General features: G+C 65.5%; 42 protein-coding genes. 22 read left to right on the top strand and 20 right to left on the bottom strand.

Annotated features, from left to right (window positions below):
• The 8 genes from pyk to puuE form a co-directional block, all read right to left on the bottom strand.
• Positions 1-839: pyruvate kinase (pyk, locus tag IOC61_RS17490; protein ID WP_195689994.1), on the bottom strand; the 839-nt coding region annotated here is incomplete at its 3' end.
• A complete protein-coding gene (locus IOC61_RS17485; protein WP_195689993.1) occupies positions 836-2,191 on the bottom strand; it encodes a glycerate kinase type-2 family protein in 1,356 nt (451 codons plus the stop codon). The genes pyk and IOC61_RS17485, both read right to left, overlap by 4 nt.
• Positions 2,192-2,456: 265 nt before the next feature.
• Positions 2,457-3,341 carry a 2-hydroxy-3-oxopropionate reductase gene (locus IOC61_RS17480; RefSeq protein WP_195689992.1) on the bottom strand — a complete coding sequence of 295 codons (885 nt, stop codon included), beginning with the start codon at positions 3,339-3,341 and terminating at the stop codon, positions 2,457-2,459.
• Positions 3,342-3,557: 216 nt separating this feature from the next.
• On the bottom strand, positions 3,558-4,337 hold the full coding sequence (gene hyi, locus IOC61_RS17475) for a hydroxypyruvate isomerase (RefSeq protein ID WP_195689991.1): 780 nt from the start codon (positions 4,335-4,337) through the stop codon (positions 3,558-3,560).
• An 88-nt stretch (positions 4,338-4,425) separates the two neighbouring features.
• The gene (gene gcl / locus IOC61_RS17470; protein ID WP_195689990.1) at positions 4,426-6,201 is read right to left on the bottom strand and encodes a glyoxylate carboligase; all 1,776 of its coding nucleotides are present in this window, start codon (positions 6,199-6,201) and stop codon (positions 4,426-4,428) included.
• 254 nt (positions 6,202-6,455) lie between these two features.
• Positions 6,456-7,307 (bottom strand): bifunctional allantoicase/(S)-ureidoglycine aminohydrolase, encoded by an 852-nt coding sequence (locus IOC61_RS17465; protein WP_195689989.1) that lies wholly within the window; start codon positions 7,305-7,307, stop codon positions 6,456-6,458.
• The gene (locus IOC61_RS17460; RefSeq protein WP_195689988.1) at positions 7,304-7,840 is read right to left on the bottom strand and encodes an ureidoglycolate lyase; all 537 of its coding nucleotides are present in this window, start codon (positions 7,838-7,840) and stop codon (positions 7,304-7,306) included. Before IOC61_RS17460 ends, IOC61_RS17465 begins: the two co-directional genes overlap by 4 nt.
• Positions 7,841-7,912: 72 nt before the next feature.
• A complete protein-coding gene (gene puuE, locus IOC61_RS17455) occupies positions 7,913-8,845 on the bottom strand; it encodes an allantoinase PuuE (protein WP_195689987.1) in 933 nt (310 codons plus the stop codon).
• On the opposite strand from puuE, the gene IOC61_RS17450 reads away from it, so the two are divergent.
• The 4 genes from IOC61_RS17450 (at position 8,844) to IOC61_RS17435 (ending at position 13,000) form a co-directional block, all read left to right on the top strand.
• Positions 8,844-9,146, top strand: coding sequence for a hypothetical protein (locus IOC61_RS17450; RefSeq protein ID WP_195689986.1), 303 nt, complete (start codon positions 8,844-8,846; stop codon positions 9,144-9,146). The two genes, puuE and IOC61_RS17450, sit on opposite strands and share 2 nt — an antisense overlap.
• 43 nt (positions 9,147-9,189) lie before the next feature.
• Positions 9,190-9,939: an aspartate/glutamate racemase family protein gene (locus tag IOC61_RS17445; protein WP_195689985.1), complete on the top strand. Its 750-nt coding sequence runs from the start codon at positions 9,190-9,192 to the stop codon at positions 9,937-9,939.
• 115 nt (positions 9,940-10,054) lie between these two features.
• A complete protein-coding gene (locus IOC61_RS17440; RefSeq protein ID WP_195689984.1) occupies positions 10,055-11,431 on the top strand; it encodes an NCS1 family transporter in 1,377 nt (458 codons plus the stop codon).
• 99 nt (positions 11,432-11,530) lie between these two features.
• Positions 11,531-13,000, top strand: a complete 1,470-nt coding sequence (locus IOC61_RS17435) for an NCS1 family nucleobase:cation symporter-1 (protein WP_195689983.1) — start codon at positions 11,531-11,533, stop codon at positions 12,998-13,000.
• A gap of 91 nt (positions 13,001-13,091) precedes the next feature.
• Here IOC61_RS17435 and IOC61_RS17430 read toward each other — a convergent pair whose 3' ends face one another.
• From IOC61_RS17430 to uraH, 3 genes are all read right to left on the bottom strand, one after another.
• A complete protein-coding gene (locus tag IOC61_RS17430) occupies positions 13,092-13,808 on the bottom strand; it encodes a GntR family transcriptional regulator (protein WP_132044401.1) in 717 nt (238 codons plus the stop codon).
• Between the two features lie 140 nt (positions 13,809-13,948).
• Entirely contained in the window at positions 13,949-15,154 is a 1,206-nt protein-coding gene (locus IOC61_RS17425) for a urate hydroxylase PuuD (RefSeq protein ID WP_195689982.1), read from the bottom strand.
• Between the two features lie 51 nt (positions 15,155-15,205).
• Positions 15,206-15,559, bottom strand: a complete 354-nt coding sequence (gene uraH / locus IOC61_RS17420; RefSeq protein ID WP_195689981.1) for a hydroxyisourate hydrolase — start codon at positions 15,557-15,559, stop codon at positions 15,206-15,208.
• A 222-nt stretch (positions 15,560-15,781) separates the two neighbouring features.
• Between uraH and uraD the strand changes: the two genes are divergently transcribed.
• Positions 15,782-16,315 (top strand): 2-oxo-4-hydroxy-4-carboxy-5-ureidoimidazoline decarboxylase, encoded by a 534-nt coding sequence (uraD, locus tag IOC61_RS17415; protein WP_195689980.1) that lies wholly within the window; start codon positions 15,782-15,784, stop codon positions 16,313-16,315.
• A gap of 148 nt (positions 16,316-16,463) precedes the next feature.
• On the opposite strand, the gene IOC61_RS17410 is transcribed toward uraD, so the two are convergent.
• Together IOC61_RS17410 and IOC61_RS17405 are read right to left on the bottom strand one after the other, a co-directional pair.
• Positions 16,464-17,915 carry a uracil-xanthine permease family protein gene (locus IOC61_RS17410; protein ID WP_195689979.1) on the bottom strand — a complete coding sequence of 484 codons (1,452 nt, stop codon included), beginning with the start codon at positions 17,913-17,915 and terminating at the stop codon, positions 16,464-16,466.
• 120 nt (positions 17,916-18,035) lie between these two features.
• Positions 18,036-18,887 carry a hypothetical protein gene (locus IOC61_RS17405; protein WP_195689978.1) on the bottom strand — a complete coding sequence of 284 codons (852 nt, stop codon included), beginning with the start codon at positions 18,885-18,887 and terminating at the stop codon, positions 18,036-18,038.
• 236 nt (positions 18,888-19,123) lie between these two features.
• Between IOC61_RS17405 and IOC61_RS17400 the strand changes: the two genes are divergently transcribed.
• Positions 19,124-19,765: a phosphoribosyltransferase gene (locus IOC61_RS17400; RefSeq protein ID WP_195689977.1), complete on the top strand. Its 642-nt coding sequence runs from the start codon at positions 19,124-19,126 to the stop codon at positions 19,763-19,765.
• A 22-nt stretch (positions 19,766-19,787) separates the two neighbouring features.
• On the opposite strand, the gene IOC61_RS17395 is transcribed toward IOC61_RS17400, so the two are convergent.
• Positions 19,788-20,495, bottom strand: a complete 708-nt coding sequence (locus tag IOC61_RS17395; protein WP_132044413.1) for a glutathione S-transferase N-terminal domain-containing protein — start codon at positions 20,493-20,495, stop codon at positions 19,788-19,790.
• 344 nt (positions 20,496-20,839) lie between these two features.
• Here IOC61_RS17395 and IOC61_RS17390 point away from each other — a divergent pair, with 344 nt between their 5' ends.
• Positions 20,840-22,540 (top strand): L-lactate permease, encoded by a 1,701-nt coding sequence (locus IOC61_RS17390; protein ID WP_195689976.1) that lies wholly within the window; start codon positions 20,840-20,842, stop codon positions 22,538-22,540.
• A 92-nt stretch (positions 22,541-22,632) separates the two neighbouring features.
• Here IOC61_RS17390 and glcC read toward each other — a convergent pair whose 3' ends face one another.
• Positions 22,633-23,409: a transcriptional regulator GlcC gene (gene glcC, locus IOC61_RS17385; RefSeq protein WP_205741929.1), complete on the bottom strand. Its 777-nt coding sequence runs from the start codon at positions 23,407-23,409 to the stop codon at positions 22,633-22,635.
• Between the two features lie 174 nt (positions 23,410-23,583).
• On the opposite strand from glcC, the gene glcD reads away from it, so the two are divergent.
• Genes glcD through IOC61_RS17365 form a run of 4 tightly spaced genes read left to right on the top strand, consistent with a single transcriptional unit; the run spans position 23,584 to position 27,974 of the window.
• The gene (glcD, locus tag IOC61_RS17380; protein ID WP_195689975.1) at positions 23,584-25,089 is read left to right on the top strand and encodes a glycolate oxidase subunit GlcD; all 1,506 of its coding nucleotides are present in this window, start codon (positions 23,584-23,586) and stop codon (positions 25,087-25,089) included.
• Positions 25,090-25,110: 21 nt separating this feature from the next.
• Entirely contained in the window at positions 25,111-26,220 is a 1,110-nt protein-coding gene (glcE, locus tag IOC61_RS17375; protein WP_409229490.1) for a glycolate oxidase subunit GlcE, read from the top strand.
• A 22-nt stretch (positions 26,221-26,242) separates the two neighbouring features.
• Positions 26,243-27,523, top strand: a complete 1,281-nt coding sequence (gene glcF / locus IOC61_RS17370) for a glycolate oxidase subunit GlcF (RefSeq protein WP_195689973.1) — start codon at positions 26,243-26,245, stop codon at positions 27,521-27,523.
• Positions 27,524-27,572: 49 nt separating this feature from the next.
• Positions 27,573-27,974: a GlcG/HbpS family heme-binding protein gene (locus IOC61_RS17365; protein WP_195689972.1), complete on the top strand. Its 402-nt coding sequence runs from the start codon at positions 27,573-27,575 to the stop codon at positions 27,972-27,974.
• Between the two features lie 90 nt (positions 27,975-28,064).
• On the opposite strand, the gene IOC61_RS17360 is transcribed toward IOC61_RS17365, so the two are convergent.
• Entirely contained in the window at positions 28,065-29,711 is a 1,647-nt protein-coding gene (locus IOC61_RS17360) for a BCCT family transporter (RefSeq protein WP_229333223.1), read from the bottom strand.
• 214 nt (positions 29,712-29,925) lie between these two features.
• Between IOC61_RS17360 and IOC61_RS17355 the strand changes: the two genes are divergently transcribed.
• The 5 genes from IOC61_RS17355 (at position 29,926) to IOC61_RS17335 (ending at position 35,032) form a co-directional block, all read left to right on the top strand.
• The gene (locus IOC61_RS17355) at positions 29,926-30,846 is read left to right on the top strand and encodes a DMT family transporter (protein WP_195689971.1); all 921 of its coding nucleotides are present in this window, start codon (positions 29,926-29,928) and stop codon (positions 30,844-30,846) included.
• Between the two features lie 36 nt (positions 30,847-30,882).
• The gene (locus IOC61_RS17350; protein ID WP_195689970.1) at positions 30,883-32,469 is read left to right on the top strand and encodes a bifunctional GNAT family N-acetyltransferase/carbon-nitrogen hydrolase family protein; all 1,587 of its coding nucleotides are present in this window, start codon (positions 30,883-30,885) and stop codon (positions 32,467-32,469) included.
• A 15-nt stretch (positions 32,470-32,484) separates the two neighbouring features.
• On the top strand, positions 32,485-33,312 hold the full coding sequence (locus IOC61_RS17345; protein ID WP_195689969.1) for a zinc-dependent peptidase: 828 nt from the start codon (positions 32,485-32,487) through the stop codon (positions 33,310-33,312).
• Between the two features lie 46 nt (positions 33,313-33,358).
• Complete coding sequence (ltaE, locus tag IOC61_RS17340; RefSeq protein ID WP_195689968.1) at positions 33,359-34,363, top strand: low-specificity L-threonine aldolase; 1,005 nt, start codon at positions 33,359-33,361, stop codon at positions 34,361-34,363.
• 132 nt (positions 34,364-34,495) lie between these two features.
• A complete protein-coding gene (locus IOC61_RS17335; RefSeq protein WP_195689967.1) occupies positions 34,496-35,032 on the top strand; it encodes a GNAT family N-acetyltransferase in 537 nt (178 codons plus the stop codon).
• A 104-nt stretch (positions 35,033-35,136) separates the two neighbouring features.
• Here IOC61_RS17335 and IOC61_RS17330 read toward each other — a convergent pair whose 3' ends face one another.
• A complete protein-coding gene (locus tag IOC61_RS17330; RefSeq protein ID WP_195689966.1) occupies positions 35,137-36,015 on the bottom strand; it encodes a LysR substrate-binding domain-containing protein in 879 nt (292 codons plus the stop codon).
• 109 nt (positions 36,016-36,124) lie between these two features.
• Between IOC61_RS17330 and IOC61_RS17325 the strand changes: the two genes are divergently transcribed.
• The 3 genes from IOC61_RS17325 to IOC61_RS17315 all read left to right on the top strand — a co-directional run bounded on the left by IOC61_RS17325 (position 36,125) and on the right by IOC61_RS17315 (position 39,049).
• Positions 36,125-37,291, top strand: coding sequence for a TauD/TfdA family dioxygenase (locus IOC61_RS17325; protein ID WP_195689965.1), 1,167 nt, complete (start codon positions 36,125-36,127; stop codon positions 37,289-37,291).
• A gap of 74 nt (positions 37,292-37,365) precedes the next feature.
• Positions 37,366-38,295 (top strand): ABC transporter substrate-binding protein, encoded by a 930-nt coding sequence (locus tag IOC61_RS17320; RefSeq protein WP_195689964.1) that lies wholly within the window; start codon positions 37,366-37,368, stop codon positions 38,293-38,295.
• Positions 38,296-38,377: 82 nt separating this feature from the next.
• On the top strand, positions 38,378-39,049 hold the full coding sequence (locus IOC61_RS17315; protein ID WP_195689963.1) for a TVP38/TMEM64 family protein: 672 nt from the start codon (positions 38,378-38,380) through the stop codon (positions 39,047-39,049).
• Positions 39,050-39,056: 7 nt separating this feature from the next.
• Here IOC61_RS17315 and IOC61_RS17310 read toward each other — a convergent pair whose 3' ends face one another.
• Positions 39,057-40,361: a glycosyltransferase gene (locus IOC61_RS17310; protein WP_324254734.1), complete on the bottom strand. Its 1,305-nt coding sequence runs from the start codon at positions 40,359-40,361 to the stop codon at positions 39,057-39,059.
• Between the two features lie 547 nt (positions 40,362-40,908).
• Positions 40,909-41,133, bottom strand: coding sequence for a glycine zipper 2TM domain-containing protein (locus IOC61_RS17305; protein ID WP_195689962.1), 225 nt, complete (start codon positions 41,131-41,133; stop codon positions 40,909-40,911).
• Between the two features lie 227 nt (positions 41,134-41,360).
• Here IOC61_RS17305 and IOC61_RS17300 point away from each other — a divergent pair, with 227 nt between their 5' ends.
• A complete protein-coding gene (locus IOC61_RS17300; protein WP_195689961.1) occupies positions 41,361-42,443 on the top strand; it encodes a tartrate dehydrogenase in 1,083 nt (360 codons plus the stop codon).
• Between the two features lie 26 nt (positions 42,444-42,469).
• Here IOC61_RS17300 and IOC61_RS17295 read toward each other — a convergent pair whose 3' ends face one another.
• Positions 42,470-43,330: a class I SAM-dependent methyltransferase gene (locus IOC61_RS17295; RefSeq protein ID WP_195689960.1), complete on the bottom strand. Its 861-nt coding sequence runs from the start codon at positions 43,328-43,330 to the stop codon at positions 42,470-42,472.
• A 120-nt stretch (positions 43,331-43,450) separates the two neighbouring features.
• Here IOC61_RS17295 and IOC61_RS17290 point away from each other — a divergent pair, with 120 nt between their 5' ends.
• Together IOC61_RS17290 and IOC61_RS17285 are read left to right on the top strand one after the other, a co-directional pair.
• A complete protein-coding gene (locus IOC61_RS17290) occupies positions 43,451-44,002 on the top strand; it encodes a lipocalin family protein (RefSeq protein WP_195689959.1) in 552 nt (183 codons plus the stop codon).
• A gap of 4 nt (positions 44,003-44,006) precedes the next feature.
• Positions 44,007-44,993, top strand: coding sequence for a succinylglutamate desuccinylase (locus IOC61_RS17285; RefSeq protein ID WP_195689958.1), 987 nt, complete (start codon positions 44,007-44,009; stop codon positions 44,991-44,993).
• Positions 44,994-45,235 lie beyond the last annotated feature (242 nt).

The raw sequence follows: 45,235 nt of genomic DNA, 5'->3' as shown, positions 1-45,235 counted from the left end.
CGCTTGATGATGCGCTTCTGGGTGCCGATCAGCTTCTCGTCACCGATCTCCACGCCGAGATCGCCACGCGCCACCATCACCGCCTCGCAGGCCTGGATGATGCCGTCCAGCGTCGCCTCGTCGGTCACCGCCTCGGCGCGCTCGAGCTTGGCCACCAGGCCGATCTCCTTGCCGGCCTCGCCCAGCAGGTCGCGGGCCTCGGCCATGTCGGCGGCATGCCGCGGAAACGAGACCGCCAGATAGTCCACGCCGATGTCGACGGCGGTGGCGAGGTCCGCCCTGTCCTTGTCGGTCAGCGCCGGCGCCGAGAGTCCGCCGCCCAGCTTGTTGATGCCCTTGTTGTTGGAGAGCCTGCCGCCCACGGTCACCGTGGTATGGATCTCCCGGCCCGCCACGGCGGTGACATCCAGCACCAGCCGGCCATCATCGAGCAGCAGGCGGTCGCCCGCCACCACATCCTCGATCAGCTGCTTGTAGTCGCAGCCCACGCGCTCCTCATTCCCCGCATCGCCGTCCAGGGCCATGTCGAGGGTAAAGGCAGCCCCTTCGGCGAGCTCCACCGCGCCGTCACGGAAGCGGGCGATGCGGATCTTCGGCCCCTGCAGATCGCCCAGGGCGGCGACGCTTCTGCCCAGGCGAGCGGCGATCTCGCGGACTCGCTCCAGGCGGCGGCGGTGATCGTCGGCAGTGCCGTGGGAGAAGTTGAGGCGCACCACGTCGACACCGGCCGCGATCATGGCCTCGAGCACGCCCTCGCGGTCGCTGGCGGGACCCAGGGTGGCGACGATCTTGGTGCGGCGAATGGGATCATGGATGGGAGCGTGGGGGGGTAGCGTCATGGCGTCCTCGGCAGAATCAGGATGGCACGGAAGTCGTTGACATTGGTCCGCGTCGGGCCGGTCACGATCAGCCGGTCCAATGCCTGAAAGAAAGTGTAGGCATCATTGCGTGACAGAAAGGCGTCGGGGTCAAGCCCCTGACGCTCCGCCCGTGCCCGGTCGGACGCCGCAAACAGCGCACCGGCATTGTCTTCCGAGCCGTCGATGCCATCGGTATCGATGGCCAGGGCGTGGATGCCCGGCGCCCCCTGAAGTGCCTCGAACAGGCCCAACAGGTACTCGACGTTGCGCCCGCCGCGGCCATCACCTCGCACGGTAACGCTGGTCTCGCCACCGGAGAGCAGCAGCAGCGGCCGCTCCCGCTCGCTCTGACTCGACAACGCCAGGCGCGCCTGGGCACGGCCCAGATCGCGAGCCTCACCCTCGAGATCATCGCCCAGCACACGCACCTCGATGCCGCTCGCCTCGGCGGCCATGCGGGCGGCGTTCAGGACGTCACAGGCACGCGCCAGCACCCGTGAGCGATCGCGGGCGAAGTCGGAATCACCCGGTGCCGGCGCCCTGTCGGCGGCCTCCAGATGGCGGCGCACGCCATCGGGAATCTCGATGCCATGGCGTTCCAGGGTGGCCAGGGCATCCGCCGGAGAGCTGGCATCCGGCAGCGTCGGACCGGAGGCGATCAGGGTCGGGTCGTCACCGGGCACATCGGAGATCAGCCAGGTCAGCACCCGAGCCGGGTGGGCCGCGGTGGCCAGCCGCCCACCCTTGATCGCCGACAGATGGCGACGCACGGTATTGATCTCGCGGATCGGTGCCCCGCAGCGCAGCAGGGCCTGGTTGAGGGCCTGCTTGTCGGCCAGGGTGATGCCCGGTGCCGGCAGGCTCATCAGCGCCGAACCACCGCCGGAAATCAGCGCGATCACCAGGTCATCCTCACCCAGCGGCTCGACCGCCTCGAGCATGCGCCGGGCGGCCTCCTCGCTCAGGCCATCGGGCATCGGGTGCGACGCCTCGAGCACCTCGATGCGCCGGCCCTCGCCCTGCGGCCCCTGGGGGCCCTGCCCTTGAGGACCATGCCCGTAGCGAGTCACCACCAGCCCCGTCAGCGGCGACTCGGGCTGCTGGGCCAGCCAGGCCCGCTCCAGTGCCGCGGCCATGGCGGCGGCGGCCTTGCCCGCTCCCACCACCACGGTGCGCCCGGCAGGTGCCGGCGGCAGCTCGGCGGGCAGCAGGCTGTCGGGGTGCACGGCATTCACGGCCGCATCGGCCAGTCCGCGTAGCCAGCTCAGGGCCTCGGGTTCCGACAGCGCGGCAATGGCCTCCGGGGTGGAGAGCGTCGGCAGAGTGATCATGGAGTTTTCCTCTTCAAGCTGATGATGCACGCCGGGCACCTATGATTCGGGGGTCGAGTTAAAGAACCCGACGACAGGGCGTTCCCTGTCGCCGGGAAAGGCCACCATAGGCGACCTGGGAGGCTGGTGACGACCCGACGCCAACCTCCCGGAGTCCGTCGATCTCGGCCGGCTACTGGCGGCCGGCGTAGCCCCGACAGACTCCACAGGGAGCAGTCACCTCCCCTGTCGTCGCTGACCCAGCACCGGGTCAGCGAACGAACCTTTACTGTCCTACCTCATGATCGGCCAGCACTTCCAGGGCCCTGAGGATACCGGCATGATCCCAGTCGGCGCCGCCATTGGCGGCGCAGGCCTGGAACAGCTGCTGGGCATTGGCGGTGCCGGGCAGCGACAGATTCAGCGTGCGCGCTCCCTCCAGCGCCAGGTTGAGATCCTTCTGGTGCAGCTTGATCTTGAAGCCGGGCTCGAAGGTCCGCTTGATCATGCGCTCGCCATGGACATCGAGAATCTTCGACTGGGCCAGGCCACCGAGCAGTGACTCGCGCACCTTGGCCACGTCGGCACCGGCCCTGGAGGCGAACAACAACCCTTCGGACACCGCCTCTATGGTAAGGGCGACGACAATCTGGTTGGCCACCTTGCAGGTCTGGCCGGCACCGTGGCCACCGATATGAGTGATGGTCTTGCCCAGCGCCTCGAGGATCGGCGTGGCGCGCCGAAACCCCTCATCGGTGGCACCGACCATGATGGTCAGGGTGGCGTTGATGGCACCGCCCTCGCCGCCGGAGACCGGGGCGTCGACATACTCCCCGCCTGCCTCGGTGATGCGCCTGGCGAACTCCTGGGTCGGGATCGGCGCAATGGAGCTCATGTCGATCACCAGGGTGCCGGGCTTGAGGCCCTCGATCACGCCACCTTCGCCGAACAGTACCTCCTCGACGTCGGGGGTGTCCGGGACCATGGTGATGATCACCTCCGAGGCCTCGGCGACCGCCTTGGGATCGGCCAGCTCCTGCATGCCCCTGGAGGCCAGGGTCTCGTCCAGGGTGCCGCGCTTGACGGTGGTCAGTTCATGGCCGGCATCCAGCAGATGGCCCGCCATGGGACGGCCCATGATGCCCAGTCCGATAAAACCGATCTTGCTCATGATATCTCTCCTGTCACGTGAAGTGCTGATACTGGATCTAGAGTGTTTTCTGTTTGGAAACGTCGCTCAAGACACCAGGGATGAGCGCCGGGGCCAAGACAGAGCGAGGGTCCTACGCCAAGGATGGCGTCGGTAGCGCCCAGGGAAGGGTTCACAGCGCCCTCGCGGCGTCTTGGCGCCGGAAAAGCTCATCCCGACCGGAAGCCAGCGGCCATTTCAGCCGCGAACCCCGTCCAGCCAGCCCAGGCCTTCCTGGGTACCCGCCTTGGGCTTGTACTCGCAGCCGATCCAGCCCTCATAGCCGAGACGCTCGAGATGGGCGAACAGGAAGGAGTAGTGGATCTCTCCGGTGCCCGGCTCGTGGCGGCCGGGATTGTCGGCCAGCTGCACATGGGCGATGCGCGCGAGGTTCGCCTCGATGGTCGGGGCCAGATCCCCTTCCATGATCTGCATGTGATAGATGTCGTACTGCAGCTTCAGGTTGTTCGAGCCCACCTCGTCGAACAGCGCCAGCGCCTGGGCGGTGCGGTTGAGGAAGAAGCCCGGGATGTCGCGGGTGTTGATCGGCTCGGCGACCAGCAGGATGCCCTCGGCCTCGAGCTTCTCGGCGGCGAAGCGCAGGTTCTCGATCAGGGTCTGGCGCGCCTGGTCGTCGCCGACGCCCTCGGGCTTGATGCCGGCCAGGCAGTTGACCTGGGTATTGCCCAGCATCCTGGCGTAGGCGATCGCCTGGTCGACACCCTTGCGGAACTCCTCGACGCGCCCCGGGTGGCAGGCGATGCCGCGCTCACCCGCGTCCCAGTCGCCGGCCGGCAGGTTGAACAGCACCTGGGTCAGGCCGTTGTCGTCGAGGCGCTTCCTGATCTCGGCGGCCTCGAAGTCATACGGAAAGAGGTACTCCACGCCCTTGAAGCCGGCCTTGGCGGCGGCCTCGAAGCGGTCGAGGAAGTCGACCTCGGTGAACAGCATGCTGAGATTGGCGGCAAACTTGGTCATGTGCATCTCCCTGTCTCTTTTCGTGTGGTTCGGCGATATTGCCGGAGCGCCCGCCGCCGCTCCCCATCGGCGACGAGACTAGTGTTCCTTAACGCAGCGCGGCGATGGAGCTCGGCGCGTCGGCGACGTTCTCGGCCAGCGCCTCGAACTCGTTGATGCCGGCCAGGTCGGTGCCCATGGCGATGTTGGTCACCCGCTCGAGGATGACCTCGACCACCACCGGCACGCGATGCTCCTTCATCAGCTCCCGGGCCTCGGCGAAGGCCGGCGCGATCCGGTCGGGCTCGGTGACGCGGATCGCCTTGCAGCCCAGCCCCTCGACAACCGAGACGTGATCCACGCCGTAGCCGTTGATCTCCGGGCAGTTGATGTTCTCGAAGGCGAGCTGAACCTGGTAGTCCATCTCGAAGCCGCGCTGGGCCTGGCGAATCAGCCCCAGGTAGGAGTTGTTCACCACCACGTGGAGGTAGGGCAGGTTGAACTGCGCCCCGACCGCCAGCTCCTCGATCATGAACTGGAAGTCATAGTCGCCGGAGAGCGCGACGATCTCGGTGTCCGGGTCGGCGCGACGCACGCCCAGGGCGGCCGGGATGGTCCAGCCCAGCGGGCCCGCCTGACCGCAGTTGATCCAGTGGCGCGGTTTGTAGACATGCAGGAACTGCGCGCCGGCGATCTGCGAGAGGCCGATGGTGCTGACGTAGCGGGTGTTCTTGCCGAACGCCTTGTTCATCTCCTCGTAGACGCGCTGGGGCTTGACCGGCACGTCGTCGAAGTGGGTCTTGCGCAGCAGGGTGCGCTTGCGCTCCTGACACGCCTCGGCCCAGGCGTTGCGCTCCTTGAGCTTGCCCGCGGCCTGCCACTCGCGGGCCACCTCGATGAACAGCTCGAGCGCCGCCCTGGCGTCGGAGACGATGCCGTAATCTGGGCCGAAGATGCGCCCGATCTGGGTCGGCTCGATGTCCACGTGGACGAACTTGCGGCCCTCGGTATAGGTCTCGAGCGTGCCGGTGTGACGGTTCGCCCAGCGGTTGCCGATGCCCATCACGAAGTCGGACTCGAGCAGGGTCGCGTTGCCGTAGCGGTGCGAGGTCTGCAGGCCGACCATGCCCGCCATCAGCTCGTGATCATCCGGAATGGCGCCCCAGCCCATCAGGGTCGGGATCACCGGCACCCCGGTCAGCTCGGCGAACTCGGTGAGCAGGTCGCCGGCATTGGCGTTGATGATGCCGCCCCCGGCCACCAGCAGCGGCTTGTCGGCCTCGTTGAGCATGCCCAGCGCCTTCTCCACCTGGGCGCGGCTGGCGGCCGGCTTGTAGGCGGGCAGCGACTCGTAGGTGTCCGGGTCGAACTCGATCTCGGTCATCTGCACGTCGATGGGCAGGTCGAGCAGCACCGGTCCCGGACGCGAGCTGCGCATGATCTGGAAGGCCTGCTGGAAGGCGCGCGGCACCTGGGCCGGCTCCTGCACGGTGATGGCCCACTTGGTGACGGGGCCGGCGATGGCCTGGATGTCCACCGCCTGGAAGTCCTCCTTGTGCAGCTTGCCGGTCGGTGCCTGACCGGTGATGCACAGGATCGGGATGGAGTCTGCGGAAGCGGAGTAGAGACCGGTGATCATGTCGGTGCCGGCCGGGCCGGAGGTGCCGATGCACACGCCGATGTTGCCGGCCTCGGCGCGGGTGTAGCCCTCGGCCATGTGCGAGGCGCCCTCGACATGGCGCGCCAGAATATGGTCCACCCCACCGATCCGACGCATTGCGGCGTAGAAGGGGTTGATGGCGGCGCCTGGCACGCCGAAGGCAACATCGACCCCTTCCTTCTTGAGTACATGAACAGCGGCTTCCGCGGCGGTCATCCGAGGCATGGCGGCTTACTCCTGTGAACATTTATTTTTATGGAAAATCATTCTGCATAATGAGAATAGACACCTACCCTTAGATCCGCCAGTTTTTTTGGAATTATTTTCCAAACTTTTTATACATCCAAAAAAGCCTCAATGAATCAGATCATTGAGGCTTTTCAAGTAGAAATCTTCTTCAAGAATCCAGTCACGCAGACATCTTCGTGCACAAGACACCGAGGCACTGCCTTGTCACCAGATGACTGCTGTACCGATTCTCAACGGCGCTGGCTGTAGGGCAGCGCCATGTGACGGTTGACGTCCTTGTACAGCAGATAGCGGAAGGGCCCCGGGCCACCCGCATAGCAGGCCTGCGGGCAGAAGGCGCGCAGCCACATGTAGTCGCCGGCCTCGACCTCGACCCACTGCTGGTTGAGGTGATAGACCGCCTTGCCCTCGAGCACGTAGAGACCGTGCTCCATGACGTGGGTCTCGTCGAAGGGGATCACGCCGCCGGGCTGGAAGGTGACGACGGTCACGTGCATGTCGTGGCGCAGGTCGTCCGGGTCGACGAAGCGGGTGGTGGCCCACACCTCGTTGCAGTCGGGCATCACGGTCGGCGTGATGTCGTTCTCGTTGACCACGAAGGCCTCCGGCACGTCGATGCCGTCGACATACTCGTAGGCCTTGCGGATCCAGTGGAAGCGCACCGGGGCGTCGGTCTCGTTGCGCAGCTGCCAGTCGCAGCCGGGCGGCAGGAAGGCGTAGCCACCGGGCACCATGCGATGCTTCTCGCCTTCGATGGTCAGCGTCATCTCGCCCTCCACCACGAACAGCACCCCCTCGGCACCGGCATCACTCTCCGGCCGCTCGCTGCCGCCACCCGGGGAGACCTCCATGATGTACTGGGAGAAGGTCTCGGCGAAGCCGGAGAGCGGACGCGACAGCACCCACAGGCGGGTGTTGTCCCAGTGGGGCAGCTTGCTGGTGACGATGTCGCGCATCACCCCCTTGGGAATCACCGCAAAGGCCTCGGTGAACATGGCGCGGTCGGTGGTCATCACCTTCTGGCTCGGATGACCGCCCTGGGGGGCATAGTACTGGCGAGAGGACTGATGCGGCTGACTCATGAGGTGGACTCCTGTTCGCTTTCGGTCGGCGTGACGGCCTCGCCCTGCGGCAGGGTCACGCGGATGTCGATGGGGTACTCGTCGCAGTTGTTGCCCTCGCCGCCGCGATCGACCACCAGGAACTCGCCCTCGCGCTCGAGCACCGACTGGATGGCGTGCCATGCCCCGGCGCGGTAGTTGACGCCCTGGCGACCATCGGTGACGAAGGCGCGCACGCTGTCGGGCTCGATGGTGTCGCCGGGGGGCGCCACCACCACGATGAAGCGCTCCTCATGCATCGGCACGAAGGCCTGGCTGCCCAGGGGGTGGCGTTCGAGAAACGGCAGCTCGAGCGGCAGCTCGACGGGCTGACTGACGAAGATGCTGATCAGTGCCCGGGCCCCCTCCCCCAGGGTCTCGATCCTGGCCAGGTCGTGATAGCGCCGAGTGCGGCCGGCGTTGATGGGAAAAGAGTCCGACGTTCGCGTATCGATCACCTCGCCGAAGGGCGCGAAGGCCTCGGGAGTGAGGGGCTGGGCCTCGAGTTCAAGCATGCTGGCTCCTGTAGACGGCAGGTCGGGTAGGCGGCGCACCGCCCACCTCTCGGGTTCGGGGATGACACCGGATCAGGGCGCGGGATGGTGCTCCGCCCAGTGGCGGGCGATATCCACACGCCGCGTCACCCAGACCCGCTCGTGGGCCTCGATATGATCCAGGAAGCGCTGCAGGGCGCGGAAGCGTCCCGGGCGTCCCAGCAGGCGGCAGTGCATGCCTACCGAAAGCATCTTCGGCGACTCCTCCCCCTCGGCATACAACACGTCGAAGGCATCACGCAGGTAGGTGAAGAAGTGGTCGGCGGTGTTGAACCCCTGGGGCGCGGCGAAGCGCATGTCGTTGGTGTCCAGGGTGTAGGGCACGACCAGATGGTCATGCTCGACGCCCTGAGTGTCCTTCTCGCGGGTCCAGAACGGCAGGTCGTCGCCATAGTAGTCACTGTCGTAGAGGAAGCCCCCCTCGTCGAGCACCAGCCGACGGGTATTGGGACTGTCACGGCCGGTATACCAGCCAAGCGGCTTCTCGCCGTAGAGCGACTGGAAGATATCGACGGCACGCCGCATGTGCTCGCGCTCGACCTCCTCGGAAACCTCCTGGTAGTGAATCCAGCGATAGCCATGACAGGCGACCTCGTGACCCAGCTCCTTGAAGGCATGGGCCACCTCGGGGTGGCGCTCCAGGGCCATGGCGACGCCGAAAACGGTCAGCGGCAGGCCGCGACGCTCGAACTCGCGCAGGATGCGCCACACCCCGGCCCGCGAGCCGTACTCATAGATTGACTCCATGCTCAGGTGGCGGTCCGCATAGCTGGCCGCGCCGATGATCTCCGAGAGGAACTGCTCGGACCCTTCGTCGCCATGCAGCACACAGTTCTCGCCGCCCTCCTCGTAGTTGAGCACGAACTGCACGGCGATTCGGGCATTGCCGGGCCAGTTGGCGTGGGGCGGGGTGCGGCCATAGCCGATCAGGTCGCGAGGGTAGTGGGAGGCGGAGGCATGGGTCATGGCGAAGTGTCCTGATTGTTATGGGAGCGGCGATCCCGACGATGCGGCCTGCTCCCGTGTATACAAAAACAAAAATAATGTGTCTCCAGGGCAACTTCAAGCCGTAGACGCCCCCGAAATTGAATACAAAAAGCTATACAAATTGGCGACATCCTATGAAGCAAGGCACCCTGTTAGACCAATGTCGGGTATCCATCAGGCCGGGGAAAACGGCGAAAAATGGCTTGAAAGCCGCGCCACAGGCGGGCTGAAGGCCCACGGCGGGATGACAAGGATCCGCGTTGCTTCCAGAACAAAATGACTCTACTTTGTGTACAAACAGGACAAAGACACGGAACTCCTCCATGAACCTGCATATCATCAATCCCAATACAACCGCCGGCATGACCGAGACCATCGGCGAAGCGGCCCGCAGGGTCAGTGCCCCGGATACCCGAATCGTCGCCACTCAACCCTCCCACGGCCCGGTCTCCATCGAGAGCCACTTCGACGAGGCCATCAGCGTCGTGGGGGTGCTCGAGGAGATACTGAACGGTGAAAAGGATGGCGCCGACGCCTACATCATTGCCTGCTTCGGCGACCCGGGCCTGCTCGCCGCCCGGGAACTGACCCAGGCACCGGTGATCGGTATCGCCGAGGCGGCCTTTCATATGGCAACGCTGATCAGCACTCGTTTCTCCGTCGTTACCACGCTGGCGCGCACCGGCATCATCGCCGAGCATCTGCTTGACCAGTATGGCTTCTCCCACCACTGCCGCCGGGTACGGGCCGCCGAGATACCGGTACTCGACCTGGAGAACGATGGTGACGCCGCCCTCACCCGCATCATCGAGGAGTGCCGACGCGCCCGCGACGAAGACCAGATCGGCGCTATCGTTCTGGGCTGTGGCGGCATGGCCGATCTGACCGACACCATCAGCCGCGAGGTCGGCCTGCCGGTCGTCGAGGGCGTTACCGCCGCCGTCAAGCTGGCCGAGGCCCTGACCGGCCTGGGGCTTGGCACCAGCAAGCATGGCGACCTGGCCTTCCCACGCCCGAAACCCTTCAGCGGGCGCGACGAGGGCTTCTCGAACCTGCAACCGACACGCCGATAGGCGCTTGACGCGCCCTGAACACCGACATGTGAGAGCTCATCTGGCGCTCACCACACCGCAAGCCCTCCTGACGGATGCGCAAAGATAACCACAACGCACTTGCGAGGACATCAGCATGAGCAACCCGACCACCTACAGCGACGCGGCTCGAGCGGCCGCTCCCCAACCCGCGGGCAGCGACGCTCACAAGGCGCCGGGCCAGGAATCCCTGGCCCCCCAGCAGACCCGAATCATGGGACGCGCCTCCTACTTCCTGGCCTGGTTCGGCGGCTGCGTCTCCATCGGCACCTTCGCCATGGGCTCGAGCGTTGTCGGCACCCTGAACCTGGTTCAGGCGACACTCGCCATCGCCATTGGCTGCTTCGTGATCGGCATCGCCCTGGCACTGAACGGTGCCGCCGGCTACAAGTACGGCATTCCCTTCATGGTGCAGGCGCGTAGTGCCTTCGGCTTCACCGGCACAAGATTGCCGGGACTGGTACGCGCCGTGCCGGCGGTGGTGTGGTACGGCTTCCAGAGCTGGATCGGCGCCGGGGCGTTGAACATGGTGTCGACCACGCTGTTTGGCTTCGACAACCTGGTGTTCTACTTCATCACCTTCCAGCTGTTGCAGATCGCTCTCTCGGTGATGGGCTTCCAGGGTATCAAGTGGCTGGAGAATATCGGCAGCGCCTTCATCCTCGCCTCCCTGATGTACATGTTCTACGCCACCGTGCAGCGTTACGGTGATGAGCTCTCCACAAGCCTTCTGACCATGGAAGGTTCCTGGGGCATGCCCTTCTGGGGCGCCACCATGCTGTTCCTGGGCATCTACAGCACCATGATGCTCAACGTCAGCGACTACGCCCGAGAACACAGGCGTGGGACCGGCGCCGGGCTTCTGACCACCATCTACGCCATGTCAATCCTGCCCTGCACCCTGTTCATGGGCCTGATCGGCTACATGGTGTCCGAGGCTACGGGAACCGCCGACCCGATCCAGGTATTTACCAACGCTGTCGACAACACGCCGCTGCTGATGGCCACCCTGCTGTTTATCGCCTTCGCCCAGGTCACCACCAATGTGCTCAACAATGTGGTGCCGCCCACCTATGTCCTCATGGACGTCTTCAAGATCAAGTTCAAGATCGCTACCGTGATCGTCGGCCTGCTCGCCTTCGCCACCTTCCCGTGGAAACTGGTTCAGCCAGACTCCGCCGATGGCCTGCAGCTCTTCGTTCAGACCTACTCCGCCTTCCTCGGCCCGATCTTCGCCATCCTGGTGGTGGACTACTTCCTGATCCGGCGTCGCACCCTGGACCTCGACAAGCTGTATAACGAGACCGGGCCCTATCGGGGCGTCAACCCGGCCGCCCTGATCGCCACCGCCACAGGCATCATCGCCGCGCTGAGCTTCTCGTCAATATCCTGGTACGCGAGCCTGATCCCCGCGGGCATCACCTACTACCTCTTGATGAAGAACTGGGCACCCTGCCAGCGATTCTGTCAGTAAGGCACCTGCAGATCAGGCTCCCCTGACCACGAACCCGGCCTTACCTGGCAGTAAGGCCCGTCAATACAGCGAGACCAGAAGGCTTCACACATGACTCACATGTCCGACCAAGAGCTGAAGATCCGGCATATCGACCCCAGCCTCTACAACAAGGACCTGGCCCCCATCAAGAAGGCCGATCGCAGCTGGGGCTGGTTTGAAATCTTCAACGTCTGGTCGAACGACATCCAGAGCCTGTTCGGTTACACCCTGGCTGCCTCGCTGTTCATCTCCTACGGCCTCAACGGCTGGGCGGTGATGGCAGCGATCGTTCTCGCCGGCTTTGTGGTAATGCTGCTGGTCAACCTGAGCGGCAAGCCCAGCGTCAAGTATGGTGTCCCCTTTCCGGTGATGATTCGTGCCAGCATGGGAGTTCGCGGGGCCAACTTCCCCGCCATGCTGCGCGCCATCACCGGCATCTTCTGGTACGGCGTCCAGACCTATTTCGCCTCAACGGCGGTCTCTCTGCTGCTCACATCGCTATTCGGCAACCCCGGCGGCGAGTGGCTGGGCATGTCGGCCCTGGACTGGCTCTCCTTCGTGATCGTCTGGGCCTTCCAGATCGCCCTGTTCTGGCAGGGCATCGAACGTATCAAGCACTTCCTCAACTGGGCCGGGCCGCTGGTCTATGTGGTGATGATCGCGCTGATGATCATCGTGTGGGTGCGCGCTGGCAGCGACCTGCTGCCGGCAGTCGATACCATCTTCCGCGGCAGCAGCGACTATAACGGCAGTGCAATCGGTGCCTTCCTGGCGATTACCGGTACGATGATCGCCTACTTTGCAGCGGTGGTGATCAACTTCGGCGACTTCACCCGCTTCGTGAAGAGCGAGAAGCAGATGAAACTCGGCAACCTGGTAGGCCTGCCACTCAATGTCGCCTTCTTCTCCTTCATCGCCCTGATCATCACCGCCGGCACCCTGGCGCTGTTCGGCGAAACCATGACCAATCCATCGGACATCATCGCCCACGTTGACTCACTGCCACTGACCATCATCGCAGCGATAACCTTCTTCGCCGCCACCGTAGGCATCAATCTGGTGGCCAACTTCATTCCGCCGGCCTATGACCTGGCCAACCTGTTTCCACGCTATATCAGCTTCCGCATTGGCGGGCTGATCACCGCCGTGGTGGCCTTCTTCGTCGGTGGCCTCTGGGTATCGGTGATCAGCCAGGTCGGCATCTCGGGGTTCGTGAATGCCGTTGGCGCCATCGTTGCACCCTTCTACGGCATCATCGTGGTGGATTACTACCTGATTCGACGCCAGCGGCTCAACATTCAGGAGATGTTCTCCGCGGCTCCCGATAGTGCCTACTACTATCTCAAGGGGTGGAACAAGCGTGCCATCTGGGCTTTCCTGCTCTCCGCGCTGTTCTCGATCTCTTCGGTATGGGTGCCGGCTCTCGAGGCTCTTGGCGGTTACGCCTGGCTGATCGGTGCCGCACTGGGGGGGATCTTCTACTACTGTCTGATGCGGCGGCAGAAAGTGCCGTCTCTCGATCCTCTCACCTCTCCCGCCTCTCTCTAGGCAAGCCCCCCCACCGCCCACCTCGACATGCAACGGCCGCCTGACAGGCGGCCGTTGCATGTCGAAGCCGAGCCTTTGTCGAGCCGTGCCTTCAGCCAGCGAAGATGCGCTGCAGGTCGGGCGTTTCCTCCTCCTCCTCGGTAATCGACAGGGACTCCTCGATCGCCTTGAGGTGGCGACTCATGAACGCCGCGGCACGCTCGCCACTCTTCTCCTGCAGGTAGCCGATCAGATCCTCGTGGTCATGCGTCTCACACCCCAGATGACCAGGCTTGCCATAGACCGCCAGAATCAACGAGGAGCGAAAGCAGAGCCGCTCGACGAAATCGGCCAGGGTGGCATTGCCGGCGAGACGCGCCAGCCGCGTATGGAAATCAGCCGAATAACGAATCGCCGCACTATGCTCGCCCTTTCGCAGGGCCCGCTGCTCCTTGTCGGAGATCTCGCGCAATGCATGAACGCTCTCCTCGTCGATGCGCCGTGCCACCTCGGGCATCAGTCCGCACTCCACCATCTGGCGAGCCTCGAACACCTCCCGAGCCTCCTCGGCGGTAGGCCGCGTGACGCTGGCTCCGCGTCGCGGTGTGAGGGTGACCAGCTGCTCCAGCGCCAGCCGCTGGAGGATCTTGCGGATTCCGGTGCGACTGACCCCAAATACTTCGGCTAGAGCATCCTCGCGCAGGCGCGCACCGGGCTTGAGCCTATGCTCGATGATGGCATCGCTGATCGCCCGGTGGATCGCCTCGTGACGTTCGGCCCCATCCCCGTTCTTGCCGCGACGCCCCCGGACCTCCTGACGCTGGTTCATGTGACCTGGCTCCCTGTGGTTGGCTATCCATATTGTATACGCAAAAACCGGGCAATTACGTCACTTGCTCGCCTACACACTGCCAGGTTGAAGAAGCCAACGGGAAGGCGAGTCAGCGGCATCGCACATGGGCTTACAGGTCATGGCGACCAGGCGGCGATGGTGGCGCGCTCCTCCTCGGTAATGCCGGTGATATTGCCCAGTGGCATGTAGCCGCTGGCAACGACCCCCTGGATCTTCTGCATTTGTTCCATGATCTGCTCGCCGGTGTCATAAGCCAGGCCCGCCGGCGGCGCATTGAAGCCAGGCTGGGTGGGGTCGCTGGCATGGCAGGCGACACAGCGAGACTCGATGATCGGCTGCACCTCGGAAAGCGATACGCTGGCGGACGCCTGGGCCTGTCCCGCACTGACACCGACGGTCGGCATGGCGACCCAGAAGGCGACGGCGATCAGGGCCGTTCCGGCGATCGGATAGGCCGGCTGGATCCTGCCGGCATGCATCAACACGAAGAACTGGCGAATCAGCGCGCCGGCGAAGATGAACAGCGACATGATCACCCACGCAGACTCGTGGGAGTAGGCGAAGGAGTAGTGGTTGCTGATCATCAGCAAGACCACCGGCAGCGTGAAGTAGGTGTTGTGCACCGAACGCTGCTTTCCGCGCTTGCCGTCAAGCGGATTGGGCGCTTCCCCGGCCTTCATCGCCTTCACCATGCGGCGCTGGCCCGGGATGATCCAGAAGAAGACGTTGGCCGACATGGCGGTGGCCATCACCGCGCCGGTCAACAGAAAGGCCGCCCGTCCCGAGAAGATCTGAGTACTCAGATAGGCAACCACCACCATCATCACCGCCACCGCGACACTGAGCAGACCATCGCGGGTCATGTCGGGGCTGATGCGCTTGCACAGCTCGTTGTAGACCACCCAGCCGCCAAGCAGGAACAACAGCGCCACCACATTGGCCTGCCAGCCACTCATGTTGGCGGCCCACTCCCAGCTGGCATTGGGATTGACCAGGTAGAAGCTGGGGTTGGCCATGTAGAGCAGGATGAACAGCGCGAAGCCCGACAGCCAGGTGGTGTAGGCCTTCCAGAATGACCAGTGAAGGTCCTCGGGCAGCTTGGCCGGCGCCGTGGCGTACTTCTGGTTATGGTAGAAGCCACCACCATGCACCGCCCACATCTCGCCGAACACCCCCTTGTCGCGATCCTCGGCGGCCTTGGGGGTACGTAGCCCATTATCCAGCATCACGAAATAGATCGATTCCCCGATCCAGGCAATCGCTGCGATGACATGTAGCCAGCGCAGCATGAAGTTTCCGAAGTCCAGCAGGTAGGCTTGCATAAGAGGCCTCGTCTAGCGTCTTGTTATGGGCTGTCGGCGAGAGGGCTTTCCTCAGCTACCGCGATAGGTGGAGTAGCCATAGGGCGAGAGCAGCAGTGGCACATGGTAGTGCGCATCGGCATCGGCCACGCCGAAGCGCAGCGGAATCACGTCGAGGAAGCGCGGCTCATCGGCCTCGACACCCTGAGCGCGCAGATAGTCCCCGGCATGGAAGACCAGCTCATACTGACCGGTGACGAACGCCTCACCATCGAGGATCGGATCGTCGCAGCGGCCATCGTCATTGGTCACCACTTCCTTGAGACGAGTGCGCCGCTCGCCCTCCAGCCGATAGACCTCTATGCGGATACCCTCGCCCGGGCATCCCTTGGCGGTGTCGAGTACGTGGGTGGTCAGGCGTCCCATGGTGATACTCCTTGGTGTCACTTCGTGAATTGTCGAGATAAGGGCCGGATTCGTTTGTTGATATCGGCTGCTCAGGGTTAACCTGAGAGCATGAAGACAGTTTTAGCCAGTTTAGGGGTACATTTCAAAATATTTTTTGTATACATTTAGTCGACACCCTCACGACAAGCTGCCTGGTCAATCGTCGTGACCCCCTGCCACACCCCGCCAAGGAGAATGACAATGAGCCACAACACCCTTACTCCGCCCCCAAGCCAGCTGGACAAGTCCGCCTTCGTGGCCGCCTACGGGGAGATCTACGAGCACTCTCCCTGGGTTGCCGAGCTGGCCTGGGAGCAGGGACTGAACACTGACCACGACTCGCCTGCAGGCCTGGCGAAGGCCATGGGTGAGGTACTGACCGACGCCTCCGCCGAACACCAGCTCGCGGTGATTCGCGCCCACCCTGACCTCGCCGGCAAGGCCGCCGTCGCCGGTGAGCTGACCGACGACTCGACCCGGGAGCAGGCTGGCGCCGGCCTGGATCAGTGCTCACCGGAGGAGATGGCACGCTTCGAGCGGCTCAACGAGGCCTACAAGGAGAAGTTCGGCTTTCCCTTCGTGATGGCCGTCAAGGGCAACGACCGTTATGCCATCCTGAACGCATTCGAGACTCGGCTCGAGAATGACCCCGCCGAGGAACGCCGCACCGCGGTGGAACAGATCAACCGCATCGCCCGCTTCCGCCTCGAGGCACGAGCCGAAGCCAACGCCTGACGCCTCTCCCGATCGACGGCTCCTCTCCCCGCCAATCAGCCAGACAAGGCGCCGGGCAACCGGCGCCCCATGCTTCGAACACGACACCGCCCGGCATCATGCCGGGCGGAAGCGTGGTACAGGCGTTACATCAATGGGCCTCGTCAGGTCAGCGATTGACATGGGGCGCAGTACCGAGGGGGGCGTCACCCTCGGTATCGACATCCGTCAGCGGCTGAGCGTCAGGACCCTGCCCTGCAGCCTCGGCGTCGGCCCGAGCAATCTCTTCGCGCTCACGCCGCTCGTCGGCCAGTGATCGACTCGGCAGCACGATATTGAGCACGAAGGAGGTGATCGCCGCCACCACGATCGGCGCGCCCCCGATAACGTTCTGGACCATCTGCGGAAACTGCTCGATGGCCGCCGGCACCTGGGAGATGCCCAGGGCCAGGGCCAGGGAGAGGCCGACGATGGTCACGTTGCGGGCCGAAAGCTCATCCTTGATGAGCAGCTGGATGCCGGTCATGGTGATCATCCCGAACACCGTGACGGTAGCACCGCCCAGTACCGGATAGGGAATGGTGGTCATGATGGCGCTGAACTTGGGACTCAGGCCAGCGAGCACCATGAACAGGCCGGCGATGGCCAGCACCGATCGACTAATCACCTTGGTCATGGCGACGATGCCGACGTTCTGGCTGAAGGTGGAGGTCGGCAGTGCCGCGAACAGCGAGCTCAGGGCGGTGGTCAGGCCGTTGCCCAGCAGCCCGCCCGTCAGCTCCCTGGTCTTCAGCTCGCGGTTCATCCCCGCCACGCTGGTGGCGGAGAGATCACCGATGGTCTGTACCGAGTTGATCACGCAGATCACCACCATGGAGACGATCGCCGCCGAGTGAAACTCGAGCTGGAAGGGCATGAACTCCGGTACGGCCAGCCAGCGCGCTGCAGCCACCGAACTGAAGTCGACCATGCCCATCGGCAGCGCCACCGCATAGCCGACCAGGATACCGACGATGATCGCCGACAGCCGAACCACGCCGCGGCCAAACTGGGAGGCGCCCAGCACCGCCAGCAGGGTGATGATGCCCACCATCCAGTTGGCCAGGTCACCGAACCCTTCGGCGTTGACGTTGCCGCTGCCCGCCATGTAGCGAATGGCGATGTCGTAAAGTGACAGGCCGATCACCAGCACCACGGTGCCCGCCACGATCGGCGGAAACAGGTGGCGAATGTACTGAATGAAGTAACCGACCACCATCATGGTGATACCGCCGATCAGCTGGGCGCCGAGGATGCCCTCGATGCCGAACTGGCCACCCACGGCGATCAGGGTCGGTACATAGGCGAAGCCCACGCCGAAGATCGCCGGCATCCGAGCGCCGAACTTCCACACCCCGTAGAGATGGAACAGGGTGCAGAGACCCGAGGCGAGCACCGCCACCTGGATCAGCAGCAGCTTCTCCTGAGGCGTCGAGCCGACCACCCCGGCGATGATGATCGGCGGGGTGATCACGCCGGCGATCATCGCCAGCACGTGCTGCAGCGAGATGGGCAACGCCTTGTAGACCGGCGGCCGCCCTTGAAAGTCAAACAGCGAAGTATTGCGCGTCTTGGTTGTCATGGGGCTATCCGGGGCTGTTGTTGTATGACGTCAATGCATACCGCATGTCGATACCAATGACCACAGCAGTGTGGACTCTTTAAACATAAAGTTGTACACATTATTATCGTCTCGAGTCGCTTAGAGGTGCCACTCGAGCTGGAAGGTCGGCGCATCGGTATCCACCTCATCCTTGCCGTGGTTGCCGAACTTGTTACGCCAGTACTCGTAACCCACCCCGGCCCACAGCTGGTTCGCCTCGCCCCAGGCCAGCTGGCCGACGTCGAGCATGAGTGAGGTGCGCATCAACTGCTCGGGGTCGGTATCGTTGCCCTGATAGTCCTCTCCCTTCTCGCCGTTATAGTTGTAGAACCCCTGGAACTTCAGCGGCAGCGGGCCGGCCACGAAAGGCACTCCCCAGGCCAGGTTGATCTGGTAGTAGGGGTCGAACTCGATCTCGTTGACGTCGCAGAAGCTCGCGCCGCAGTGGTTCCACTCATGGGCGTAGAAGAGGCTCAGGTCGACGAACCCCTTGGGCACGTCGAACTTCAGCGTCGGCCCTACCACCAGCAGGCGCTTGCGCGGTGCGAAGTCGGTGTTCTTGGTGTTGAGGTCGAAGCCACCGGTCAACGCCACGTCCTTGATCGGCCCGAAAGCCGCTGGCTCGCCGGTGAGCTTGCCGAGCTGCAGCTGGTGGCGATAGGTCAGATAGGCCTCGGTGGCACCGCTATCGCCGCCGCTGGCCGGGTCGGCGCTGTCGGACTGCAGCACGTCAAGATTAAGAAAGTTCTGACCGAGCGAGTAACCGCTGACATGGGTGAACTGCAGCACGTGTTTTTCGATGTCACGAGGGTTGCCCGGCTCGGTGAACTGGGTGCCATGGCGATAGCCGATGAAGGTATCGCTCCAGGTTGTCGCCTGGGCATTACCGGCGACGAGACTGGCAAGCAGCAGGCCGGCGCTCAGACGGGGCCTGGGGATGCACTCCTGCATAAGAGGGCTCTCCATTTGTTGTGGTTATTGGATACACTGAACTAAGATCAGTGTTCACAGAATAGACCATAAAACTGTATACGAAAAACCCCTCTTCTCCGGCCGATGCTTGATCGACCTTGCCAACACATTCCCTGGAGTCAGGGACCGCAAGCCCGCGGGGGGGCCCCATGACATGGGGGTATCACCTCGGGAACCACTAGACTGAGGAATGGTAGCCGCCAGGAGGATCATCCATGTTTCAACACCGACGTGACGCCGCCGAACGCCTGGCCACGAGGCTCAGCCACCTGCATGGCCTCCACCCGCTGGTGCTGGCCATTCCCCGCGGCGGGGTGCCCATGGGGCGGGTCATCGCCGACGCCCTGCAGGGGGAGCTAGACGTGGTGCTGGTGCGCAAGATCGGTGCACCGGGCAATCCGGAGTACGCCATCGGCGCGGTCAGTGAGGATGGCAGCGTGCACCTGGAGGAGGAGGCACGGCACTGCCGGGAGGAGTGGCTGGCCGGTGCGATTGCCCGCCAGCGGGAGTTGATCGAGGAGCGCCGCCGGCGTTACACCCCGGTGCGCAGCCCCATCGAACCGACGGGGCGCACCCTGGTGGTGGTGGATGACGGCAGCGCCACCGGCGCGACCATGGCCGCGGCGCTGGCGACCCTTCGCCAGCGCCATCCCGCACGCCTGATCGCCGCCCTGGGCGTGGCGCCGCCCGACACCGTGGCGCGGCTGGAAACGCTGGCCGACGAGGTGATCTGTATCGGGGTGCCCGGGCACTTCGCCGCCGTGGGCCAGTTCTTTACCGATTTCGATCAGGTCAGCGACGACGAGGTGGTGGCCCTGCTTGCCGCCGACGATGACGGTACGTCAGCCACGCCCTGACCCACCGTCGATGCGGGCCGCCTCAGCGATAGGCACCCTCGATGTCGGTGATGCGCATGGCGTGCCGCCCCAGGCCACCATGCAGATCCAGCATGCGCTCGAGCCAGGCATGGACCGGATCGGCATTGGAGACCAGATCGGCGCTGGAAACGCAGCGCGCCCACATGAAGTTGCCGAACACCAGGTAGTCGGCCGCTGCCGGGGACGCTCCGTCGATGAATTCCGACTCCTTGAGCAGGCCGCGCAGGGGCTCGAGCGCCGCATCGAGCTGGGCGAGCCCCCTGGAGGGCGAGTGAAACTCCTCCAGCGTACGGCCGAAGCGCTTTTCACGCGTTTCGCGGAAGTAGTCCCGGTCATCGGGATGAATGGCATTGAGCAGATCCATGATGATCGTACGCAGCATGGCCGGTGCCAGGGTACGCTCGGCAAAATGCTTGAAGAAGCGGGCGCGTGCCGCGGCAAGGCCCTCACCGATCAGTGGTGCCTCCGGGTAAGTGCGGTCCAGGTAGCGCAGGATCTCATAGCTGTCGGTCACCACCGTTTCGCCATCGACCAGTACCGGCACCTTGTCATGGTCGGCGAACGCCAGGGCCTCCCGGTCGGTGAAGCGCCACGGCCGCGCCTCGACTTCCAGCCCCTTGTGAGCCAGGGCATATCGCACGCGCCAGCAGAATGGCGAGAAGCGCAGCTCCTCGTCGACACCACACAGGTCATACAGTACTCGAGACATACGAACCTCTCCTCAGCGTAAAGGGCAATCACCCGACGAAGTCTGCCAGGCTCCTGGCCCCGGTGTCAGGCCGCTCACCATGCTCACCCTCGGCGAGGCTGCTGTCCATTAGTCTAATAAACACTTGGGGCTTAACGCCCCCCGCCTCCTGCTGTTTTTTAAATTTCATTTTCTTATCAGTCGCTTAGCGATAAGGCGACGGATAGAGAAGTTATCGAAAGATTGGTCATACCAACTTTCCAGAGATGGAAAGCCTCTCCTTGACGCCGTAATGTCCGGCTGGCTGAACATTCGGCCGATCCCCTTTGGTCACAACAACGACTCCCGATCGAGGAACCCTATCCATGAATGACACCCTTCTCGCACTGCTGGCCTTCGCGCCCCTGGTGCTTGCCGGCGTGCTGCTCATCGGTCTGCGCATGGCGGCCAGGACCGCCATGCCGATCGTCTTCGTGGTCACCGCCATCATCGCCCTGTTTGCCTGGGAGATGACCGCCACCCGCGTCATGGCCTCTACCCTCCAGGGCCTGATGCTCACGGTATCGATCCTGTGGATCATCTTCGGTGCCATCCTGCTGCTCAACACCCTGAAGCATTCGGGCGGCATCAAGGCCATCCGCAACGGTTTCTCCGGCATCAGCCCCGATCGCCGCGTCCAGGCAATCATCGTCGCCTGGCTGTTCGGCTGCTTTATCGAGGGCGCCTCCGGCTTCGGCACCCCCGCCGCCGTCGCGGCCCCGCTGATGGTGGCACTCGGTTTCCCGGCGCTGGCCGCCGTGGTGGTGGGAATGATGATCCAGTCCACCCCGGTCTCCTTCGGTGCCGTCGGCACCCCCATCGTGGTGGGCGTCTCCGGTGGCCTGGACCGCACCGGCATTACCGAGACCCTCGAGGCCGGTGGGGCCAGCTGGATGGAGTACTTCCATCTGATCGCCGGTGAGGTCGCGGTGACCCACGGCATCGTCGGCATCCTGATGCCCTTGATCATGGTGGTTGTCATGGTGCGCTTCTTCGGTGCCAACCGCTCCTGGAGGGAGGGACTCTCCATCGCCCCCTTCGCTATCTTCGCCGGGATCAGCTTCGTGGTGCCCTACATGCTGGCCGGCGTGCTGCTGGGGCCGGAGTTCCCGTCGATGATCGGTGCCATGGTCGGCCTGGCCATCGTCGTGCCGGCCGCTCGCCGCGGCTTCCTGATCCCCAGCGACACCTGGGACTTTCCGGAGAGCAACGCCTGGCCCGACCACTGGATCGGCAAGCTCGAGATCAAGCTGGATGACGTCACCGGCAAGGCACCGGTCTCCACCCTGATGGGCTGGGTACCCTATGTGCTGCTGGCTGTGATCCTGGTCGCCTCGCGCACCATCGAACCCTTCAAGAGTGCGCTGACGTCGTTCTCCTTCGGCTGGAGCAATATCCTCGGCGAGGCGGGAGTCTCCGGCGCCATCCAGCCCCTCTACCTGCCGGGTGGCATCCTGCTGATGGTGGTGCTGCTCACCGCCCTGCTCCACCGCATGCGCATGGGCGAGATCAAGGCGGCCTTCGGCGAGTCCACCCGGACCATCCTCGGCGCCGGCTTCGTACTGATCTTCACCATTCCCATGGTACGGATCCTGATCAACTCGGGAGTCAATGCCGCCGATCTGGTCTCCATGCCGGTCGCCATGGCCCAGCTGGTGGCCAACAGCGTGGGCGATATCTACCCCTTCTTCGCCCCTGCCGTGGGCGCGCTGGGGGCCTTTATCGCCGGCTCCAACACGGTCTCCAACCTGATGCTGGCCGACTTCCAGTTCAATGTCGCCCAGCAGCTCGGCCTCTCCACCGCCTTCATGGTGGCCCTGCAGGCCGTGGGTGCCGCCGCGGGCAACATGATCGCGATTCACAACGTGGTCGCCGCCTCGGCCACGGTGGGCCTGCTCGGCCGCGAGGGCGAGACCATCCGCAAGACGATCCTGCCGACGATCTACTACCTCGTCGCCACCGGGATCATCGCGCTGCTCGCCTTCTATGTGCTGGGCATCGGCGATCCCCTGCTCGGCCTCGGCTGATCGAGCCTCATGCGCGCCAGCGCCCTCGGCACTGCCGGGGGCGCTGGCGTCTTGAGGCACTGGCCGAGCTGCGGTGACGACAGGCGAAGGGGTTACTCCCACCCCTCCAGCCGCATCGTCGATCGCTCCAGGCGCTCGTCCTCGGCCTCGATCTCGCGCAGGGCCTCGCCGATGCTGTTCAGGTGCTCCAGTGCCACACGACGGGCCAGCTGCGGCTTGCCCTTGACCACGGCATCATGCAGGCGCGCATGCTGGCGGTTGATCATCTCGCGGGGTTGCGGACGATGATAGAGATTCTTCACCGAGGCGAAGACCGAACTGAGCAGCAGCTCGGTCAGGTTCTGCAGGGTGTGTACCAGCACCGGGTTATGGGAGGCCTGGGAGATCGCCAGATGGAAGGCGTGGTCGAGCCTCGCCAGACGCTCCACATCGATGGGGTCGGCGCTCGCCACATAGTCGGCCATCTCCCGATAGCGCCGGGTGATCAGCACCCTGTCTGCCGGATTGCCGCGACTGGCGGCCAGCTGCGCCGATTCCCCCTCGAGCAGGGCTCGCACCTCGAGCAGGTCGAACAGGGTCCGCGGGTGGTCGCGAAACAGGTGCATCAACGGGCTCTGCTCGCGCGCCGGAAGCAGCGCGGCCACCGTGGAGCCACGGCCGTGACGGGTCTCGATGATGCCCTTGCTGCGCAGGATGCGCATCCCCTCGCGCAGCGAGGCGCGGGACACGCCCAGCCGCTCGCACAGCCGCCGCTCCGAGGGCAGCAGCTGGCCGGTACGGAAGATACCGTCCAGGATCAGCCGCTCGAGGCGCGCGGCCACCCCTTCCGGGGTGCGCTGTCCGCCGAGTGATTCCTCATGAGTCAACACCTTGGCCTCCTCCGATCAGACCAAAATCTGGTCTGACCAGTGCACCACAAGCTGGACAGCAGCGCCAGCGCTGCCAGGATAGGAGAGTGGTGAAGCACGCCGCAGGGCACGCCACGCACCCACGAGCCGCCATCCCGGACCTTCCACCTTGACGATACGTATGGGGAAACCCCGATGAATACACAGTACGACGCTCGGCTCGATGGCGAGCCACCCCTTCTTGACCAGGCCGAGGTTCTGGCCGACCTCCGCCAGGCACTGCCCGACATGGCCCTGCTGCATCGCGAGGAGGACCTGCGCCCCTTCGAGTGCGACGGCCTTTCCGCCTATCGCGCCCTGCCCATGCTGGTGGCGCTGCCCGAGACACTCACCCAGGTCGAGACCCTGCTCAAGCGCTGCCACGCCCTGGGCGTACCGGTGGTGACCCGCGGTGCCGGCACCGGCCTGTCGGGCGGCGCCCTGCCGCTTGCGCACGGGGTGCTGCTGGTGATGTCACGCTTCAGTCGTATCCTCGAGATCGACCCCGATGCGCGCACCGCGCGGGTGCAGCCCGGGGTACGCAACCTGGCGATCTCCGAGGCGGCAGCCCCCTACGGGCTCTATTACGCCCCGGACCCCTCCTCCCAGATCGCCTGCTCCATCGGCGGCAACGTGGCCGAGAATGCCGGCGGCGTGCACTGCCTCAAGTACGGCCTCACCGTGCACAACGTGATCAAGGTCGAGGTGCTGACCATCGAGGGCGAGCCCATGACCCTGGGCGCCGACGCCCTGGATGCTCCCGGCTTCGATCTGCTGGCCCTGTTCAACGGCTCCGAGGGCATGCTCGGCGTGGTCACCGAAATCACCGTCAAGCTGCTGCCCAAGCCCGAGAGCGCCAAGGTCCTGATGGCCAGCTTCGACGACATCGAGAAGGCCGGCGATGCCGTGGGTGCCATCATCGCCGCGGGCATCATTCCCGGGGGGCTGGAGATGATGGACAACCTGGCGATCCGCGCCGCCGAGGACTTCATCGGCGCCGGCTACCCGGTGGAGGCCGAGGCGATCCTGCTGTGTGAACTGGACGGTGTCGAGGCGGACGTGGACGACGACTGTCAGACCGTGCGCCGCGTGCTGGAGAAAGCCGGCGCGACCGGTATCCAGCAGGCCCGTGATGAAGCCGAGCGCGCGCTGTTCTGGGCCGGCCGCAAGAACGCCTTTCCCGCCGTGGGACGCATGTCGCCTGATTACTACTGCATGGATGGCACCATTCCTCGTCGCGAGCTGGCCCGCGTGCTCAAGGGCATCGGCGATCTCGGCGAGGAGTATGGCCTGCGTGTGGCCAACGTCTTCCACGCCGGCGACGGCAACATGCACCCGCTGATCCTGTTCGATGCCAACCAGCCCGGCGAATTCGAGCGGGCCGAGGCGCTCGGCAGCCGCATCCTCGAGCTCTGCGTCGAGGTGGGTGGCACCATCACCGGCGAGCATGGCGTGGGCCGCGAGAAGATTCATCAGATGTGCGTACAGTTCACTCCCTGCGAACTGGCCACCTTCCGCGCCGCCAAGGCGGCCTTCGATCCCAGAGAGCTGCTCAACCCGGGCAAGAACATCCCCACGCCGGCCCGCTGCTCCGAGTTCCGCCTGACCAAGAGCGCCGGCGATGCTCCCGCCCCGACCCAGGCCCCGAAGAGCCACGGCTGAGAGACACAAGACATGGTGACCATGAACGACACCCCGAGCCGCGACATTATCAACCACGATGCCAGCGAGGCGTTGGCCGAACGCATTCGCCGTGCCGAGGCGGAGGGCTCACCGCTACGCATCGTCGGCGGCGACACCAAGGCCTTCTACGGGCGTGAAGTGGAAGGAGAAGCCCTGTCCACCCGCGAGCACCGCGGCATCACCGAGTACGACCCGGTGGAGCTGATCGTCTCGGTACGCACCGGCACCCCGCTGCGCGAGCTGGAAAGCGTGCTGGCGGCCAACGGCCAGATGCTGCCCTGCGAGCCCCCCCACTTCGGCGAGGAGGCCACCGTCGGCGGCATGATCGCCACCGGCCTCTCCGGCCCGCGCCGCCCCTGGGCGGGCAGCGTGCGCGACTTCGTGCTGGGCACCCGCATCATCACCCGCCAGGGCAGTGAACAGCGCTTCGGCGGGCAGGTGATGAAGAATGTCGCCGGCTACGACCTCTCGCGCCTGATGGTAGGCGCCCAGGGCACCCTGGGGCTGATCACCGAGGTCTCCATGAAGGTGCTGCCGCTGCCGGCGGCCACCCGCAGCCTGCACCTGGAGATGCCGCAGCAGGAAGCCCTGGAGAAGCTCGCCGAGTGGGGACGGGAACCCTTGCCGATTACCGCCGCCGCCTGGCTTGAAGGCGCCCTGCACCTGCGCCTCGAAGGGGGCCCCAGCTCGGTGGAAGCCACCGCAAGGCGCCTGGGGGGGGACGAACTCCTCGATGGCTTCTGGAAGGCCCTGCGGGAACAGCGGCTGGCGTTCTTCGGCGCCGAGAGTGCGCTCCCGATCTGGCGACTCTCGCTGCCACACCACACCCCGGCGCTCGAGCTGCCGGGCGTGTCACGCGAGAGCGATGTGCTCTACGACTGGGCCGGCACCCAGCGCTGGGTGCGCAGCGATGCCAGCCCCGAAGCGATGCGCGCGATCGCCAGCCAGGCCGGTGGCCATGCCACCCGCTGGGGTGGCCCGGGCGGCGCCCCCCAGGATGCCCCCTTCACGCCCCTCGCCCCGGTGGTCGAGAAATATCACCGCAATCTGAAGACGCAGCTGGACCCCCAGGGGATCTTCAACCCGGGCCGGCTCTACGCGGCATTCTGAGATACACGGAGAGACGTCAAACATGCAGACGCATTTCACCGCCGAAGACCTCCAGAAACCGCATATCCGCGAGGCCGACCGCGTGCTGCGCAGCTGTGTTCACTGTGGCTTCTGCAACGCCACCTGCCCTACCTACCAGCTGCTGGGGGATGAGCGCGACGGGCCCCGTGGACGCATCTACCTGATCAAGGAGATGCTCGAGGCGCCAGAGGAAAGTGACAAGGTCACCGAACAGACTCGCCTTCATCTCGACCGCTGCCTGACCTGTCGCAACTGCGAGACCACCTGCCCCTCCGGGGTCGAGTATCACAAGCTGCTCGATATCGGCCGCGCCGAGATCGAGCGCCGGGTCCCTCGCAAGGCGTCGGAGCGGGCACTGCGCTATGGCCTGCGCAAGGCCCTGGTCGACCCGAAACGCTTTCAGGCCCTGTTCAAGCTGGGTCTCACCTTCCGGCCGCTGGTACCAGGCCCCCTGAAGGAGAAGATGCCCCCGGCCCCGGTGGATGCGGGCCAGCGCCCGTCTGGCAAGCGCCATGCCCGGCAGATGCTGATTCTCGAGGGCTGTGTGCAACCGGGCCTGTCACCCAACACCAATGCCGCCACCGCCCGGGTGCTGGACCGCCTGGGTATCGGCCTCGTCCCGGTGAGTGAAGCCGGCTGCTGCGGCGCCATCGACTTCCACCTCAACGCCCAGGACGAGGGGCGCGCTCGAGCGCGAGCCAATATCGATGCCTGGTGGCCACATATCGAAAAGGAAGGTGACGCGGGGGTGGAGGCGATCGTACAGACCGCCAGCGGCTGCGGCGCCTTCGTCAAGGAGTATGCCGAGCTCCTGGCCGACGACCCCGACTATGCCGACAAGGCCGCCCGGGTGAGTGAGCTTGCCAGGGATCTGGTCGAGGTGCTGCGGGACGAGGAGCTCGATGCCCTCGAGGTAGCGCGGTCCCGGCGCCTCGCCTTCCACTGTCCCTGCACCCTGCAGCACGCCCAGAAGCTGGGGGGGGCCGTGGAAGGCGTGCTGACCCGGCTCGGTTTCACGCTGACGCCGGTGGCCGACGCCCATCTCTGCTGCGGTTCGGCCGGCACCTACTCCATCACCCAGCCCGAGCTCTCCATGCAGCTGCGTGACAACAAGCTCGACAATCTGGAGGCCGGCAGCCCCGAGGTGATCGTGACGGCCAATATCGGCTGCCAGACCCATCTCAATGGTGCCAACCGCACAACGGTGCGCCACTGGATCGAAATCGTGGATGAGGCATTAACACCAGCTACGAGCAACGAGCCTCGAGCTGCAAGCGGCTAGTAGCTCGAAGCTCGAAGCTCGAAGCCAATATCAACCCAGGAGACCACTCATGAAGACCAAGCCCGTCCTGACCCTGACCGATGTCAACGCCATCCTCGATGCCGCCCAGAAGGAGGCCGAAGCCAACGGCTGGGGCGTGACCATCGCCGTCGCCGATGACGGCGGCCACCTGCTTGGCCTGCGCCGCATGGACGGCGCGCCCCCCTTCAGCGCCGATGTGGCCACCCAGAAGGCCCGCAATGCCGCCATCGGTCGGCGCGAGACCCAGGCCTTCGAGGAGATGATCAACGGTGGCCGCACCGCCTTCGTCACCGCCCCCATGCAGTCGCTGCTCGCCGGCGGCGTGCCGGTGCTGGTAGAGGGTGAGGTCGCCGGCACCGTCGGCATCTCCGGCGTCAAGCCCGACCAGGACGTGCAGATCGCCCGCGCCGGCGTCGCCGCTGTCGTCTGAGCCCCCCTTGCCGAGCGACGACAGGGCCCCACCATGGTGGGGCCCTGTCGATTACGTTATCGGCGACGTGTTACCGCTCCGAGGCGAGGTCTATGAAGCCTGGCGATGCCGTCGCAGCTCCCCGTTCAGGGCCTTGATAATGGTGTAGCACATCAGCAGCATCGCCACGGAGAAGGGAATCGCGGTCGCCGTCACCCCCGCCTGAAGCGCCGTGAGTCCACCCCCGATCAGCAGCACGATGGCAACCAGCCCCTCCACCGAGGCCCAGAACATGCGCTGCGTACGCGGTGCATCGATCTTGCCGCCGGCGGTGATGGTATCGATCACCAGCGATCCGGAGTCGGAGGAGGTCACGAAGAAGACCAGCGCCAGGAAGATCGCCAGGGACGACATCACACTGGTCAGCGGCAGCTCGTTGAGCATGCCAAAGAGTGACAGCTCGGGGCTGTAGGCATCGATCACGTAGTCCTTGACCAGGCTACCTGCGGGGTCGGCATAGAGCTGATTCAGCGCCGTGGCGCCGAACACGCCCATCCAGATGAAGATGAACAGGCTCGGGATCAGCAGCACGCATATCACGAACTCGCGCACCGTGCGTCCTCGCGAGACCCGGGCAATGAACATGCCCACGAAGGGCGCCCAGCTGACCCACCAGGCCCAGTAGAAGACGGTCCAGGCCTGGCGGAAGGCGTCATCCTCACGACCGAAGGGCATCGAGAGCGGGATGAACTCCGTGACATAGGTCGTCAAACCTGTCCAGAAGCCGTTCAACGCCACCAGCGTCGGTCCGGCGAACAGCACGAAGAAGAAGAACAGCAGCGCCAGCATCATGTTGACCTCGGAGAGCCTCTTCACACCGCCCTCGAGGCCACGCCATACCGAGACCAGGGCCACCCCGGTCACCACGATGATGGTCACCACCTGAAACTGGGTGCTGACGTCGAGACCAAAGACGAAGTTCATGCCCGCATTGGCCTGCTGCGCCCCCAGCCCCAGCGAGGTCGCCAATCCGAAGAGGGTCGAGAACACCGCCAGGATATCGATGGCATGCCCCCACCAGCCCCAGACGCGTTCGCCAAGCAGCGGAAAGAAGGCCGAGCGGATGGAGAAGGGAAGCCCCTTGTTGTAGGTGAAGATCCCCAGCGCCAGGGCCATCACCACATAGACCGCCCAGCCATGGAGCCCCCAGTGGAAGTAGGTTCCCGCCAGCCCCATGGCGCTGGCTTCGGCGATGGCAGCGGGGTCGAGTGCGCCCTCGGTGCCGAAGGGCGATGTCACCCCCAGCGGCAGCGAGACGTTGGCATGGTAGACCGGCTCCAGCACACCGAAGAACATCAAGCCGATGCCTATTCCGGCGGCGAACAGCATGGAGAACCACGAGAGATAGCTATATTCGGGCCGGGCCTCCGGCCCTCCCAGCCGCACCGACCCATGGGGCAGGATCACCAGCGCCAGGCAGAACACAACGAAGAAGTCCACAACGATCATGAAGTACCAGTCGAGCCTCCCCGTGGAGAAGGCGACGACGGACTGGAACAGCTGCCCCGCCAGGTCTGGAAACATCAGAGCCAACAGGATGAACGCCACCGAGACCAGGGCCGATATGACAAAGACACGATTGTGGACATCGAAGCCAAACGGGCCCAGCTGCCCCTCGATATTATCCTGACCGATGACATAGTCGGTCTGCATGTCACTGTCGGCCTGATGCGGGTCCGTCACACTCGGATCGTTCATGGCAGGCGCCTCGGCTGATGGGGTAGTTCGAGTATAAGCCGTATCGGCACCGAGCATTCCGCGTATTTTACCACCGATCCGGGAGAGGCACAGAACCACCGGCTGACGGCGCTGGAAGTGCCTGGCCGATGCCCCTAAGGACAGTGACCAGTATGATGATGGGTTCGCACTCCGCCACCCGCGGGGCCCCTGCGTTGGAAATGAGAGGATCTGAATGTCACCGCTTGCCTTCCTGGCGCCCCTCGGCGCCGTGCTGATCTGGTCCGGCAACATGACCATCAACCAGCTGACCGTCGGCACCATTGCCCCCAGCAGCATCGCCTTCCTGCGCTGGGTACTGGCGCTGGCCGTGCTTACCCCCCTGGTGGCCCCGGCGGCCTGGCAGCACCGCGCGACGATCCGCCGGGAGTGGCCGAAGCTCGCCGTATTGGGGCTGCTCGGCATGGGGCTTTGGCAGGGGCTCGCCTATATGGCCGCCGAGACCACCAGCGCCACCAATATGGGTATCCTGGCCGCCATGGTACCGCTGCTTACCGTGCTGCTCAGCGCCCTGATCCTGCGCGAGCCGCCGCGTCTCGGCGGTGTGGCCGGCGGTGCCCTGGCGCTGGTCGGCGTGGCGATCCTGCTGGGACGCGGCAGCCCGCTCTCGCTGCTGGAGCTGACGGTGGCGAAAGGCGACGCCCTGATGCTGGTGGCCGCCACCTGCTATGCGCTCTATGGCGTCATGCTCAAGCGCTGGCCCATCGCGCTGCCGCCCTGGGTGCTGCTCTATGGCCAGGTGATCTTCGCCGTGCTGATCCTGCTGCCGCCCTATCTGCTGGGGCCGATGACGCCGGTGGATTCCAGCAATATCGGCCTGATCCTCTACGCCGGCATCCCCGCCTCCATCATCACCACCTTCCTGTGGATGCTGGCGATTCGCCGCATCGGCGCCAGCCAGGCCAGCATCTTCATCAACCTGATGCCGCTGTTCAGTGCCATCATCGCCATGTTCGCCCTGGGCGAGCGCATTGCGCTCTTCCACTTCCTGGGCGGCGCCCTGATCCTGGCCGGCGTGGTGATGGCCCAGACCCTGACCCAGCCGCTAGGCCGCCGCCCCGCTGTCCCACAAGGCAGCACAGACCGCCCATGCTAGACTGCCCGCTCTGACCCGACCGACCAAGGATGCGCCATGTCCCTCGACGACCTTCACCTCACGCTTCGCAATCTGACGCTGGACGACTACCCCCAGCTCGAGTCGCTGATGGATGCCGTCTACCACGATATCGGCGGCGCCTGGTCACGACACACCATCGAGCGACTGATCGGTGACTTCCCCGATGGCCAGGTCGCCATCGAGGACGACGGCCGCCTGGTGGGCATCGCCCTGACCGTCAGGGTCGATTACGACGAATTTACCAATCCGCACAAGTATGATGACCTGATCGGCAAGCGCGAGGTGATCCTCGACAACGCCGAGGGCGACGCCATGTACGGGCTGGACGTGCTGATTCACCCGGACTACCGCGGCTACCGCCTGGGACGACGCCTCTACGATGCCCGCAAGGAGCTCTGCCGCTCGCTCAACCTGCGTGCGATCCTCGCCGGCGGACGCATTCCCCAGTACCACCAGCACGCCGAGGAGCTCAGCCCCACCCAGTACATCGACCGGGTGGCCCGCAAGGAGATCCACGACCCGATCCTCTCCTTCCAGCTGGCCAACGACTTCCAGGTCAAGCGCCTGCTGCGCGACTACCTGCCCGAGGACGAGAAGTCCCAGGGCTATGCCACCCTGCTGGAGTGGAACAACTTCCTCTATGAGCCCGCCGAGCTGGTCCTCGACACCCGCAAGACCCAGGTCCGTGTCGGTGCGGTGCAGTGGCAGATGCGCGAGTTCGACTCGGTGGAGGCGGTGCTGCAGCAGGTGGAGTACTTCGTCGATGCCCTTTCCGACTACCAGAGCGACTTCGCGGTCTTCCCGGAGCTCTTCAACGCCCCGCTGATGGGGCTGCAGGACCGCGCAGCCCAGCAGGACCAGATGGCCGCCATCCGCTTCCTGGCCAGCTTTACCGAGCGCTTCAAGACCGAGCTCTCGCGCATGGCGGTCTCCTACAATATCAATATCATCGCCGGCTCCATGATCGAGATGGGCGAGGACGACCGCCTCTACAACGTCGCCTACCTGTGTCACCGCGACGGCACCCTCGAGCGTCAGGCCAAGCTGCATATCACGCCCCAGGAGCGCCGCGACTGGGTGATCGAGGGCGGCGACGGCCTCCAGGTATTCGACACCGATGCAGGACGCGTCGGCATCCTGATCTGCTACGACGTGGAGTTTCCGGAGCTGCCAAGGCTGCAGGCCGAGCAGGAGATGGATATCCTCTTCGTGCCCTTCTGGACCGATACCAAGAATGGCTATCTGCGGGTGCGCCACTGTGCCCAGGCCCGCGCCATCGAGAACGAGTGCTATGTGGTGCTGTGCGGCAGCGTCGGCAATGTGCCCTCCATCGAGAACATGGAGATCCAGTATGCACAGTCGGCGGTGTTCTCGCCCTCGGACTTCGCCTTCCCCCACGACGCCGTCCTCAACGAGACCACCCCCAACACCGAGATGATGCTGTTCTCGGACCTCGACCTGACCCGGCTGACCGTGGTGCGTAACGAGGGCTCGGTGACCAACCTCAAGGACCGCCGCAAGGACCTGTTCGACCTGCGCTGGCGCGACTGGTCATGGAAGTCCGGGGGCCGGACATCCGGGGCCGACCTCGACGAGAGCTGAGGAGGCGCCTGAGCGATGCTGAACCGCCTGCGCCGCTGGCGCGAGCAGCGCTTCGCGGCGCGCCATCCCCTGCCGGAAGAGACCTGGCGGGAGGCGCGCCACCGCGTACCGTTGCTGGCCGCCCTCGGTGAGGAGGAGGCCCGGCGCCTGGGCCAGCGCGCCTGGCGTTTCCTGCACGCCAAGCGCATCAGCCTGCATCCGGAGCTTGCCGAGGCCACGCCCTTCGACCTGCCGGCGCGGCTCGCCCTGGCCGGTCAGGCCTGCCTGCTGACGCTGGGCTGGCGCGACGACGAACACCTCGAGGCCTTCGGCAATGTCCATGAGGTCCTGATCCTGCCCGATGCCTTTCGGCGTCGCGTGGAGGAGATGGACGAGTTCGGCGTGGTCCACGAGTATGACGACGAGCGTGCCGGGGAGACCTCCCACCAGGGGCCGGTGGTGGTGGCCTTCCCCGACCTGATGGAGAGCGGCGACTTCTCGGGCTTCAATGTGCTGATTCACGAGTTTGCCCACAAGCTCGACCTGGGCAACTCCCTGGATGTTGACGGCTTCCCGCCGCTGCCCGGCGATATCGACCCGCGGGAGTGGCACCGGGTGTTCATGGCGGTGTGGGATGACCTTCAGTCCCGTCTCGCTCGCGGTGAGGCTACCCCCATCGACGATTATGCCGCCACGCACCCCGGCGAATGCTTCGCGGTCTGCTGCGAGGCCTTCTTCACCGCCCCCGACCTGTTGCATGATGCCTACCCGGCCCTCTTCGATCTGCTCGGCCGCTACTTCCGCCAGCAGACGCTGGCCCGACTGCCGCCCTCGGCGGACCACGCCCGGCCCGAACACCATTGACCCCACTGGTTCATTACCGATTGCCCGTTACCCTCTGGAGGCACCGATGATCGATCTGCGCAGCGATACCGTCACCCGCCCCAGCGCCGCCATGCGCGATGCCATGCATGCCGCCCCGGTGGGCGATGATGTGTGGGGCGATGACCCCAGCGTGGCTCGCTTCGAAAACGCCCTGGCCGAGCGTGCCGGCAAGGCCGCCGCCCTGCTCTTCCCCAGCGGCACCCAGAGCAATCTGGCCGCCCTGCTCGCCCACTGTCAGCGGGGCGACGAATATATCGCCGGCCAGCAGGCCCACACCTACAAGTACGAAGGCGGCGGCGCCGCGGTTCTCGGCGGCATCCAGCCTCAGCCGGTGGAGCACGCCGAGGATGGCTCGCTGCCGCTTGAGCGCATCCGCGCCGCCATCAAGCCCGACGATTTCCACTTCGCCCGCACCCGCCTGCTGGCACTGGAGAACACCATCGGCGGACGCGTGATCGATGCCGACTATATGCACCAGGCCACCGAGCTGGCCCGGGAGCACGGCCTGGCCACCCACCTGGACGGCGCCCGACTGTTCAATGCCGCGGTGGCCACCGACACCTCGCTGGCAACGCTCTGCGCGCCCTTCGACACGGTCTCCCTGTGCTTCTCCAAGGGATTGGGTGCGCCGATGGGCTCGGCCCTGGTGGGCCCCCAGGCACTGATCGACGCGGCACGCCGCTGGCGCAAGGTGCTGGGTGGGGGCATGCGTCAGTCGGGCATCATCGCCGCCGCCTGCCACTACGCGCTGGACCACCAGATGGCGGACCTCGCCGATGACCACCGCCGCGCCGAGCGCCTGGCGGCGGGCCTGCGGGCACTGCCGACCATCGAGGTGCTCTCCCAGGCCACCAACATGCTCTTCCTGCGGGTGCCCGAGCCACATATCGCGCCACTGCGGGCCTGGCTGGCCGAGCGCGAGATCCTGATCGAGGTGCTCTATGACACCCGCCTGGTGGTGCACCGCGACCTGGATGACGCGGCCATCGATGCCACCCTGGCGGCATTCGAGGAGTATCTGGCGCAATAGCCCTGTTGCTTAACTGAAAATGGCCCGAATGACATCGGGGCAGCGCACCGAGGGTGATCCCTGGAGAGACTGGAGATTCGTACCCTGACCAGGGCCGAGGCCCGGACCGCCGCCGGGCTGCTCGGCCGGGGCATGCGCGACAACCCCACACACATCAGGGCCTTCGGGGCCGATCCGGTGCGGCGTGAGCGCACCCTGCGACGAATCTTCACCCCCTTCCTGCAGCGCCAGCTGGAGGGCGGCCGGATCCTTGGCGCCTTCGCGGGCCCACGGCTGGTCGGCGTGGCGGCCCTGGCCGCCCCGGGTGGCTGCCAGCCGACCCTTGCCGACCGGGGGCGGGCGCTGCCGGTCCTGCTCGCGAACGGCCCGGTGAGCGCCCTGCGCATGCGGGCCTGGGTGCGGGTGTGGGCCAGGCGAGACGCCGGCATGCCGACTCACTGGCACCTCGGGCCGCTGGCGGTCGCACCCGAGTGGCAGGGTCAGGGAGTCGGCAGCCGGCTGCTGAGTCAGCTATGCGATCACCTCGACCGGCAACGCGGCCTGGGCTACCTGGAGACCGACCTTCCCGAGAATGTCCGGCTCTATCGACGCTTCGGCTTCGAGACCCTGGCCAGCGAGCCCGTGATCGGGGTGACTCACTGGTTTATGCAGCGCCAGCCCGACGGCTAGCATCGAGGGGGCTGTAGGCCAGCCCCACGCCCCCTGCGAAGCATCGAATCTTAAGGAAGCATCGGCCCCTGCGAAGCACCGGAAAGGGTAGCCTGCCGGCTGTCTCAGGAGAGATCCATGGCGAGCCGGAGCTTCAACCACTCCCAGAGCAGCGCCGCCTCCGGCCGGGCCGGTGCGCGCACCGGGCGCACCAGCCAGAACGCTTCGTCGCTCTCGACCTCCCAGTCGAGCGCCGCCACCAGATCGTCTCGGTGCTCCACCAGCCGCCGATGCGTCAAGGCGATGCCCTCGCCCAGTGCCGCGAGAGACAGCGTCATCGTTTGCGTATCACAGATCAGCGGGGCTCGACGCGAGGCCAGTGCCGGCACCCCGGCGGCCTCCAGCCAGGTCGGCCACCCCACCTCGAATCCCACCGCATGCAGCAGGGTGTGCTCCGCCAGGTCGGCCGGCCTCGTGATGCGCTCGGCCAATGCCGGGGCACACACGGGCAGCATGGTGTCGCTGCCCAGCGATACCGCCTCCATGCCGTGCCACCCTCCCTGACCGTAACGGATCTCGATGTCAGCGCCCTCGGGCCCGAAATCGTCGGGCCAGATGGCACTGACGAGTCGCAACGCCACCTCGGGATACTCGCGGCGAAAGGCGCATAGTCGCGGCGCCAGCCAGTTCTGTTGCACCACCGGTGTGGTGCGTAGCGTGACCGGTGCCTCATCGGTCTCGCCGAAGACCTCCCGGGTGCCCTCGGCCAGCCGGGTAAAGCCGTCCTGAAGACTGGGCAGCCACGACTGCCCGGCCGGCGTCAGGCTCAGGCTGCGGGGATGACGCACGAAGAGCTTCTGACCCAGGCGGTCTTCCAGAAGACGAACACGCTGGCTGATGGCCGCCTGGGTCACCCCAAGCTCCTGTCCGGCGGCGGTGAAGCTCAGGGTGCGGGCGGCGGCCTCGAAGGCCTGGAGCCAGGCCAATGGGGGCAGGGCGCTCATGAAATAGGCTGCCATAAATAAACTTGGGTCATAGGCGCCAGATTAATCGTTTGTGAACGCCGGGGGCAATCTCCATCCTTGGCGCCAGCCAACCGCCAGGAGAGTGATCATGTCCTTGACCCGCGAACAACGCCCGCATCTGCCCATGGGCGAGCTGAACGACTACACCCAGGCACCGGGCCTCACTCGTGCCGGGGCAGACGACCGTTTTCTGCTGCTGTCCTGGGAAGGCGATGAGCAGGCCTCGTTCCCGCTGATCTGGCTGCGCGACCACTGTGCCTGCCCCGAATGCCGCCACCCACAGACTCGCGAGCGCCTCTCCCTGCCCCGGGAGGCACCCGACGCGGCAGTGGAGGTACAGGTGGAGAACGGCAACCTGACGGTGACCTGGGCCGACGGCCATGTCAGCCGCTTCGATGCGGGCTGGCTGCATCAACGTCGCCCGGGCTGCCCGCCGAAGGATGTGGTGCCCAGGCGTCGCCCCTGGGGAGAGAGCTTCAGCCCCGCGCGCGTGGCCCATGGTGATTTCACCGCCGGCGCCGCAGGCGAGCGTGAGTGGCTGACCGCCCTGCTCCGCGACGGCCTGGTGCTGCTCGAGGAGGGCCCCCTGGCAGACGAGGAGGTCAGTCGCCTGGCCGAGCGCATCGGGCCGCTGCGCCCCACCAACTTCGGTGCGCGTTTCGATGTGCGCTCCAAGCCCAACCCCAACAATGCCGCCTATACGGCCATCGCCCTGGCACTGCATACCGACCTGCCCAACTGGCGCCAGCCGCCGGATATTCAGCTGCTCTACTGCCTGGAGAATGGCGCCGAGGGCGGCGAGTCGATCTTCGCCGACGGCTTCGCCGCCGCCGAGAGCCTGCGGCAATCGTCCCCCGAGGCCTTTCGACTGCTCAGCGAGACCCCTATCGACTTCCGCTTCCAGGACGAGCATCACGATATCGTCTGTCGAGCGCCGGTCATCGCCCTCGATGAGGCGGGCAGCGTCATCGAGGTACGCCTCAACAACTGGATTCGCGACAGCCTTCTTCTGCCGGCCGAGACCATCGAAGCCTGGTATAACGCCTATCGCACCTTCTGGCAGCGAGTCCACGCCCCACAGCATCGACTGGAGTTCGCCCTGGCCCCGGGCGAGATGGTCGCCTTCGACAATCGGCGCGTCCTGCACGGCCGCAACGCCTTCGACCCCAACAGCGGTCGCCGCCATCTCCAGGGCACCTATCTGGATCTCGACATGTGCGAATCCCGCCTGAGGGTGCTGGCCCGGCAGGCGTGATACCCCCAATTGCCGCCACCCAATAGATAACCTCAATCCGGTGGCGGCTTGATGACCCACCATAAGGAGATGCCATGCGTCTTTCCCTGACTCCTGCCCTGCTGTCCCTGCCCCTGACCCTCGGCCTGGCCAGCCCGGCACTCGCCGACGAGGCCGTACTGGACTTCGGTGTGCCTGCCTGGCCCGGCATCGCCGTCAAGACCGAGATCGCCCAGCAGCTGCTCGCTCCCCTGGGCTACGAGACTCGCACCCACGAGCTTGGTCTGCAGGTCGTCTACCAGGGACTGGAGACCGGCGACATCGATGCGTTTCTCGGCGGCTGGATGCCCGCCCAGGCCAACATGTACACACCACGCGAGGCCAGTGGCGCCGTGGTCAAGGTCGCCAATAACGTCGACGGCGCCCGGATGACCCTGGTGGTCCCCGACTACCTCTACGCACAGGGGATCCGGAGCTTCGCCGACCTGGACGACCACCGCGAGCTCTTCGACGGCGAGATCCACGGCTTCGGCGCCGGTTCGGCCGCCAGCGAGGTCCTTCACGAAGCCATCGACGATGACACCTGGGGTCTCGGTGACTGGCAGGTGATGGATACCAGCGTGGTAGGCATGCTGGGCGCCGCCCGCAGCGCCATTGACCGTGAGGAACCCATCGTCTGGGTAGGCTGGACGCCCCACTGGATGAACCTCGAGCTGCCGATGCACTATCTCGATGACCCCAAGGATCTGTTCGGCGAGAACAACGGCGAGACGGATGTGCTGAACATGCTGCGCAGCGACTATGCCGACGCACATCCCGGGCTGGTCGATTTCTTCGAGCAGTTCACCTTCGCCGCCGAGGAGCAGAGCTGGATGATCAACGAGTTCGGCCAGAAGAAGCGCGACGCGGAAGCCGTCGCCAGGCAGTGGTTGCACGAGCATCCCGAGCGCGTCGAGGCCATGCTGGAAGGCGTGACGACCCTGGACGGCAAGCCTGCCTGGCCGGCGGTCGAGGCCAGCCTGTAGGTCCGGCTCCGGCGGCGGCTTTGGATGCCGGGCCTGCTGCCGTATGCTGTAGCGTGACGCTCACCAGGAGTCTTCACGCCCCATGAGTCGCCCTATCGGCATCCTTGCCCTGCTGCTCACTCTGCTCGTCTCCCTGGGCCTGCTTTGGCAGTGGCTGGCCATGCAGGACCTGCTTACCGTCGACGCCCTCCTGGCACTGGCCCAGGGCTCGGTGGCCTGGCGGGATGCCCCCTGGGCCGTGCTGGCGGTGATGGCGATCTACGCCGGGGCCTCGCTGGTGATGTTTCCGCTGAGCCTGCTGGTGGGTGCCACCGGGCTGCTGTTCGGCCCCTGGTGGGGCTTCGGCTACGCCCTGGCGGGCACCATGACGGCCTCGCTGGTGACCTGGTGGGTGGGCCGGCGCATCGGCCACGAAGCGCTGCTGCGCCATGGCGGTCGACGCCTCAGGGGGGTCTCTCGCTACCTCTCCGGTCGCGGCATCCGCACCATGACCATGGTCAACCTGCTGCCGCTGGCCCCCTTCACCCTGACCAACATGATGGCCGGCGCCTTCCATCTGCGTCTGCGCGATTACATGCTGGGATCGCTACTGGGCATCGCCCCGGGGCTCGCCGGGGTCACCCTGCTGGGCAGCCAGCTCGGTGAGCTGGCCACCGCCGAGAGCCATGGCGAGCTGGCCTGGGGGGCCGGAGGCCTGCTGCTGGCGGTGCTGCTGCTGGTCGCGCTCAAGCGCTGGGCGGATCGCCGGCGCTGAGCGTGGCCTACTTCGGGGACCCGCCGGGCCACCAATCGGGACGCTCCTCCTCCCAGGTGGCATACACCAGCTTGCCGAGCACGCGACCTCGATGCCTGAACATCTGCCACTCGGCGCCCAGTCGATGTCGCATCAACTCCCAGCCTCCCTCGTCGGCATGGGTAAAGGGCCCACCCGAGGCGATGGCGCGGCGGTAGACCTCCAGGCAGCGCTGGGCACAGCTCATCTCGTCGAAGGCCGCCGCCGTCTCCTCCGCTCCTGCCGCCAGGGGGGCTCGCCGCTCCGGGTCGACGAGCTCGCCGAGCACCGCTGCCATGGCCTCGGCATCGTCGCTCTCGAGCAGTCGACCGTTGCCGCCATCGCGCACCACCTCGCGAACCCCAGGGGCGTCCACGGCCACCACGGGTAGCCTGGCGGCCATGGCCTCGGCCACGACCATGCCCTGGGTCTCGCTGTGGGAGGCGAAGGCGAACAGGTCCATGGCGTGGTAGGCGTCGATCAGCGCCTGACCCTGCAGGCGTCCGGTAAAGTGCACCCGCGGCAGTACGCCGGCCTCATCGAAGCGAGCCTCCATGTCTGCCTGTGCCTCCCCTTCCCCCACCACCAGGCAGTGGAGACGATCGTCACGAGCCAGTGCCAGACCGATGGCGCACGCCAGGAAGTCGAGGTTCTTCTCGTGGGCCAACCGCCCCAGATGGCCGATCACGCAGGCATCATCGGGAATCCCCAGCCGCTCTCGCCAGCGCTGCCCCTCACCCGCCAGATAGCGCCGGGTATCCACCCCGCTGGGCACCACGTTGATCACCGTCTCGACGTCACGCTCGACCAGGAGCCGCTGAATGCTCTCGCTGGGCGCGATCACCTCGTCACACAGCCGGGTGTACTCGGTGGAGAGCGCGACCGCGAAACGCTGCATGCGGGGGGAGTCACCGGGCACATAGTGGGTGTAGTGCTCATAGAGGGTGTGGTGGGTAAACACCAGCGGCAGGCCATAGGTCTCGGCGGTGCGGGCGGCGGTATCGCCGAGCAGGAAGGGGTGGTGGGAGTGCACGATATCGGGATCGAAGGCCTCCACCGCCTCGTGGAGCTGGCCCGGGATCGGGACCGGCAGCGAGAAGTCGCTGCCGTTGAAGTGCTGCACGGCGGCCACCCGCACCACCCCCTCTTCGTCCTCGGGCTGACCGTCGAGACGCGGCGCCACCACCAGCACGCGATGCCCCAGCTCGCGCAGGCGCGTGGCCAGGCGCTGCACCGACTCGCTGACCCCGCCGACGATGGGCAGATAGGTGTTGGTAAACATGATGACGTTCACGACTGGGGGCTCCGCTGCACGGTGTAGGCAACCCTTGCCGTTACCCCTGCTTATTCATGAGGCCGGCCTGAAACAGAAGATAGCGGAGGGCTTTCTCTCGAGAAGCCAGCGTATTACCCCAACAACCCGATGCCAGAGGCCCATCCACTATGAGTGAAAGCCTATCTTCCTGAATTCCAACCTGCAACGGCTCCATCGAAATGCTCCCGCGCCCCCCTGCGCCAGCATGAACTCAATGGCGAGCACCCAACCAATCTGGTTAACAACGCTGCCTGGAAGCGCGCATGCCCCAGCGCTCTACCGTCCTTGAACAAGGATCCGCCGCTTCCGCGATTCGATTCTTTGAATGAATCGTGGAGGGTTCAACCTCGAAGCCAGCATCACGTACTGCAAGGCGTGCGGCCTGCGCTTGCAGCCCCTTGTCAATGTTCCTGGGGTCACACCGCAGAGCCCTTGGAGGGAAGACTGATGAAACGTCGACGTGGAGAATATCAGTCGGCGCAGCCGATCCGGCATAAGGGTCGGTCGACTGCGCCACATTCAAGTATCAATCATCGTCGTCATCGACCTGATTGCCGATAACGCCGCCGACCACTGCACCGCCGACGGTACCAGTCGTGCTGCCACCCGTCAGGACCGAGCCGCCGACAGCACCGACACCCGCCCCCAGGGCAGTATTCCTGTCCTGTGTCGACATGCCAGAACACGCAGCCAAGCCAAGCATCAGAGATACGGCCGCTGCACCAAGCGTCAATCTTTGCACCCTGTTCATGATCTACCTCCCTAGGTACCGCCGCGAGTCGCGACGTCGTGGCTGGAAGCCAAGTGATACAACGCCCTGTGCCCTACCGCCTGCTTCCTACCGACTTCGCCATATAGCTGAAGTTCCCGTTTTTTAAATTATCACCCTAACAATCTCACTTGCCTGTCGCGCCATGCGACTGTCAGCGACTAGAGTGGAGCCGGTTCCAAGGCTTGAATAGAAGAGGAGAAAGCCACATGACCCACCGCATCGCAGTGATCCCCGGCGACGGCATCGGCAAGGAGGTGATGCCCGAGGGCGTGCGTGCCCTCCAGGCCGCCGCCGAGCGCTTCGGCATCGCGCTCGAGCTTGCGCCCTTCGATTTCGCCAGCTGCGACTACTACGCCGAACATGGCCAGATGCTGCCCGACGACTGGTTCGAGATTCTGAAGGAGTTCGACGCCATCTTCTACGGTGCCGTGGGCTGGCCGGAGACCGTGCCCGATCATGTCTCGCTGTGGGGGTCGCTGCTGCAGTTCCGTCGCCGCTTCGACCAGTACATCAACCTGCGCCCCTGCCGCCTGCTGCCTGGCATCAAAAGCCCGCTCGCCAACCGCCAGCCGGGTGATATCGACTTCTACGTGGTGCGCGAGAACACCGAGGGCGAGTACTCCAGCGTCGGTGGCAGGATGTTCGAGGGCACCGAGCGCGAGGTGGTGATCCAGGAGACGGTGATGACCCGCCACGGCACCGACCGGGTGCTGAAGTTCGCCTATGAGCTGGCCGCCTCACGGCCACGCAGGAAGCTCACTTCGGCCACCAAGTCCAACGGCATCGCCATCACCATGCCGTGGTGGGACGAGCGGGTGGCCGAGATGGGCAGGCACTACCCCGAGGTCGCCGTGGACCAGTTCCATATCGACATCCTCACCGCCAACTTCGTGATGCACCCCGACTGGTTCGACGTGGTGGTGGCCAGCAACCTGTTTGGCGATATCCTCTCCGACCTGGGACCCGCCTGCACCGGCACCATCGGCGTGGCCCCCTCGGCCAATATCAATCCCGAGGGCACCTTCCCCAGCCTGTTCGAGCCGGTCCACGGCAGCGCCCCGGATATCGCCGGACGCGGCATCGCCAACCCCATCGGCCAGATCTGGTCCGCGGCGATGATGCTCGAGCACCTCGGTCACCAGCAGGCCAGCGCGGCCATCGTCGCCGCCTTCGAGGCGGTGCTGGCCGAAGGCGACGAGGCGGTGCTGACCCCGGATATCGGCGGCCGGGGCACCACCGAAACCCTGGGGCGCGCCATCGCCGAGCGCGTCATCGGCCAAGTGGCCTGAACCGCTTGAGTGTCTCGAGCAGGGCGCTACCCGAGGAGCCACGCCCCCTCGAGGATACGCACCCTGCCCGCCGCCAGGTTGTCGCGCAGATTGCGCCCCATGGTCAGGAAGCGCTCGCCGAAGATCGCCACGGGCCCCGGCAGGGCCGGCCCGGCGGGCGGCTCGCCCGATTCCCGCCGGCTGTGCTTCTGCCGCCAGGCCAGGGCGGCCTCGGTGACATCCTCGAGCGCCTCGAGCCTGAATCCCGCCTCGGCCAGGCGAGCCTCCAGGGTATTGCGTGTCTGCAGATGACTCTCAGCCGGCATGCTGGCCCAGGGCACCGGCAGCGCCAGGGGCTCCGGATTGTCACCGGCCACCACCTCATGGAGCAGCACCCGCCCACCGGGGACCAGCAGGCGCCGCCACTCCGCCAGCACGCCCGCCACGTCGGGCATATTCATCAGCGCGTGTTGACACCACACCGTCTCGAAGGTCGCATCGGGCAGCGGCGTGCGGGCCGCATCCGCACACAGGAAGCGGGTCCTGTCGCCGTGTCCGGTTGCCGCGCTCAGCCAGCTGGCCACGTCGACAAAGGCCGCGGTGATGTCCACGCCGAGCACCTCGCAGCCGAACTCATCGGCCAGCAGACGACTGGCACCGCCGGTGCCACAGCCCACATCCAGCACCCGCCTCCCCGGCTGCCACTCGCCGAGGGCCGCCAGCGAGCGGCTGGCTCCGCGTCCGCCCAGATGCAGCTGGTCGATGCCGGCGATCTCGTCCAGGGTGAGCCGGTCCGGATCACGCCCGGTGGCTCGATAGGCCTCCCGCAGCCGGCATGTCAGGCTTCCCTCCCCTCGCTCGGCGAGGGCATCATAGTGGGCATTGAGACGACGGCTGTGTTCCTGCATGGCGCTTCTCCCGGGAATCGGTAGCCTGGCAATCGGCAGTCGTCCAGTCTAGATCGCCTCTCTGCTACCTCCCATGCGGCAAAGGTCACAGCCATCGCCAGACTCACTACAGGAGTTTCCATGCCACACTCTTCCCTGCTGCCCACCCTGGGCATCGCCCTGCTGCTGGCCGGCTGTACCGGCCTGCCCAAGGGCACCGAACCGGTCACCGACTTCGAGCTCGACCGCTACCTGGGCCAGTGGTACGAGATCGCTCGCCTCGACCACTCCTTCGAACGCGGCATGGAGTGCGTCACGGCGGACTATTCGCTGCGCGATGACGGCGGCGTGCGCGTGCTGAATCGAGGCGTCAGGCTCGATGATGGCGAGATCGAACTGGCCGAGGGGCGCGCCTACTTCATCGGTGACGAGGACGTGGGCCGGCTCAAGGTCAGCTTCTTCGGCCCCTTCTATGGCGGCTATAATGTGCTCGCCCTCGACGACGACTACCGCTGGTCGCTGGTTGCCGGTCCCGACCGGGACTACCTGTGGATACTGGCCCGCACCCCCAGTCTGGACGAGGCCACTCGTCAGGCGCTGGTGGCCGAGGCGAGGGGACTGGATTTTCCGGTGGAAGAGCTGATCTGGGTCGAACAGGGCCAGGTCTGCGATACCTGGCGCAAGGAGGCATAACACCATGCTCGAGACATGGCTCAAGCAGAGCATCGACGAGGCCGAATTCCCAACACACGGCGAGCTATGCGGTGGGCAGTTCCGCCGCCTCGGTCACGGGTTGCTGGAGCTGCTGCCCGACTCCCCCGCTCCCTCCGCTCATGCCTGTGTCATCTCGGCAGGGATTCATGGCAACGAGACGGCCCCCATGGAGCTGCTGGACGACCTGCTGATGCGCCTGGCGGCCGGCGAGCTCAGGCTCGGAGCGCCGCTGCTGGTGATCCTCGGCAGCCCGCCGGCGACCCGCGAGCAGACCCGCTACATCAACACCAACCTCAACCGGCTGTTTCGCCGCGACCTCGACGAGCAGGGCATGGAGCCGGAGCGTGCGCGCGAACTGATGGCGGCGGTCGATGCCTTCTACACCCGCCATGCGGACCGGCCGCGCCTGCACTACGACCTGCATACCGCCATCCGGGGAAGCCGCTACCCTCGCTTCGTGGTCAACCCCTGGAGCGAAACCACCGCCGTGGCGCCCGAGCAGTGGCGGTGGCTGGCCGGGGCGGACATCCAGGCGGTGCTTCACCAGCACTGCCACAGCTGGACCTTCTCCCACTACAGCAAGCATTACCACGATGCCCAGGCCTTTACCCTGGAACTTGGCCATGCCCTGCCCTTCGGCCACAATGACCTGACCCCGCTGGCGCCCATGGCACGCCTGCTGCAGGCCCTGCTGGAGGGTCACGAGCCGAGCGCGGCGCCGCCCGAGCGGATGGTGTTCTACCGGGTCGAGCAGGAGCTGATCCGCCATAGCGAAGCGTTCCGGCTGGCCTTTGCCGATGACACCCCGAACTTCACCGAGTTTGCCCCGGGCACCCTGCTCGCCGAGGATGCCAGCCAGGGCGAGACCCGCGTCGGCACGAGCCCGCTATCGGTCGTCTTCCCCAACGCCACGGTGGAAGTCGGCGCCCGTGCCGCCCTGCTGGCCACACCGACGCCCCCGCCCGAGTGATGCCTGGGCCCATGCCGGGCCACCGCTGACCGGAAAGTCTTATAACAACGATAAACAGAGGGTAGAATCTTGCCCCTTTGCCAACTCATCACCGCCCCGTGCCAAGGTCGGCAGAGTCCATCCTGCCGATACGCCGTGCGACACGCCTGAACGGAGCCCGACCCATGGCCGAAACCCCGATCCCGCTGGAAGTGCGCCATATCACCAAGCGCTTCGGCGATACCGACGTCCTCAAGGGCCTG

Origin of the sequence: Halomonas sp. KAO (assembly GCF_015595025.1) — a bacterium.
In the GTDB taxonomy this organism is placed as follows: Bacteria; Pseudomonadota; Gammaproteobacteria; order Pseudomonadales; family Halomonadaceae; genus Halomonas.
This window is presented reverse-complemented; position numbering and strand designations above follow the sequence as displayed.

What these genes read in the sequence shown, in the direction of transcription:
- IOC61_RS17485 (WP_195689993.1), bottom strand. Translation starts at nt 2,191, where the DNA reads ATGATCACTCTGCCGACGCTCTCCACCCCGGAGGCCATTGCCGCGCTG.
- IOC61_RS17480 (WP_195689992.1), bottom strand. Translation starts at nt 3,341, where the DNA reads ATGAGCAAGATCGGTTTTATCGGACTGGGCATCATGGGCCGTCCCATG.
- hyi (WP_195689991.1), bottom strand. Translation starts at nt 4,337, where the DNA reads ATGACCAAGTTTGCCGCCAATCTCAGCATGCTGTTCACCGAGGTCGAC.
- gcl (WP_195689990.1), bottom strand. Translation starts at nt 6,201, where the DNA reads ATGCCTCGGATGACCGCCGCGGAAGCCGCTGTTCATGTACTCAAGAAG.
- IOC61_RS17465 (WP_195689989.1), bottom strand. Translation starts at nt 7,307, where the DNA reads ATGAGTCAGCCGCATCAGTCCTCTCGCCAGTACTATGCCCCCCAGGGC.
- IOC61_RS17460 (WP_195689988.1), bottom strand. Translation starts at nt 7,840, where the DNA reads ATGCTTGAACTCGAGGCCCAGCCCCTCACTCCCGAGGCCTTCGCGCCC.
- IOC61_RS17450 (WP_195689986.1), top strand. Translation starts at nt 8,844, where the DNA reads ATGGCGAAGTGTCCTGATTGTTATGGGAGCGGCGATCCCGACGATGCG.
- puuE (WP_195689987.1), bottom strand. Translation starts at nt 8,845, where the DNA reads ATGACCCATGCCTCCGCCTCCCACTACCCTCGCGACCTGATCGGCTAT.
- IOC61_RS17445 (WP_195689985.1), top strand. Translation starts at nt 9,190, where the DNA reads ATGAACCTGCATATCATCAATCCCAATACAACCGCCGGCATGACCGAG.
- IOC61_RS17440 (WP_195689984.1), top strand. Translation starts at nt 10,055, where the DNA reads ATGAGCAACCCGACCACCTACAGCGACGCGGCTCGAGCGGCCGCTCCC.
- IOC61_RS17435 (WP_195689983.1), top strand. Translation starts at nt 11,531, where the DNA reads ATGTCCGACCAAGAGCTGAAGATCCGGCATATCGACCCCAGCCTCTAC.
- IOC61_RS17430 (WP_132044401.1), bottom strand. Translation starts at nt 13,808, where the DNA reads ATGAACCAGCGTCAGGAGGTCCGGGGGCGTCGCGGCAAGAACGGGGAT.
- IOC61_RS17425 (WP_195689982.1), bottom strand. Translation starts at nt 15,154, where the DNA reads ATGCAAGCCTACCTGCTGGACTTCGGAAACTTCATGCTGCGCTGGCTA.
- uraH (WP_195689981.1), bottom strand. Translation starts at nt 15,559, where the DNA reads ATGGGACGCCTGACCACCCACGTACTCGACACCGCCAAGGGATGCCCG.
- uraD (WP_195689980.1), top strand. Translation starts at nt 15,782, where the DNA reads ATGAGCCACAACACCCTTACTCCGCCCCCAAGCCAGCTGGACAAGTCC.
- IOC61_RS17410 (WP_195689979.1), bottom strand. Translation starts at nt 17,915, where the DNA reads ATGACAACCAAGACGCGCAATACTTCGCTGTTTGACTTTCAAGGGCGG.
- IOC61_RS17405 (WP_195689978.1), bottom strand. Translation starts at nt 18,887, where the DNA reads ATGCAGGAGTGCATCCCCAGGCCCCGTCTGAGCGCCGGCCTGCTGCTT.
- IOC61_RS17400 (WP_195689977.1), top strand. Translation starts at nt 19,124, where the DNA reads ATGTTTCAACACCGACGTGACGCCGCCGAACGCCTGGCCACGAGGCTC.
- IOC61_RS17395 (WP_132044413.1), bottom strand. Translation starts at nt 20,495, where the DNA reads ATGTCTCGAGTACTGTATGACCTGTGTGGTGTCGACGAGGAGCTGCGC.
- IOC61_RS17390 (WP_195689976.1), top strand. Translation starts at nt 20,840, where the DNA reads ATGAATGACACCCTTCTCGCACTGCTGGCCTTCGCGCCCCTGGTGCTT.
- glcD (WP_195689975.1), top strand. Translation starts at nt 23,584, where the DNA reads ATGAATACACAGTACGACGCTCGGCTCGATGGCGAGCCACCCCTTCTT.
- glcE (WP_409229490.1), top strand. Translation starts at nt 25,111, where the DNA reads ATGAACGACACCCCGAGCCGCGACATTATCAACCACGATGCCAGCGAG.
- glcF (WP_195689973.1), top strand. Translation starts at nt 26,243, where the DNA reads ATGCAGACGCATTTCACCGCCGAAGACCTCCAGAAACCGCATATCCGC.
- IOC61_RS17365 (WP_195689972.1), top strand. Translation starts at nt 27,573, where the DNA reads ATGAAGACCAAGCCCGTCCTGACCCTGACCGATGTCAACGCCATCCTC.
- IOC61_RS17360 (WP_229333223.1), bottom strand. Translation starts at nt 29,711, where the DNA reads ATGAACGATCCGAGTGTGACGGACCCGCATCAGGCCGACAGTGACATG.
- IOC61_RS17355 (WP_195689971.1), top strand. Translation starts at nt 29,926, where the DNA reads ATGTCACCGCTTGCCTTCCTGGCGCCCCTCGGCGCCGTGCTGATCTGG.
- IOC61_RS17350 (WP_195689970.1), top strand. Translation starts at nt 30,883, where the DNA reads ATGTCCCTCGACGACCTTCACCTCACGCTTCGCAATCTGACGCTGGAC.
- IOC61_RS17345 (WP_195689969.1), top strand. Translation starts at nt 32,485, where the DNA reads ATGCTGAACCGCCTGCGCCGCTGGCGCGAGCAGCGCTTCGCGGCGCGC.
- ltaE (WP_195689968.1), top strand. Translation starts at nt 33,359, where the DNA reads ATGATCGATCTGCGCAGCGATACCGTCACCCGCCCCAGCGCCGCCATG.
- IOC61_RS17335 (WP_195689967.1), top strand. Translation starts at nt 34,496, where the DNA reads ATGCGCGACAACCCCACACACATCAGGGCCTTCGGGGCCGATCCGGTG.
- IOC61_RS17330 (WP_195689966.1), bottom strand. Translation starts at nt 36,015, where the DNA reads ATGAGCGCCCTGCCCCCATTGGCCTGGCTCCAGGCCTTCGAGGCCGCC.
- IOC61_RS17325 (WP_195689965.1), top strand. Translation starts at nt 36,125, where the DNA reads ATGTCCTTGACCCGCGAACAACGCCCGCATCTGCCCATGGGCGAGCTG.
- IOC61_RS17320 (WP_195689964.1), top strand. Translation starts at nt 37,366, where the DNA reads ATGCGTCTTTCCCTGACTCCTGCCCTGCTGTCCCTGCCCCTGACCCTC.
- IOC61_RS17315 (WP_195689963.1), top strand. Translation starts at nt 38,378, where the DNA reads ATGAGTCGCCCTATCGGCATCCTTGCCCTGCTGCTCACTCTGCTCGTC.
- IOC61_RS17305 (WP_195689962.1), bottom strand. Translation starts at nt 41,133, where the DNA reads ATGAACAGGGTGCAAAGATTGACGCTTGGTGCAGCGGCCGTATCTCTG.
- IOC61_RS17300 (WP_195689961.1), top strand. Translation starts at nt 41,361, where the DNA reads ATGACCCACCGCATCGCAGTGATCCCCGGCGACGGCATCGGCAAGGAG.
- IOC61_RS17295 (WP_195689960.1), bottom strand. Translation starts at nt 43,330, where the DNA reads ATGCAGGAACACAGCCGTCGTCTCAATGCCCACTATGATGCCCTCGCC.
- IOC61_RS17290 (WP_195689959.1), top strand. Translation starts at nt 43,451, where the DNA reads ATGCCACACTCTTCCCTGCTGCCCACCCTGGGCATCGCCCTGCTGCTG.
- IOC61_RS17285 (WP_195689958.1), top strand. Translation starts at nt 44,007, where the DNA reads ATGCTCGAGACATGGCTCAAGCAGAGCATCGACGAGGCCGAATTCCCA.